The sequence below is a fragment of the Psychrobacter sp. 1U1 genome (assembly GCF_051847535.1).
Classification (GTDB): Bacteria; Pseudomonadota; Gammaproteobacteria; order Pseudomonadales; family Moraxellaceae; genus Psychrobacter; species Psychrobacter saeujeotis.
In genome coordinates this window covers 1-57,671 of the sequence record NZ_JBPYDD010000002.1, presented here as the reverse complement: position 1 = coordinate 57,671, position 57,671 = coordinate 1, and the positions used below count along the sequence as shown (strand labels likewise).

Here is a 57,671-nt window from a genome sequence, read left to right as displayed (position 1 = left end):
CGAATTAGAGGGCGCAGGTAAAAGCTACCAAATGGACCCTCAAAATTAATCTCTTGACCTATAGTCGCAGTATCAGATAAAAAGGTGCTCATTTTACCGTTAGGAATATTGCGGACGACAAATTCGGCCTGATTGGCACTAGGTATAGAGCTAAATGAATAGGAGCGTGTCTCGTTAGAGTCAGGAATACTAACATTGACATACTGGCCTGGCAAAAATACTAGTGCATCTGGATTGTCGACTTCGACGCCAAAGTGAATGGTAGATTCTGACAGTACATTCAGCTGTTGTAGTTTGCCTTTGAATACAGACTTGCCGACTTTGCAGGCTTCAGAGGAGGTTGGTACTTTGATCACGCAGTCGCTTTCTGGAATCATCTGACAGGTGAGTACATACCCTTCAGCAGCTTCAGCTTCTGTCAGGGCATCTTCGATATACATATCAGGGTGCATGTCGTAGCTGCCAGATTCACAATGGCAACGGCAAGTACCGCAAGCACCATCAAGGCAATCCACAGGGATATTAAATTTTTGACGATAAGCGGCTTCGGCGACGGTTTCGTCGGCTTCACATTTGATGAAGCCTGTGACGCCGTCTTCGAACTGTAGAGCAATATTATATTCCATGAGAAATATCCCTTTTCAACACGTATTAATTAAAAGCTAGTGGCTAAATAATGAGTGAATAATGATTAGACGTGATAAACATCCATAATTTGATGCACATAGTCGTCTTTTAAGACCACATACTTATCCAAAATTTTTGGTTGGTCTTGAGTCATGTCTATTTTGTACTGAGAGTAACCCCAATAGGTATTGGTCTCATGATAGCGAAAAGATTTGTTGATCCAGTTAAAACGCACCGACACAATACCGTCATTGTCTTCGAGTAGTTCAATATTCGATAAATTGTGCGTGGTACGCGTATCAGGAATGGTCGCTGATGAACGCTCAGTCTCGATGCGGAAGATACGATCTTCAAGACCACGGCGATCCGGATAATAAATCAGCGAGATTTCTCGTTGTGGGTCGCTGATGAGCTGACCATCATCATCCCAACTTGGCATCCAGAAAGGGCAGTCTTCATCGTAATAAGTGAGCCATTCTTCCCATTTTTTCTCATCCAATAAACGCGCTTCACGGTATAGAAACTGTCTAATGTCTTCAATGTTAACCGTTGCATTTTTCATGATTGATATCCTTATTTTTTGTCAGTTCTACAATAAATAGCAGAGTAATAATAAAAAATGTATTAGTCGCTATTAGCACCGTGTAGCTGCTGCTCTTGCTCTAGAGCTTTTTTCATCTCTTCATGCCAGTAGCGATGTTGGACGGTATATAGTCCTTCATCTTCAGTCTTAACACCACTCATTAAAGGTTTGAGGTCAATAGCGGCAGCGCCTTCATCTGCACCTTGAATCCAGTGCTCGGAGCCTCGGCACATATCATTCCATTCAAGCTTGATACCGTTATAACCTTCTTGGCATGAGCGGAACTCTTCTAAGTCATCAGGGGTTGCCATACCAGTAACGTTAAAGAAATCTTCATACTGACGGATACGGCGTGCACGTGACTCATCGCTTTCGCCTTTTGGTGCGATACACCAGATGCTAACTTCAGTTTTGTCAACCGCGATAGGGCGGAGCATACGAATTTGTGAGCCGAACTGATCCATGATGTAGACGTTTGGATATAGGCATAAGTTACGTGAGCGTTCAATCATCCAGTCCGCCATGGCTTCACCGTAGCTGGCGACATACTCATCGCGATAAGCGTAGTTTGGACGGTCTTGTGGGTTTTCCCACTGTGTCCATAACAGCATGTGACCGTTTTCAAAAGAATAAAACCCACCGCCTTGTCGACCCCATTTGCCAGCGTTCATGGCTTTGATATTGTCTTCTTTGACAGCTTCAGCTTCTTTACGGCGCGCAGTTGTCGCAGCGTAGTTCCAATGGACGGCTGATACGTGATAGCCGTCGGCACCGTTTTCAGCTTGCAGCTTCCAGTTACCATCAAAGGTATAGGTTGAGGTGCCGCGTAATACTTCTAGACCTTCTGGCGACTGATTGACAATCATGTCAAGAATTTTGGTAGAGCCGCCAAGCCAGTCTTCGAGTGACTGAACATCATCATTTAAGCTGGCAAAGATAAAGCCTTTATAATTTGCCATCTTCACTTGTTTTAGGTCGTGTGAGCCTTCTTTATTGAAGCATTCTGGATAGCCTGCATGTCTTGGGTCTTTAACTTTAAGCAGCTTACCTGAGTTGTTAAAGGTCCAACCGTGGAATGGGCAGGTGTAAGTGGCTTTATTGCCTTTTTTATGTCGGCAGAGCTGTGCACCACGATGTGAGCATGAGTTAATCATGCAATGCAGCTCGCCTTCTTTATTGCGGGCAAGAATAACAGGCTGACGACCAATGTATGAGGTGTAGTAGTCGTTGTTATCAGGAACTTGAGACTCATGAGCCAAATACACCCAACTGTTTTCAAAGATGTACTTCATCTCAAGCTCGAACAACTCTTCGTTAGTGAAGGCGCTACGATGCAGGCGATAAATCCCTTTTTCACTGTTCTCTTCTAAAAAATCATCAATAGTGATGTCTGATCCTTCAGGTACTAGATTGATACGCTCGCTCATGGCTGCCTTCCTTGTATAATGACGGTATAAAATGAGATTAGAAGCTAACGTTTGATACGACAACTGAGGGCATATCAAACGTAAGTCGCTAGTAGTGATTAATTAATGCTATTTAATATGAGTGCTCATTAACCTTGAGCACGGCGGCGTTCTACTTCGCTGCCTTGTATAGCTTGGTCAATGTCTTTTACTAAATGAAAGTCAAAGTCGATACTTGCGTAAGGCTTATCAAGCGCTTTTTCTTTTAGCTTGTCCGCGTCTTCGACCATCGTTACCTCTGGTACCAAGCCTTCGCGGCTTGCAAAAGCAAAGTCATCCCATAGGTACTCATCGCCATCGATGTTAATCTGCGTGGTCAGTTTGCGGTGACCGTCAGCACTGGCAAAGAAATGAATGTGAGCTGGGCGATGACCGTGACGTCCTAGCGCGCCCAATACTTTTTGCGTCATTCCTTCTGGTGGTACCGAGTAACCTAGCGGCACGATGCTGCGGAATGCATAATTTCCGTTTTCATCGGTAATGATGCTACGACGTAAGTTGAAATGAGACTGTGATTCATCAAAGAAAGAGTAGTTACCTAAGCTGTTGGCATGCCACACTTCAACTTTTGCATTTGGAAGAGGCTTTCCATCTTCACCATAAACAGTGCCTTGCATAAATAGCACGGTGCCATTGTCAAGGTCAGTGCCATCATCTAGACGCGCAAAGCCTTTTTCTTCTGGCGCACCAGCGACATAGAGTGGACCTTCAATAGTACGTACAGTACCACCGTCAAGACCGGCTGCTTTTAAATCCTCTTCAATCATTAAATCCATGAAGTGATCAAAACCAAGGCCGGGCGATAATAAACCTGCTTCTTTGCCCAAGTCACCGATAAACTCAACCCCAGACCAATACTCATCGGCGGTAATTTTTAAGTCGTTAATGGTTTGCATAAGGTCTGTGACAATACGTAGAACAATTGCTTGTACACGTGGATTGACTTGCTCAGGGAAGTCGATTTTGCCTTTGATGAATTGAGTGGCTAATGCTTCAATTTGGCTGCGTTCCATGTCTCTCTCCTTGTTGAGGACTGTTTTAATAAAGGGTAACTATATTGAGTACTCTTACTCAGTTTTTATAGAATCTGATATTCGCTTTACTTGCTTGGTTTAGCTGTCATCACTACGAACAGAAGATGGATGACGTAATAACGGTGTCACTTCAACCTTCATGTATGGATAAAGCGGTAGCGACATCATGATGTCGTGTAGCTCTTCATTACTCTCAACATCAAAGATGCTAAAATTAGAATACTGACCTGCTATGCGCCAAATATGACGCCATTTACCTTGCTCTTGCAGTTTTTGTGATAGTGCTTTTTCTGTGGCTTTAAGCTCGTTGACTTTATCGGCGTCCATATCTGTTGGGATTAAGACATCCATTCTGACGTGGTATAACATAATGATTTCCTTATACGTGATGAAAGATAACTTGGCTGACTTTTACAGTGTTTCAGTTTGAGCGTTAGTAGAAAATTAAGTCTTTTATGATTTAGGTAAATTGGTGATGGTTTGTTTGGCATAGTGGTAGATTTTATCGCTGTCTACTTCGATGCCAATACCTGCGCCTGTAGGAACATTTAAACCAAAGTCTTGATAATCAAGAGGCTTTACTAAAACGTCTTCGGTTAATAGTAAAGGACCAAAAAGTTCTGTATCGAAATTTAAACTGGGATAGGTTGAGAATACATGGGCGGATGCGGCCGTACCGATAGGACCTTCTAACATGGTGCCACCATAGAGCTCGATACCTGCTAGATGTGCCATTTGTCCGATTAAGCATGCTGCTTTTAATCCGCCTGCTTGATTTATTTTCACGGCAAAAACATCAGCATAATGATCTGCTGCTAAATGAAAGGCATTCTGAGGATCTTGGACAATTTCATCCGCCATAATGGCTACATCGAAATGTTCGGTTAAGCGTTTTAGTGCGGCTTTATTGCGCATTGAGACAGGTTGTTCTATTAAATCAACGCCGCCAGCTTGCAATAGGCTAATACCTTGCATAGCCTCAAGCTCTGTCCATGCTTGGTTGACATCAACCGTGATACGGCAGTCAGGTAGTGCTTTTTTAATGGCTAATACGTGGGCAACATCAACAACAATCGGATTGCTACCGATTTTTAATTTAAAAATGCGATGGCGCTTTTGCTCAATCATGCGTTTAGCTTCCTTAATATCGGTCGCTGTATTGCCGCTGGCAAGGGTCCAAGCCACTTCGATACGATCACGGACACGACCGCCAATTAGCTCACTTACTGGTAGGTTTAGACGTTTACCTTCAATGTCGAGTAGGGCAGTTTCAATCGCGCACTTTGCAAAGCGGTTGCCATTGATATGAAGATTGAGCAGCTGCATGGCTTTTGCTGTGCTAGTAGGCTGCTCTTTTAATAAAAGAGGCGTAAAGTAGGTATCGATATTAGTCTTGATGCTATGAGGGCTTTCTTCTGCGTAGCTTAGACCGCCAATGGTGGTCGCTTCGCCCCAACCTTCATAGCCATCTTCTGTTTGAATGTGTACCAATACCAAAACTTGTTCGTTCATAACGGTACAAGCAAGCTTATGAGCTCGAATAGTAGGTATCGGTACCAATAAAGTATTGATTGAACGAATCATGACAGTCCCTATTAAGTAAATGGTGCTTCCTTATGCTTAATAAGAACTATAGATGCTAGATAACGACATGTCTAAGACCTATTTAGTCTATTATTAATACCTTTTAGGTATTTTGATAACTAGATTGCACTATGTTATGTTCTTTAGGTATCGATTACCCTGTAAGGTCACTCAAGGAATAACATTCAATGGAATTGAGACATTTACGCTACTTTGTAGCAGTAGCAGAGGAAAAGAGCTTTAATAAGGCAGCAGAGCGTTTGTATATTTCACAACCGCCACTGAGCCGGCAAATAAAGCAGTTGGAAGAAGAAGTCGGGGTGATGCTGATTGATAGAGATAATAGACCTTTGAAACTTACTGAGGCTGGCGAGTTTTTTTATGATCATGCTGTTCAGATACTCGCAAAGTCTGACAAATTAAAATCTATGACAATGCGTAAGGCCAATTTTGATAACTCAATATCTATAGGTTTTGTGTCCTCGATACTCTATGGCATCTTACCGAAAATTATTGCCCGCTTTCGCGCATGCTATCCAAATATAGAGATTAAGCTGCGAGAGCTTAACTCATGGGAGCAAACACAAGCCCTTACAGAGGGTAAAATAGATGTGGGTTTTGGACGGATGTTATTTGAGGACGCTTCTATTAGGCGTATATTATTAAGAGAAGAAAGCTTAGTAGTCGCGGTTCCCAAAGACCATGACTTAGCAAAAGAGCAAAGTAGAGTAGTAAGTCTCATGGATTTAACCAATGAGAAATTGATACTCTATCCCACCGGACCTCGTCCCAGTTTTATTGACTATGTCTTGGAGCTATTTGAATCTCGTAACCTAAAAGCCAATTATTTTACTGAGGTGCGAGAGCTGCATGTTGCTTTAGGATTAGTCGCAGCAGGAGAAGGTTTGACGATCGTGCCTAAAACCTTAGAGCATTTGCGTAGTCAGGAAGTGATTTATATTCCATTTGAAAACGATCTATTAACGTCGCCTATCATCATGAGTGTTAGACACTTTGATAAATCAGAATTGCTAAAAACCTTGTTAGAAGTAACTTATCAGTTTTATGATATAGAAGGGTTTGATTATAAACGTGAGAAGATTTGAGAGACTCTGCACTCATTAAGAATCCTAATATGAACTCATAAAAGGATAATTTTATGCAAGAATTTCATTATAAAGCCTTACCAGTTGACGTTCATTTTGGCGTGGGAAAGTCAAATGAAGTCAAAGATATATTACTTCAGCATAGTTATCATAAGGTATTGGTGATTACGACACCTGGTCAAGAAGAAGCGGGTCGTAAATTGGCAAAAGAACTACAAGAAATCTGTGTAGGCGTGTATCCGCATGCTGTCATGCATGTGCCAGTTGACGTGGCGAATAAAGCAGTAAAATTTGCCAAAGAGAGTGATATTGATTGTTGTCTGGCTTTGGGCGGCGGCTCTACAATTGGACTTGCAAAAATAATTGCTTTGAAAACACATTTACCTATCGTTGCCATACCGACTACCTATGCCGGTAGCGAGATGACAACTATTTATGGTTTGACCAAAAACAATCTAAAAACTACTGGTAAAGACAGTCATGTCCTACCTAAGGTGGTGATTTATGATCCGAAGTTAAACCAAGCATTACCCGCTAAAATCTCAGCTTGCTCAGGTATGAATGCTATGGCGCACGCTGTAGAAGCGTTATATGCTAAGGACAAAAACCCAATCATCAGCCTGATGGCGATTGAATCTATCAAAGCATTAAAGTCTTCCTTGCCTGTGCTTGTCAAAGAGCTCACCAATATTTCAGCCCGCCAAAAAGCAAGCTATGGTGCATGGCTTGCTGGTATTTGTCTTGGTTCGGTTGGTATGGCCATTCACCATAAAATCTGCCATACCCTAGGTGGCACTTTTAACCTACCGCATGCGCAAGCACATGCCATTACGCTTGCGTATTCAGTACATTACAATCGTAACGCTGATATTGAAGCGATGGATAGACTGGCAGAGGCTTTAGACGTCAGCAGCCGTGAAGAAGTTGGCTTGGCAATTTACCGTCTAAACCAGTCTTTAGGTATTGAATTGGCTTTAAAAGATATTGGTTTACCTGAAGAGGGTCCCGCTGATGTAGCAAGGATGGTGTGTGACAGCCCTTATTATAATCCTCGTGAATACAATTACGATGAATTAGAAGGCTTATTACAAAGAGCTTATAAAGGTTTACCGCCTGCTTAAATATCATTATAAATCTGTAGATCTCAAAGTTGAACTACCTCAGAATTATCAGAGAGCACATATCAAACAAGCAGGTTGCTGTGACAATATTATTCGCTAACAAATTGCCAAGTCCACTAACAACCAAATGAACTGCACTTATATAAAGTACGACATCTCGCTGACAACGCCTTTGCTGAGCTGTACACATAAGTGATTACCCATGCATACTCTCTCAGCAATTATTCAACCACGTCAGTCATTAACCCGTATTGCGTAGACCCGCTGCCAAAGCATTGATACTACGGATTAATGGATCTTCAACAGCAAGATCATCGTCATTATCTGTAGCGTCTTTTTGTCTGGCACGTTTTAACAACTCAATTTGGATGTAATTAATCGGATCTAAATAAGCATTTCGCCATTGTAGGGACGCGGCAAGGCTTTGCTGATGCGCCAATAACGATGTCTGGTTAAGCAAAGAGTTCAAACCTGAGAAGGTTAGATGATGCTCATCGATTACCGCTTGCATAATCTTTTCACGTAATCCCTCATCTTCACATAACTGACTATAAGCCTGAGCAATGCTCATCTCAGACTTAGTAAAAGCCATTTCAATATTGCTAATAAATACGTTAAAAAATGGCCAGCAACTGTTCATCTCTCTCATTAAAGCTTCGTCTTCTTTAACGCTATGAAGAGCACTACCTACGCCGTACCAAGCTGGTAGGGTAAAGCGCGCTAAAGACCAACCAAATACCCAAGGAATCGCCCGCAAGGTTGTCTTACTTGGCAGCCCTTTGTTACGGTGCGCTGGGCGCGAGCCGATATTTAATAAAGAGATTTCCTGCACTGGCGTCACTTGTGAGTAGAACTGATAAAACCCTTCGGTATGGTCCGTAAGCGTACGATAACTTTGTTCACCCGCATCGGCTAGACGCGCAAAGAGTGCTTCATAATTTGGTAGTTCAGGCGGTTGCACCACAAATCTTGTTGAGCACGCTTTGAGGGTACCAGTGATGCCCATGGTAAGCTCAAATACAGCAGTATCGGTGTTGGCATATTTGGCATAAAGGACTTCACCCTGCTCAGTGACTTTAATTTCTCCATGCAGCGTCCCTGCGGGCTGAGCGGCAATTGCATTATGCGTTGAGCCACCGCCACGACTGACAGAGCCACCACGACCATGAAACAGGCGTGTTTTGATGCCATATTCAGCAGCGATACGGTTAATGGTTTGCTGCGCGCTATAGAGCTGCCATGCAGACGTAATAATACCGCCATCTTTTGATGAATCTGAATAACCTAACATGATTTCTTGGGTATTATCTGAGTGCGCAAGCAACCCTCGATATAGCGGATTGTCCAAGACGGTAGGTAAGATCTTATCGATATTTTTAAGATCTTCGATGGTTTCAAACAAGGGTGCGACGGGTAAGTCAGCAGACAGCTGACCTGCATCATCAACCCTGCACAAGCCTGAAAAACGCATCAGTAGTAAGACTTCTAATAATTGACTGGCGTTGTTGGTCATCGAAATCACATAACTACCAAACGTATCTTGCCCGACCAGCTTACGTAATGTTGCCACAGAGTTCATTAAAGCCAATTGTTCACGTGTTTTATCAGTCAAGTTATCGGTATAAATGAGCGGTGTACCAGGCTTTTCAAGTAAACGCGTCAACCACTCTTGGCGCTCGGTTTCACCTAGAGTCTGATAGTCTGGTAAGTTCGAGGCATTGGCGAAAATATCGGCGATCACTTCACTATGATAAGACGACTCTTGGCGGATATCGAGCGCTGCTAGATGAAAGCCGCAGGTTTTGACCAGACGAATCGTATCGAGCAATAAGCCTTCGCCATGTGCTTTGTCATGAGTATTGACACTTTTTCGAATGATGCGTAAATCTTCTAACAACTCTTGCGGGTTGGCGTAAGCATCGTGTGCGGCGTCGAGGTCTGTACCTTTGCTTTGAATGTGGCGATTGGTCGCTTTTATTTTGGCAAGAATAATCGATAACAATCTGCGGTACGGCTCATTGTTGTAATCGTCAGGATTATAATAAAATACTTTTTGATCGAGAGTGGCGTACGCTTTTATACGAGCATAAACGTCTGGCGCAATATTGATAATCGTATCGCTATGAATCAGTTCACGGCGCAGTTTTTTTAGCAGGACTTGATAATGGCGCAGTACGGTATCGGCATGCATCAATACCGCCATTTCTGTGGTGTCATGAGTGACAAAGGGATTACCATCTCTGTCGCCACCGATCCAAGAGCCGAAGCTCATGAAAGCAGGTAATGGGTAGTCTGTTAGCTCTGGATAGATATCGATAATGGCGTCTTTAATATTACGATAAACCTTTGGAATGGCATTGAATAAACTGGCATTAAAATAATGCAGGCCATTATTTATCTCGTCATAAACTAATGGCTTACGCGTACGCACTTCATCCGATGACCATAATAAATCAATCGTTTGCGCCGTTTTTTCTTTTGCTTGCTCGTAGGCAAAGCTGTCTTCTGCAAGATTGTTTAAGGCGTCGCTATGAATAAACAAACTCTGCAATAGATTCATGGTCGTACGGCGGCGTGCTTCGGTAGGATGGGCGGTAAAGACAGGTATAAATTTTAGCTGATCAATCAGCTCTCGCATTTGTGCAGGTTCAACATTGCGCTCACGACACTCAAGCAAGGTACGACGAAACGAGCCTTCCCAACTGTGTTCCGATTGCATACGCATGGCTTGGCGCTGCTCTCGTAAGTAGTTTTCTTCACTTAGATTGGCTAAGAAGAAATAGATAGAAAAGCTGCGTATGACATTTTTTAAGGTTTGATTGTCTAACGAGGCTATGAAGTCGATGAGTTGTTGCTTGTTCGCTTCGTTAGGCTCTCGGCGTTGTTGAATAAAACCTTTGCGCAGGGTTTCAATCGTTTCAAGCGTTTGTTCGCCCGTTTGCCGAGAAATCGCGTCCCCTAGAAATGATCCTAATAAGCTGATGCGTTCACGTAATACGTCATTATTTATAGTCATCCTTAACCTTCTCGTTAAATTAGTGGGTGAAATAGTCGTGTGGTCTTAAGCGTAATTTTTCTATGGTAAGCTTTAGTTTTATTAGCTTGTCGAAACATCATCTGGGCTACTTTCTGCCCATAACAATGTATAAAGTTGAACCATTTCTTCCAAACTGGGTATTCGGGGGTTGTTGTTAGGCGAACCTGAGGAAAATGCTTGTTCACACATGGTATTTATTAGCGCATCAAAATCAGTTTTTTGAATGCCAAATTGTTCCAATGTAGGCACCTTGAGCTCAATATTGAGATTTTTCAAATACGTAATCAAATTTATATTCGCTTGATCATCATTATCATTAAAGCTCGCCACTCCTAGTGCTCGTGCACAATCTGCATATCGCTCTGGAGTACCTGATATCCCAAATTCAGTAATCGTCGGCAATAGCATCGCATTTGATAAACCATGCGGTACGTGAAAAAAAGCGCCAATCGGTCTGCTCATTCCATGCACCAAAGCCACGGATGAATTACAGAATGCAATACCAGCTAACGTAGAACCTAACATCATGGCTTCACGAGCATCCTCATCTTCGCCATTATGATAAGCCTTTTGTAGATTGGGCCCAATCAAACGTAATGCAGCTAAAGCTTGTTGATCACTATAAGCGTTACGTTTTTGACTGACATAAGCCTCTATAGCGTGAGTCATTGCATCAATGCCAGTATCAGCAGTGGTTCGAGGAGGGACACTCATAGTAAGGCTATAATCAATAATGGCCGCTACAGGCATAAACCCCATACCAACGCACAACAGCTTCTCGTTGTTTGTTTCATCAGTAATAATAGTAAACCTGGTCACCTCTGACCCTGTTCCTGCTGTAGTAGGTATCGCAATAATAGGTAAACCTGCTTCATTTACTTGACGAGGAAATTTATAGTCATTAATGACGCCACCAAACTTCCCTAAAATTGAAATTGCTTTTGCGCTATCTATAGGACTCCCGCCACCTAAGGCAATCAAACCATCATATTCTTGGTGCCGTACCTGCTGCACCCCTGACTCAATAGAGCTTTCAGTAGGCTCAGGCATAGTATCTGAGAACACATCAGCCGTAATCTGAACTTCTTTCAAAATAGTTTGTAATGTATCTACATAACCCAATTTAACCATCATCTCATCCGTAATGATGAGAGGGTTTTTAATACCTAAGCTATCTAATATGGTTGGTAGCTTTTGACATGCATCGCGACCTACCTCCATGATTCTTGGTAGAAGAATACTATGTGACATATTTAACCATCCTTGTGTTAATCACTATGTGTCTAATACTGTTCTAAAACGAGCCTATTAATCATAAAATAAAAATAGCGCAGAACTTCACGATCGATAGAATAGCTTGTTTCTTACTAAGTCTTGTGAATATTGAGTCTGCAATTCTAAGTACAGATCTTGAGTCATCTATTGTTTTTGCAAATATAGTCGTTGGTAAAAAAGTGAAGGAAAGCTAACGATATATTTATATGGACCTTTTCATGAATGCTTTCATATGACTGTCCAGCTCTAGACACACTGCACTCGTTAAAAGCGTAACAAACACGACTAATAGTAATAAGAAGAAATGACACGCTGAGCTACGTACATCAACAATCATAAAGGTAGTAGAGTTGTTGATATATTTATCATGTGGAATCTGCATATAAAGACATCGTTATAACGATATATATTATATCGTTATAAGAAATTAACAGGATATTTTTATAATAACAAGTATTAAAGGAACAAATATTATCGTTATAGCAAGTAGAAAGGTCTGATGTCGTGTTTTTAGTAGGCTGACATATCGTAGCATGGAGAAATAGGCTCAATTATTAAGCTATTTTTGTAGATAGTAAATTCTTTTGCGATATCAATCAGACTGATATTTATGATCAAGATAATGAAGACATTAACTGTATTTCTCTCCTAATTAGTACACTGAATATAACGGAATTTTGGTTGTTTACAGTGAATTAATCCATATTTATGAATGTACTTTTGCCCAGTCTATACAGCCAAATTAACAGAATTAAGTATTTATTGATTGACGTTCGTTTGCAGCTCTGTTAAATTTTAAACCGATACATTTTGTATCGGTTATTTTGTTTTGATAGTAATATTTTTTAAATACTACTTCAAAGTATGTTTTTACAACTTAAATTATCATAGTTCTGTTAACCATATTAGTTCGTGCTAAGGATAGCCATCATGAATACTCAACCCTCATGCTTATTTTCTCGAGTGATAAAACCTAACGAAGCATCTTATCCATCTAGCATGTACCAATCATTCTTTTTATTTAACAAACAATTGTCATTCAATTCGTTGGCAAATTAATGATGATAATCAGAATCGTTAGTCACTCTACAGGATATTATTAAGTTATAAATTATCTTGCATTTTATTAAGAGAGTCATTGAGGGTACATCAAGATATAAAAGGCATATTAATAAAAATATAGGAAAAATCTTTCTACTATGAAAGGTTTTATAGTCTGACCAATTGATACTATTTTTTTAGATGTTATTGCAATAATACTTTTTAGCCCCTCTGAATCACTTATTTCACAGCACATCTTTTTCTATGGAAGGAAATCGAAACCATGAGTATTTTTGCTATTTTATTATCCTTGGCATTGCTAATGTTTTTTGCCTATCGAGGTGTCAGTGTATTGGTTTTGGCCCCTGTGCTCGCTATTTTAGCTGTTGTTTTGAGTGGTGAAAGCAGCCAAACCATGGGTATTTATACTGAAGTGTTTATGCAGGGTCTAGGAGGTTTTGCTGTCAAATATTTCCCACTATTTATATTGGGTGCTATTTTTGGCAAGCTGATGGAAGATTCTGGTTATGCTTATAGCATCGCCCGTAATATAGTTAATAAACTGGGGGATAAACATGCTTTGTTAGCAGTAGTACTTGCATGTTCTATATTAACTTATGGAGGTGTATCAGCATTCGTCGTCACTTTTGCAATATACCCTATTGCTGCCTCTTTATTTAAACAAGCAAACATACCTAAAAGACTTATACCTGGTGCAATTTGTATTGGCGCTCTAACACTAACGATGACGGCATTACCAGGTTCTCCTGCAATTCATAATGTCATTCCTATGCCGTATTTTGAGACTGATGCTTTTGCAGCTCCTGGATTAGGTATTATTGCAGCGATAGTTATGCTAGGTGGGGGGATGCTATGGATGCATCGCCAATTACACATTGCAGGTATCAACAATGAAGGTTATGGAAATCATACGTTGAATGAGAAAGAGCCTCATTCTGGTATGAATATCCCTAACTTTTGGGTGGCTCTGCTACCAATTGTCATTGTTATCGTAGGAAACTATGTTTTTTCAAAGGTGGTAATACCTTTATGGAATAATAGTTATTTAGCCGATGAGAAGTTTGGAGGAATAACACTAAGCTCAGTTATTGGAATTTGGGCTATTATTTTGTCGTTATTTTTAGCCTGCCTTTTTGTTATTGTCTTAAATTTTAAAAGAATAGACAGTGTGGCAGATAGTTTAAATAAAGGTGCGACGGGTTCTTTACTACCAATCTTCAATACCGCTTCAGAGGTAGGTTATGGCTCTGTGATTGCTACTCTTGCAGGCTTCGCTGTCATCAAGCAATACCTTATGGGGATTGCACCTGGAAACCCTCTTATATCAGAAGCAATTATGGTTAACGTTTTAGCGGGTATTACAGGTTCTGCTTCTGGCGGTTTGGGCATCGCTCTAGAAATTATGGGCGCAAACTATATGCAGTTGGCACAACAATACAATATCGACCCTGAACTAATGCATCGTATAGCTTCTCTGGCTTCAGGTGGTTTGGATTCACTACCACATAACGGTGCAATAATAACAATGCTAACTATTTGTGGCTTAACCCATAGAGAATCATATAAAGATATATTTGCTGTAGCCGTTGTTATCCCTTTAGTTGCTCTAACTTTAGTCATCTTCCTAGGTACTATGTTCGGATCTTTCTAGAGAAAAAATTATTATATACATAATTAAAGAAACAATTGCCACTTAGTGAATTTCTTGTATAATGATATTGATCGTATCATTATTATAGATATTTCTATAAGATCTAATTTATATAGGCTCACTTTTTTAACCTGAAACAAAATCTGAAAAGATAAGGATATCTTATGCAACATGTTAAACAACTTATCAATGGTCAATTCGTTGACTCTAATACCAGCGAATGGATTGATATCACCGATCCTGCCACGCAAGAAGTCATCGCTAAAGTCCCACAAACCACTGACGATGAGATCAATCAGGCCGTCGCTGCCGCCCAGAAAGCTTTCCAAACGTGGCGCAAAACGCCAATCACTACTCGTGCTCGTATCTTTTTAAGATATCAAGCACTCATTCGTGAGCATATGGATGAGCTGGCAGAAATTCTGACAGCAGAGCAGGGCAAGACTATCGCTGACGCTCGCGGGGATGTGTTCCGTGGTTTAGAAGTGGTTGAGCATGCAGCGGGTATTGCTAACTTACAGATTGGTGACTATGTTGAAAACGTTGCCTCAGGCGTTGATACTTATAGTGTTTGGCAGCCACTTGGCGTCTGTGCTGGTATCACCCCGTTTAACTTCCCAGCGATGATTCCACTATGGATGTTCCCAATGGCGATTGCTACGGGTAACACCTTTGTCCTTAAACCTTCTGAGCAAGACCCAATGGTCACCATGCGTTTGATTGAGCTGGCAGTAGAAGCGGGCGTCCCTGAAGGTGTGCTAAACGTGGTGCATGGTGGCAAGGCGACAGTTGATGCTATTTGTGATCACCCAGACATCAAAGCGGTTTCATTTGTTGGATCTACCCACGTTGGAAAGCATGTTTATGAGCGTGCTAGTCAATCTGGCAAACGTGCACAGTGCATGATGGGCGCCAAAAACCATGGCGTTATCCTACCTGATGCCAATAAAGAACAAACACTCAATCAGCTCGCGGGTGCTGCCTTTGGTGCTGCTGGCCAACGTTGTATGGCATTGTCAGTTGTGGTTCTAGTCGGCGCAGCAGGGGAATGGGTTGATGATATCAAAGCCAAAGCAGAAGGCTTAGTGGTTTCAGCAGGTAAAGACGACAAAGATTTAGGCCCACTGATTTCTCCTGCCGCAAAAGCCCGTGTTGAGCATCTGATTGGTACTGGGGTTGAAGAGGGCGCCAGTCTACTTCTTGATGGTCGCGGTATCAAGGTTGAAGGCTATGAGAAAGGCAACTTCGTAGGGCCGACCATCTTTGATAATGTCACAAGTGATATGCAAATCTACAAAGAAGAAATCTTTGGCCCAGTGCTTTGTATTATGCGTGCAGCTGACCTGGATGAGGCGATTGAGCTACTTAATGCCAATCCAAACGGTAATGGTACCGCTATCTTTACTCAGTCAGGAGCGGCTGCGCATAAGTTCCAACAGGATATTATGGTTGGTCAAATCGGTATTAACTTGCCAATTCCTGTGCCACTACCGATGTTCTCATTCTCAGGTTCGCGTGCCAGTAAACTTGGTGATCTCGGTCCTTATGGTAAGCAAGCAGTACAGTTCTATACTCACACTAAGACGGTTACTGCACGTTGGTTCGATGATGAAGCAAGCCGTGGTAAAGTCAATACCACTATTTCAATGTAATCATTAATCCAATATATTTTGGCGGCACATTTTTATTTTTCTAGATTCTTTAGGTTTAAACTTATAAAGATTTTTTTGAAATCATTTTCTTGTGCCGTCTCTATATTGGAGTTGCTAAATTAAAAATTAAGTAATCTACTTATGTATCTCTTTCTTATGCTTTATAGTTTTTATAATAGAAAGTATTTAGTTCATCTAGAATAAAAAATAAATTTAATTTTAGATAGTTAACTAACATGTAAATATTTTAGGATTTTTTATTTTTATCGAATAATATTCTTATTTTGATATAAGAAAATAAAATTTTTGAAAAGTGTTTAAGTTCATAAGCGATATATATTTAAAGTGAATTTAAAATATTATTAATGATAAAGATAAATTAATAATATGACTGTCAAGGATTGATGATATGAATGCATTGGAAACAATAAAAGAAAAATATAATAATAGTACATCAGCTAATGATGTTTCAAAGCCAGATATTGCGTTTATCGGCCTTGGTAACATGGGTGCGCCAATGGCAGAGAACCTATTAAAGGCAGGTTATAAGCTGTCGGTATTTGATCTCTCTGAAGCTGCAACCCAGCGTTTACATCAAGCAGGTGCTAGAGTTGCTGATAGTCCAAAAGATGCGACGAATAATGCACAAGTTGTTATTACTATGTTACCTGCTGGAAAGCATGTTCACTCTGTTTATCTGAATGACGAGGGATTACTGTCGGGATTACCAAAAGGTACATTAGTTATCGATAGTAGTACTATAGCAGCTGCAGATGCACGCATGGTAGCGGACGCTGCTAACAGATATGGCATTGAATTTTTAGACGCGCCAGTCTCAGGTGGTACAGGCGCTGCAATTGCAGGAAACCTGACGTTTATCGTAGGTGGTAGTACTGAGGCATATGCTAGAGCCGAGCCTATACTGGAATCAATGGGTAAGAATATCTTTCACGCTGGCAATAATGGGGCGGGGCAAGTAGCAAAGATATGCAATAATATGTTGCTAGGTATTTTGATGGCAGGAACCGCAGAGGCGATTAATCTAGGTGTCAAAAATGGCTTAGATCCAAAAGTGTTGTCAGATATTATGTTGCAAAGTTCAGGACGTAATTGGACACTAGAGGTTTATAACCCTTATCCAAAAGTGATGAACAATGTACCCTCAAGTAATGGTTATAAAGGTGGTTTTATGACTAAACTGATGAACAAAGACTTAAATCTTGCTATGCAAACGGCTTCAGAAACCAAAGTGGATATCCCGATGGGCTCGAAAGCAGCTGAGCTCTATGATGTCCATTCTGTCCAACATGGTGATAAAGACTTTTCAAGCATCATTGCACGTCATGATGCTTCGATACTGTAGTGGTAGTATGATATGTAATGAATAAGTGCTGAAATAAACACTTATTAAATTTAGAAAGAATTTATCTAGATTGTCCATCTGTACTAATAGCCTAGGTTATTAGTACAGATGGATTTTTTTATATCAATCAGTCAGTTTTTTGGCTAATACATTAATACTTGAATATCATGTGCGGCTGTACGAAGAAGTGGCACGTGTATCAACAGATCGTCTAACGAAGCTCGTACTGTAGGAGCATGCAAATATAATGATGCTATATAGCGTGATTTTTTATCCACTATCGGTACCGCTATTCCTACCATCTCAGAGATGAATTCTTCATTATCAATACTGATGCCTGTCTCAGCGATACGGTCGAGTTCAGCATTCAACATATTGAAATCGATGATTGTATTTCTAGTAAACTTATTAAGTGATAAGCTCTTTAATATTTTGTGACGGCTAGTGGTACTCAATTGGCTCAGATATAGCTTTCCTGTCGCCGTACACCATATAGGTGACTTTAATCCAACAGGTAGGTATATTTGTAGAGGTAGTACTGTGTTTATACGATCGGTATAAATCATATTCGTATAATAAGGAACACTAATTCCACAGGTTTCCTTAATTTCGTCAACTAGCTTTTGTAAAATAATTTGTCGCTTATTAAAGAACTGTCCCTGTTGCCAAAGCTCAAGGCTCAGATTACGCACACGTTTACCAGGAATTATACCACCACCAATATCAACTGTTACGAAACCCTCATTAATTAAATTTTGAATCAATCGATGAGTGGTAGGTTTAGGGATATCTAGTATTTGCGATATCTCAAGCGGAGAGAGTGGTTTTGGAGCATAAGATATAATTTCAACGATCTCTAGTACTCGGGTAATCGACGACACCTTAGACATAAACAAAGCTCAACCAGATTAAAAAATAATATTATATTTAATTTATAACTACTTAGTATGCATAATCAAAAAAATAATAGTTATTTTAACATAATTTTATTTATTTAAATGATTAAAAATATAGCGTTAAATTTCTTCGATAGCTAGTTATTCAATAATTTTTAAAGGCCTATTCATGATTTTAATAAAGTGATGTTGCTTAACCCGATTTATTTTATATTAATAAAAATATAATTAATCTAGAATCAATTAACAAGGATTGTTTTGAATATGAAATAGAATTCTATTTTTCTCTATAGTCGACGCACTTTAAAAAGAATATAGCGTTACTGGAATGAATTTTGCGCAGCCTCTGGGAACGCCGCATGCAAGGAAAGTTTATGCCAGTAGCGCGTTTAAATCTATATAACAGTTTTATGTTCAAACCCCGATATTAACAAAATCACCTGAGAAAAACTTTCATACCTCAGTCTTCTACACTATATAAACAATAGCATTTAGGGTCTTTTCGAATAATCAGAGTAAAATAAATCCATGGTAATGGAGAGATTAATGATATTTCGGACACAATAATATTGGGGTGTTTACCACCCAACAAGTTATAGTTTATAGTCTAATCCAAATAAAACCGATACAATCTTATTAACAATTGCATTTAATGAAATAAAAGATGACTTATTCAATAGACTATCGCAAACAGGTACTTTCTAGCATAGCTGATGGTATGACCATAAGAGAAGCTGCGCTATTTTATGGACTTAGCACCAGCACCATTCACAGCTGGCAGAAGAAATTAGCGCCTAAAACAACCAGAAATAAAGCACCGACTAAAATACCTGATGACGCCTTAATTGAAGACGTAAAAAGATACCCAGATGATTATAACTATGAAAGAGCTCGTCGCTTGAATTGTAGTAAAACGGGCATCTTTAATGCTTTAAAGCGTCTTGGTATCAGTCAAAAAAAAGACCTTGGAACATCCAAAAGCGTGTCCGATAAAAAGAGCGATATTCCAGAGTAGGCTTGATCGCTTTACTCAGCAAGGCTATCCCATTGTCTATATGGATGAAAGCGGCTTTGAGGCTGAAACCATTCGTTCTCATGGCTATGCACCGATTGGTAAACCCTGTATCGATAGCTACAACTGGCAAGCTTCGAGACGTACTAATGTCATCGGAGCTCTCTATGAAAAAATGCTATTTGCGCTTGAGTACGTTGTGAGCTATGGTGAAGAAACCGTACAAGTAAACTTAGTAAATCAATTAAGATATTTAAGTGCATATGATGATTAATAGCTATCTCGAAAATAAAAAACATATCCACGATTGTTAAAATCGATAATCCATAATACTCTTTTTTACAGCATAAGCTCGAGTATAGTCGACATTTGGATTGTTAATCTTTAAGGTTCCATGACTATCCTTATCTGCTTTTATTAATTCATGTTTTACTAAAGTTTCAATGACTGCTTTAAGAGAATAAGGTTTGCATATTTCCTCAAAAGTATTAGGTGGGATTAGAAAGACTTTATCTGATTCTCTAAAGTAGCCGGACCTACTACCAGCTACTTTTGAGATCGAAGCGCTATCATCTTCAATATTATTTTCCGAATCAGACTTTTTGGAATTCTTTAAAGATATGATCTTTTCGAACTTACTATTTGCATGTTTTTCTAAGTATAATGACAATTGTTTGACAATGTTTCTTTCTTCTTGATTTCCGTCATGCCCGTTATTCATAATCCAGTTCTCAAAGCACTCTTTTACGCCTTTCACAGCATCACCGGTCTCCCAACCAGTTATACCAGCTTCAGTTGCTATTTCACCTGCTGCTGCTAATATAGAAAATCTATCGCAGACCCGATTAGCTTGAGACTTTACCTCAGGAAAATAACTTTTAAACTCTCTCATTATCTCTTTAGCTTTCATTTTTACTTCATCTAAGTTCTCAGTTAAGTATGTAAGCCAAGCATCTCCAGCAGTTCCATAATTTATGCTAGCAGCATCTCTTATATTATTAGCTTGATCTTCAGCACTAAGACCAAGAATTGAACTATCGAAAATCCCAAAACCCTTTCCTGGATCTGCATCAATATGACATAAACGAACTTCCATCCCCGCGTTTGTTGTTTCACCTTCTGCTTCTATTACGGATTTAAGGGTTCAGGCAACAAAGTATTAAATAGTTTTTATAGAATTGTACCTTACTAAATTTTAGACAACAAAAAGCCCTGACAATCAATGGTTGTAAGGGCTTTGTATTTTGGATCTATTATCAACTAAACTCAATAATTAAAGTAAGGTAATCAAACTTGGTCTATAGGTTGATATGATCGTAAATATTTTTATTTCACTGATAATTATATGTAACGCCAATCAACCCATCTTGATTTCACTTATCAGAATCTAATAAATTATAATTAGCTCCTTACATTACAGCTTCTGAAGTGACAATTACTTGGCTTTCCTCAATAGTATCTCCTTTCCACTTCTCAGTTTGATCAACTATTTTGGCACCAACTAAATCTCCAACAACGTTGCCAAAAGTGAAAATCATATCTACTAAGATATTAATACCTGCTGTAAGTGCAACGATTTCAATCGGCAAGCCTGCTTGTGTAAAGACAATAGACATACCAATTAATCCAGCTCCTGGCACGCCAGCAGTACCAATAGCTGCCATAGTACCTATTATAACGATAGTAGCCAACTCTGGCGTTGATAAAGTCATCCCCATAATTTCTGCGGCAAAGATAACTGCAACGCCAAACCGTATTGCTGTACCATTCATATTTACTGTTGCGCCGATAGGCAATGTGAGTTTTGCAACTCGTTCACCAATACCAGCCTTTTCTGCACATTTAATAGTAACTGGTAAAGTACCAATACTACTACTGGTAACAAATGATGTAAAAGCAGCTTCTTTAATATTCTTGTAGAACTGGATAACTTTAATACCAAACACTTTCATCATTATTGGGAACGCAACTCCAACCAGGATAATTACTCCAAGGTATGAAGTGCCGATGAATTTCCCAAGAGCGATAGCAGTGTCTAGTCCTTGAGTTCCAAATGTATTAGCAGTAATGCCTAATACTCCAATAGGCGCATATATCAAGATACCATTAAGGATTTTAGATATTACTTCATTACCAGCTTCGATGAGTTTAAATAATAACTCTCCCATTTCTTGCTGCTTTTTATCCAATGAATGGCGCATAAACAAAATAGCTAAGCCAGCTATGACGGAAACAAAAACTACTGCTAGAATATTGCCTTGAGCAAGAGCATTAAAAATATTACTCGGCACCATATTCAGTAGTGTATCTATAAAGGAGGGGCGAACAGGAGCATCCATAACAACTTCTGTAGGCAAAGAAAAACCAGCCCCTGGGTTTGTTATTTTAGCTAAGATGATACCAATGACTACTGCGATACCTGTTGAAAAGAGGTAGAAAGGAAATATTTTTAATCCTATCCGACCTAATTCTTTAGGGTTTGAGTGATTAACCGCTACCATCAAAGAAAATATTACAAGCGGGATTACGATCATTTTCAATAAGTTTAAAAATAGTGTACCGAGTGGTGCTAGAAAGCTACTATGTTCACCAAGTACAACTCCAAGCAAGATTCCAATTAAAAAGCCGCCGGTCATCTTGACCATAAACGACATACTCATGTACCAACGCCAAATTTTTCCCATTGCTATCTCCGATTATTTACAATACTTAATGCATATTGCAAAAGCGATGTTATTGAGATGGTCAAGAGAATATTGTGATTGTAGACATTCCATTGTCCACTCCTTTTTGATATAAATTAATTTTAGTGTAATTAGGAGAGTGCTGTGACTGTAGACAATTCCATTGCCCACTTCTTTGTAGCTCATATTTTCTAGCTATATGCTTACACAATTAATGTTTGCATACCTAACAGCAGAATCTACATATGATTTAAAGATACTAAACATCCTAAATTGTTGGAACAAGCGAATAAAATTATGGAAAGCATTCCTTTTTTTCTTACTAATGGATATATAGATTTTATGTATACAATTATAACTAATGTTTTGGATTAAGAATAAATTATGAAAACTGATACGAGTAGTCCTTTAGGTTTTAGAGCTTATCCTTCAACTAAAGCTTTGCAATGCTTTGAAACAGCTGCTAGACATTCTAGTTTTACCTATGCCGCTCAAGAAATGCATATGACTCAGAGTGCCGTTAGTAAACAAGTGACTCAATTAGAAGAGCTGTTAAATACAGCATTGTTCTATCGAACATCAAGGCAAATTTCCTTAACACCTGCCGGCAAGGTTTATTATATTGAAGTATTGAATATCTTAAAGCATATTGAGGTAGCGACCACTAATTTACTGTCACACAATGATGATAGCGAATTACTTAGAATCGTCTCGCATCCTACCTTATGTTCCCGTTGGTTAATTCCTGCTTTGAAGGGGTTTAGTGAAGAGCACCCTTTAATTAACTTAGAGATAATAGAGCAGGTAGGCCCGTTTTTTTCAGAAGACCAAAATGTAGATATTGCCTTTTTATACGGTACAGGAATTTGGGATGGAATGGAGACTGTTAAGTTATTCGATGAGTATAGTATTGCTGTATGTAATCCGACATATTTCCAGAATCGAGATATGTGCTTTAAAAATATAGATAATTATAATTTTATACAGTTCAACTCAAGGCCTAATGCATGGTATGAATACTTTAAGCAGCAGGGCCTTAATATTGAAGGAACAATCGATGGACCACGTTTTGATACCTTTCAAGCCTGTATTTCAGCAGCTTTAGCTGGCTACGGTATAGCTTTAGTTCCATCTCATTTTATAAAATCGGAGTTGCAGTCTAAAAATCTGGTAAAGGTATTTGATCATGTAATGCAAGGTCGAGGCTCATACTATGTCACATATCCACTATTCTTAGGTAACTCTTACAAAGTAAGGATGGTTTTGGAGTGGCTTTCAAATTATATCGAAAGTTATACTGAGTCTAGTAACGAATAGAGATTAACTTTCTAACTATTATTGTTTATATAGAGTTAATCCTGAATTAAGACCTTATCAAACATCTATTTAAATCAAGAGTAATTACTTTTTAACTCAACTAAAATACAGCTTTGATTGAGTTCTATCTCTCAAAGTTAATGTAGAGAACTAATTGGGTATGCTATTTTTAATAGTACTGCCGTATGAGATTGTTGCTGCAATGAATAAAAGGAATGCAAGTACAACTATTATTCGTTTGTTGACTAGCTAATATTTTGTTGAAATGAGCATCTAACTTAAGGAAGAGAAAAGAGCTCATGGATAAGATGCATAATGTTACAGATGCTTTTACGATGGTACATCCAGTAACCTTGACTAGAGGCGTTAATGCAAAAGTTTGGGACACTAATGACCGCTGCTATATCGATTTTGTGGGTGGTATAGGGGTCTTAAATTTTGGTCATTGTCATCCTCACATTGTTAGTGCCATTATTAACCAAACCCAATCCCTCATTCATTATGCCTATAATGCGGCCGCTCATACACCGTATCAAACCTTTATGCCGCGATTATGTGAACTCATACCTATTAGTGGTGAGCTTGCAGGTATGCTCACCAACTGCGGTGCAGAAGCCACTGAAAATGCCATAAAAGTTGCGCGTCTTAAAACCAATCGCGTCGGCGTCATTGCTTTTGATGGTGGCTTTCATGGACGTACACTTGCTGCTGTTAATCTGAATGGTAAGGTTGCTCCCTATAAGCGCGGGCTAGGACCTTTGGCGAGCTGCGTCTACCATATACCTTTCCCCAGCCCAGATAATGAAGTTAGTGATCAGCATGCCATTGATGCTTTAAACCGCTTATTTGAAGTAGAGACGGATGTCAATAATATTGGCGCCATTATCGCAGAGCCAGTACAAGGTGAAGGTGGTTTCCAATTAATGTCACCATCATTCGCTAAATATCTACGTGCTTTCTGTGATGACCATGGTATTTTGCTGATTATGGATGAAATTCAATCAGGCTATGGTCGTACAGGGTCACCATTTGCATTTCCGCACTTAGGAATCGAACCGGATATGATACTACTAGGTAAAAGTATCGCAGGAGGATTGCCTTTAGGTGCTGTAATAGGTAAAGCTAGCGTGATGAACGGCTTACCTAAAGGCAGTTTAGGAGGTACTTATTCAGGTAATCCGGTCGCATGTGCAGCAGCAAATGCAACTATAGATATCATGCAAGAGGACGAGATATGGGCCTTTGCCGATCAATATGCACAAACGATTGAGAATACCATTGCTCAGTGGCAAGAAGAAGGCATTTCGCCTTGGTTATATGGTCTCACTGGTATTGGCGCTATGCGTGGTATTGAGCTTCGTCATTCTGAATACGGCACTCATCCGAGTATAATGGCGTGCGTTTTAAAGCAAGCGCGTGAGGAGGGTCTATTGCTCATGCCTAGTGGTAAACATCGACATATTATTCGTCTGTTACCGCCACTGACTATAGAGCCTGAAACGTTACAAGCCGGCCTTGATATCTTAAAGAAGGTGCTCTGCGCTATTCCTGATGAAAACCCTGCTGTTTAGTCTGCACCGCTAATGGTTGCCGCCGTAGTTTATATCTACATTTAAGGTTTGAAAAAAAGGATAAATATTTATGAATAAGAATAAGGTTGTTATGGGAAGTAATAATTTAAAGGATAGCAATGCTATTCGCCATGAGTTCTCAATGGCGATGTCAGCTATGTATCAATCCGAAGTTCCATTGTATGGCGACTTGCTCGATTTAGTAGCTGAAGTAAATACGGAGGTTTTAACGCAACATCCAGAGATCAAGGATCAGTTAGAGCACACGGGAGAGATTGATAGAATTAGCATGGAGCGTCACGGAGCGATTAGATTGGGCACAGCAGCTGAACTCCACATGATGCGTCGTCTCTTTGCCGTCATGGGTATGTATCCTGTTGGCTATTATGATTTAGCACCCGCTGGCGTGCCAGTTCACTCTACGGCTTTTCGGGCCATTGATGCACAAGACTTAAATCAAAGTCCATTTCGAGTTTTCACCTCTTTATTGCGTTTAGATTTAATTGGTGATGAAGTATTAAAAAAAGAAGCCATAGCGGCATTAGCTAATCGTCAAATATTTACTGCTAATGTTATTAGACTTATTGAACGCTTTGAAGAGCAGGGCGGTTTAACGTCAGAGGAAGGTGAGCAGTTTGTAACAGAGGCTTTAGAGACCTTTCGCTGGCATGATAAAACGCCTGTCTCAAAAGAGCTATATCAACGCTTATTAGAGCAGCATGGACTTATTGCTGATGTCGTTGGCTTTAAGGGTCCGCATATCAATCATTTAACGCCTAGAACATTAGATATAGATACTGTCCAGCAAGGTATGCTGGCAAAAGGTATCCCGCCAAAAGCAATTATTGAAGGGCCACCAAAACGGGATTGTCCGATTTTATTAAGACAGACGAGCTTTAAGGCATTAGAGGAAGCCGTTAGCTTTAAAAATCCAAATGGCGAGTATGAAGAGGGTCATCATACTGCACGATTTGGTGAGATTGAGCAGCGCGGTGTGGCATTAACAACAAAGGGTAGAGCGCTATATGACCAGCTGCTTAGTCAAGCACGCAGCCAATTAGGCGTAACTCCGAACGAAGGCAATGCCTCACAGTATTATCAAATTTTAGAGAGTGTATTTGAAACCTTTCCCGATGACTATCGAACGCTACATGATGAAGGACTAGCTTACTTTTACTATCAAGCTGTCAATGATGCTCCATATAAGAGTAGTGCTAGTTCTGAGTTAAATCTAAATTCTTTAGAAGATGGTTATTCAGATGAGTCTATCTTAAAGCCAATCATGACTCAATTGATTGAGCAGGGTGTTGTTCGTCTCGAGCCCATCGTTTATGAGGATTTTTTACCAGTCAGCGCTGCAGGAATTTTTCAGTCTAATCTGAATGGTGATAAACAAAGCAGTTATGAAGGTAATTCAAATCAAAACGAATTTGAAAAATCACTTGGAGTACATGTATATGATGAATTAGATTTGTATGCTGATCAACAAGCTAAAAGCATTCAAGAGTGTTTATTTGCATTAAAATCTTCTATATAAATACTCGGTACATATAACTTATTATTACTAGAATTGATTTTATTAATCTAGTAATAGCTTCATAAACATAATTCATTGTATTAGGAAGTGTTTTTAGTGAATAAACTTCTGAAAGTTTTAATAGATAGCCATCAATTTGATGACAGCCAAATCAAAACTGATAGCGAAAGTCTAGAGCATTGGGGCAAAGACTGGACCAAGCATTTCGCCCCAGCTGCTTCTGCTATCGTCTTTCCAAAGACCACTGAGCAAGTACAAGCGATTGTACTCCTTGCTAATGAACACAACGTCGTCCTCACCCCAAGTGGCGGGCGTACGGGTTTGTCAGCTGGTGCCGTTGCTGCCAATGGCGAAATTGTCGTCAGTATGGATAAAATGAACCATATAGGACAGTTCTATCCTGCTGATCGTATGGTTGAGATTGAAGCCGGTGTAGTGACTCAGCAGCTGCAAGCGTTCGCCGAATCAAAAGATCTTTACTATCCTGTCGACTTTGCTTCGGCAGGCTCTAGTCAAATCGGCGGCAATATCGGTACCAATGCCGGCGGTATCAAAGTCATTCGTTATGGCATGACCCGTCAATGGATTATGGGCCTGACAGTGGTTACGGGTAAAGGTGATATCTTGCAGCTTAATCGCGGTATGGTGAAAAATGCTACCGGTTATGATTTACGTCAATTATTTATTGGTAGTGAAGGTACACTTGGGCTTGTGACCCATGCACAAATCAAGCTTGAGCGTCAGCCGCAAGACCTAAACGTTATGGTTCTTGGCATGGACAGCTTTAATGATGTGATGAATGTCTTATCCGCTTTTCAGGCAAAGATTGATTTAACGGCATTTGAGTTTTTTGATGATGTAGCGATTGCTAAACTCATGGCACATGGTCAAGTACAAGAGCCTTTTGAATCTCGTACTAAGTTCTATACGCTGCTAGAATTTGAAGCACCTTACGAGCCAATCATGGATAAAGCGATGGCAATATTTGAGGAGTGTATGGAGCAAGGCTGGGTCGTCGATGGTGTAATGAGTCAAAACCTTGCACAAGCAGAAGAGTTGTGGAAGCTGCGCGAATACATCTCAGAAACCATTTCAGTATTCACCCCTTACAAAAACGACGTTTCAGTATTAATCAGCTACGTCCCTGACTTTATCAACGAGATTGATCATATCGTCAGCAGTAACTATCCTGACTTTGAAGTCTGCTGGTTTGGTCATATTGGTGATGGCAACTTGCACCTGAATATTTTAAAGCCTGAAAATATGAGTAAAGACGATTTCTTTGCAGAGTGTCAGGTTGTCAATAAATACGTATTTGAAACGGTACAAAAATATGGTGGCTCGGTCTCAGCTGAGCATGGTGTTGGTATGACTAAAAAGCCTTATCTACAGTATAGCCGCAGTGAGACTGAGATTGAGTATTTAAAAGAAGTCAAAAAAGTCTTTGATCCCAATAATATTATGAACCGTGGTAAGATTTTTGATATGTAGTTGTTCATTTAATATTAAATTAATGATTTAAATGGCACTTAGATTAACAAATGAAGTGCAATTTCAATCAGCAGGTTAAAGAGAAGCTTAGATGCGCTAGCATCAAACCCCAATATTAATAACATCACTTGAGAAAAGTGGATTTTATACCTCAGCCTTCTACGCTATACAAATAATAGTATGTATGGGTTTTTTCGACTCATCAGAGTAAAATAAATCCATGACATATGGAGATGTTATTGATGTTTCGGACAACATAATATTGGGGTGTATAGTTAGGTCTGCACGAACATAAAAACTAAACCAAGCGGCTTGATATATTTATTCAATAGCTTATGTTTAGGAGAAAGATATTGGGAACTGCATACGTGAAATGGAAAAATCATATTTTCCTAATTAAGGTAGGGAAGTGAAGGCTTCCTATAGCTTGTATACAGTTTGAAAAAGTTAGGTTTTTCTAAAGTTCCCAAAGTTCCCAGCATATTTATGCATAATGTCAGTATTGATATTTATAAAGTTCTTTCATAGAAATGGATACCAAAATTAGTAATGTATATGCAAGTGCTATTATAGGTCAGCATCATAAAAGAGTTGGGGCTACTGTGACAGCTAATGATAATAGAAAATATTATGAACAAAAGAATAGTGGAGAAGGCATTGTATAGTCTGTTAAATATAATCTGGATATGAGGAAGCCGAGTGAGAGCACTACAAATAGTAGACTAAGCTAGTCTGACACCGTATCTAATTTATAGAGGATTGACTGCAGTAATGTTTAAATCCAAAAGATCTAAAATTAGAATAATTATTGCAGATAGAAAAACTAATTGTCTAAGATATTATCTTAGACAATTAGGAATTGTGGTTAAATGAGTGCGTTAAGTGTACTTATACTGTGTAACGATCATTAGTGGTCGATCCAGTATATTAACTAAAAAAAATATTAAAAATCATAGCGCATGATTTCACCTTTTACAGCATAAGCGCGACCATAATCAATACTTTTATTGTTTAGCTTCAAAGAACTGCGACCATCTTTATCAAAACGAAGTAGATTGTGTCTTCTAAGAATATCTAACACCTGATTTTTACTATAGGGCAGGCATATCTCTTCGAATGTATTGATACCAAAGAGATAGAGATCATCATCCTGCTTATAATAGCCAGATTTTTTACTTATTTTTTGAGTGCGACGGCCCACAGTCTGGAAACGACTATCTGCATACTTTTCTAGATAACCAGCTATATGACCAATTATTTGCCGATCTTCTTGTTTACCATCATGCCCATAATTATCGAGCCAATTTTTGAAGCATATTTTTGCTGCAGATATAGCTTGTCCATCTTGCCAGCCTGTAATTCCGGCTCGTGTAGCTAACTCTCCAGCAGCAGCCACAACTGCCATTCGTTTACAAACTCTATAGGCTTGAGATTTAACATAATCATGATCGCTCATAAACTCTTTAATTAGCAGGTTTGCTTCGATGATTACTGACTCTTTATATCGAGTAATATAATTAAGCCAGCTCGTTCCAGCAGTTCCATAATATTGACCTGTTAATGTTGTCAATATATCAGCCTGTTCTTCAGGTGTGCTGGCTAAAACCAGACTATCGAAAATACCTAGTTTTTTTCCTGCATCAGCATCAATGTGGCATAAACGTACCTCCATACCAGCATTACATCGCTTCTTAGATTGACTCATTATAGATTTTAGTGTTTCTTCACCGCTAGATAATAATAAGATTCGCCAGGTTTGAATAATTCTATTATCCCCATTAGGTGTACTCCTATTTTTACCCCTACCATTTGCCAACATATAAGACATATCATCTAAGTCATTGCTTTCAGACTGGCTTATTTCATCCATCATTAAAGCACCATCGTTACATATGCTTGCCAAAGCTTCAATAGCGTTTTTAGTTGTATTCCAGTTTCTAACGTAATCTCTACTACCCCAAATGCTAGCTGCTACATGTAAGCTGACTGATTTCCCAATACTAGATTTTCCTACTATATGAAACCCACCACCCTCAATGTCTAAAAGTTTGAGTAGAGAACCAGCAAATGCGCAACTAATAGCAAAATTTAGGCGACTTTGATTTCCTAATGGAGAACATAGTTTTTCTCGCCACTCTTCAAGAGTACCTTTTTCGCCATACGCATGACTTAAAGATTTTTCTGACTGATAAGTAATGTCTTTATTTGTTTCTCCATAGGTTCTATTAGGCATAACAAAAACATCATCATCATGCCACCCAACTCTATTAGTAAAAATAAGTAATTTTTCAGTTGGGTGGTTGTTTAGATAAAAATCTAGAGCATCTTGTAAATATTTCTTTGTAGAGACAACTAATCCTCTTCGAGCTAGATCCCTACGATACTTACGACTATCGCCTTGCATGAGTTCTTTTGGTACTGACCATCTATGCAATGTATTTGACTTGTCCAACCACTCTAAAATTATAGACCAGTTTGTCTTATCAATATTTTGACTTTGAGCTACGACTTTCATAGGGGAGCAGATCTGTTCTCTCTTCGGCCCTGATCCATACTTACTTTCAACAATATAATACAAACCGTCGATACATTGCTCGATGTATCCTTTTTCATATTTCATTGCTGGCTCAGTAAGACTATCGTCTGCTACAATAGCAGACGATGATTCACAAAGATCATCTGTCAGTAAGGTTTCATCTACCTGTCTACTCTGCAAAGTGGACAGGTTTTCTTTTATAGGCTTAATAAGCTCAATATTTTCTTCAGCTTCCTCAAAACCTATATCACTATCTTGGGTGCTATTACTCATAACAACTTCTCCTTTGAAATATAAAATACATAATTCATAACTGCAAATCTTCTATTTTCTTTGAAAGAAAACGAAGGATGGGGGTCGATACGCTATCAAAATACTTGAAGCTAATAATGAGCTGTGCAAAAAAGCTTCTCAAATTTATTTAAATATTCTTCTAAATGCTTTTTACGATACACGATATGCCCACCAACCTTACTATATATAATGCCGTCAGATTTATGGCAACGCATATATTGCAAAGTACTTATGGATTTTCCTAGATATGCAGCTGCATACTCGGGAGAAAAAGGCGTATTAGGATGAGCTTCAGTTACGCTTTTTTTCATTGATTCGATCTCTTCATGAGTATATAAAGACCAGTTTTTTCTGCGAGTCATAGTCATATCCTGTTATTTATTGATTAAAATTGCTATAAGAGTTTCTAATAATACCAAAGAAACCACTATTTACAAGATAAATAACCTCTTTTTCTTAATAAGAAACGTAATAGAGTAAAAAAACCCTATAACCATAGGGTTTTTTTACTCTATTACTGAATATCTCCAAAGCCATTAAGCTAAAAATAGCGAGCTAGGATATACTATCAATTAGCGAACCTATTATAGGATAAGGTATGCTTATCCTATGTTTAGACAGGTAATATTAGAATCTATGACAAGATAGGATGCTTTGTATGATGAGCAAGAGAAGGGAATTAAAAATACTTGCCTGGTGAGCTAAGTAAGGAGTATGAGAGTGGGAGCTAATGTTAGGTCTGAGGAATATAACAATGAATACGCTAAGCTAGATGCAACCGTTGATAAGGTCCATTGGCATATTACTGGGACAAAATTGAGTAATCTATCGGTTCAAGCTAAAGTAGACTGACAACTAAAATGTATAAATATATAGATTCGCTGGTTAATATAACAGGATTTTATCTAATAGAAGGCGGACCTCATGAACTATCTAGGCTCAGATGAGTTTTTTGATCTCAGTATTGTGCAAACAGGGTTTAATATGTAGATGCTTGTGCGATTGTATCTATTAAAGCGGTGAAGGCAATGTGATTGTCTCTCGGTATGCTAAAATATCCCACTACGTCTTAGGTGCTAATCATATAGTTTATTGTATTATTTGATGTAATTAATGACGTGTTTTAATATAATCTAATGCAAATAAAAAACGAATATTTATAGCAGAATTAATAATAAAAGTTCTGAATTTCATAATGTATGAAGCAAGCCGTATTGGGAGTTTCCCAAACTTTGTGTAACTGCTTATAATCCACTAACAGGAGAATAAGCAATGACTACTCAATCTGACATTAAAAAACTGGCCGAGCAAATGGCTGGTAGCATGAAAAGCTTTGATGACATCAAAGACTTTCAGAAGCAGCTCATGCAATCCTTTATCGACACTGCCTTAGAGGCTGAGATGGAAGAGCATCTCGGCTACCCCAAGCATGAGAAATCAGACAAGCCAAACAAACGCAACGGGCACACTAAAAAGACCGTCCGCAGTGACACAGGCGATCTTGAGATATCCACCCCAAGAGACCGTCATGGTGACTTTGAACCTACACTCGTGCGCAAGCATCAAACCCGTATCTCAGGTCTCGATGATAAAATCATATTTCACTACAGGCATAGCCTTACGTCTTGCGCTTCGGGCAAGTGTCTCCCAGACACTTGCTGATCCTCGCTCATACGCCAAGGGTCAAACCACCACTGAGATCGTAGAGAGCATTAAAGAGCTCTACGATGTCGACATCTCAAGCTCTCTTGTCTCAAGAGTCACCGATAACATATTAGAGGACATCACCGCTTGGCAGAACCGGCCGCTGAGCAGTGTTTATCCTATCGTCTATCTAGACTGCATCGTCGTGAAGATACGTCAAGACAAGCAGATCATCAACAAAGCCATTTACTTAGCGCTAGGTGTTGCTCTTGATGGTAAAAAAGAGCTGCTTGGTATGTGGTTATCAGAGAATGAAGGCGCTAAGTTCTGGCTGGGTGTTCTCACTGAACTACAAAACCGCGGGGTACAAGATATCCTCATTGCCTGTGTCGATGGCTTAAAGGGCTTCCCCGATGCCATCAACACCGTTTATCCCAACGCTCAGGTTCAGCTGTGTATCGTGCATATGGTGCGCTATTCAATGAAGTTTGTACCTTGGACAGATAAGAAGGCCGTAGCGGCTGATTTAAAGGCCATCTATGGTGCTGATACGCTTGAGATAGCAGAGGCCAACCTTGAGCACTTTGATGAGGTATGGGGCAAAGAGTACCCGCATGTCATCAAGTCTTGGCGTAATAACTGGGAGGGCTTAACGGTGTTCTTTGAGTACCCGAAAGACATCAGAAAAGTGATTTATACCACCAATGCGATTGAGTCGCTAAACAGTGTGATTCGTACAGCGGTAAATAAGCGTAAGGTGTTCCCGTCTGATCAGGCGGCATTCAAAGTGGTGTACTTAGCCACCCAGCAGGCGTCTAAAAAGTGGTCGATGCCGATTCGTAACTGGACGTCTGCTCTTAATCGTTTTATGATTATGTTTGATGATCGTATCAGTAAGCATTTAATCTAAATGGCAGTTACACAGAATCTGGGATGGTCTCGCCGTATTCTGTATAATATTATAGCCTAGACGCAGTTTTTCATGGGAACACTGAATAGTGTGTTCTATTTGCAAAATAAATCTAGATTATTTGAGCTAAATCTTTAAAATCATTGGACTCTCTTTAAATTATTTATCCAAGATGCCTCTTTGGATAGGAACGATATTAGTCCATGAGTATAGTTGACCTACTATTTTCAAGTTTTTAACATCTTCCTTGAGCAAGATCTCATCATGAAACCTTTCGTTTTCACTGTGTAGTAATAAACCACTATCAGATCGATGAAATAATGCTCTAATATTGTATGATTGTCCCAACTTAATTAAATAGAACTTCCCATCTTGTACATTGATACTACTAATATCTACTGCACACTGCACACCAAGATTTATGATAGGTTCCATGCTTTCATCTTCTTGAGTGTAATATATGGTTTTACTGAGATTAGCATTGGCTAACTTAGCAATTTCAGCAGGTTTTTTTAGATACAGCTCTGTGTATTGGAATTTTGAATTATCAGCACCTGAAGACAATATTTTTTCCAACTCTAATAATGTGTCGTGATTTTGACACTTAACCTCCATTTCATTTTCTAGTAACTCTTGTTGATGATGTTCCCATAGTTCTTCTTCTTGTTCTTGAGATAATTCAAATCTTTTTTCATGCTCTTCTTGAGCTTTTCTGAAAGCTTTCCATTGCTGATCTTCATATGTTTCTGTTAAATAATCTATACTATAGGGTAATTTAGGGTCTAGATTCAAAGTTTTTATTAAATAATCTCTGTTATAGTAATCCTTACTGTCCTTACTATTTTCATAATCATAATCTATATTAAAACCGTCGTCATAACCAGGATAGCAAGGATTGTCACCGTTTAAAATCCAGTCTTCTGTTTGATTTAAAACTTGTGACAAACGCAGCAAGTATTTCCCGGTTGGGCGTGCTTTACCAGATAGCCATTTAGATACACTACTTTTAGAAACCCCCGTAGTTTTTACAATATCGCTCTGTTTCAGTTTTTCATCTTTCATACAGCTTCTAATTCTTTCAGCCATGGCTTGCAAGTCTTCACTCATATATTCCACCTATGAAAAATAAGGTTGTAAAAAGTTTCCCTATATTTATTTTAGCATAGGAAACTTTTTAAATATGCTCTCAAGTGAGAAAATTTCCACTTATATAGGAATAGTCGAACCTTTATACTGCTACTATGAACCGCCCCGGGATTGTCGGAGACTTAACATTCTGAGAGAATACGACAATGAAAACACGAAACTACACTCCTGAGATTAAAGAACGCGCCGTTCGCATGCTGATTGAAGCAGCAGGCGACTATCCCTCTACATGGTCAGCTATTCAAGCCATTGCCCCTAAGATTGGCTGCACGCCTGAAACTCTGCGGTCTTGGCATAAAAAGCACATCGATCAAACCATTCCTGCTTCAGTGCAAGCTCAAAGCCAAGAGCAACGTATTAAAGAGCTTGAACGCGAGAATAAAGAGCTCAAGCAAGCCAATGAGATTATACGTAAGGCTGCTGCTTTTTTCGCCCAGGCGGAGCTCGACCGCTGACTAAAATCATGATTCACTTCATCGACGACAATAAACACCTTTATGGGGTCGAGCTGATCTGTAGAGTCCTACCGATTGCCCCGTCAACTTATTATCGTGCTCAAGACTTAAGCGACAACCCACACAAGCGTTCACTGCGCAGTCAGCATGACGACTATTACATCGGTGAGATTAAACGTATTTGGCAGGATAGCAAATGCCGTTACGGTGCGCGTAAAGTCTGGCAGCAGATGAAAGCAGAAGGATTATGTATTGCTCGGTGTACCGTAGAGCGATTAATGAAGCAGTATGGCCTACAAGGCGTCTGGCGTGGCAAAGGCAAGATTACCACCAACAGCCGTGACGACCAAAAGCGCGCTGATGACTTAGTCAAACCCCGACTTTCACAAAGCCACCTGTCAAATCTCATTATTATCAATTTGTAGTGGAAGCATTGTGAATGCTGACTTAGAGATTTTATCAGTATAGTGTGTTCATATTTTGGTTGATAGTTTATATCTATAAATGCTATCTGTAGACCCGTAATATTGTAGGTAATGGCATCTAGTAATACTTAACTCATAGATATAAATTAATCCCGTAGAAGTTTATCACTTCAACACCACCTTGCCAGCCGCACCATCCATTCGATAGTTTTTAATGTCCCCGGCGATAACAAGATTAATAGCTTTTTCGATCTCATTAAGGGGAATGTTGAACCATTCAGTCGCCTTGTAAAGGTTATCGTTTGCTGCTTTTGAAGATACCTTGACTCTTTGATCATAGAAGAAAGCATGCAGTACACCTTCCACACTACGCGCATTGGCATCATAAACTTGCCACTCAGCAATGATATCTACGGGCTGTTGCAAGAAAGCAGTATCTCTAATCGAATACTTGGTACGCGCCTCTCCTGTAAGGGTAGAGAAACCTAATTTATGCAGGTGCTTATAGTGGGCTAAGTTGCTTGGGGTATCAGTTAGCTTGGCGACATAAATGACACCAGTAAGTTGCCGATTGTCTCCAAAGTTTTTGGCGAGCTCATCATCCATCCAGTCAGGATCAGTAATTAAGAGCTGATAGCTGTTTTCATATTTATACTGCGCGGTAGCCAATGAATGAGTAAGCATATTCGACTCTGTACCGTTAGAAAATATTAAGCGTAGCCTCTCTTGGCTTCGAGTGTTCTTTCTAGCCTCTGCTTGATAGATATCAGCCACATAACAAAGCATGCCGTTTAAAACAAAGACACTACCGATATTGATGTCTTTCACCGATGAAAAATTATTTTTGGTAAAAGCCCCCGTTTGAATAGCTTTAGATATGCGCTCAAAGGTTGCTTCAAACTTATAAAAGTCCTTACATTCAAAGCGAGTTGCTATATCTTCGTCATTGTATTGATCATAGCTGGCACGTGTATTGCTCTGACTGTCACTGACTAAAATTTCAGAATGGATGTTGTCAAAAATCCCTAGGTCATCACTGTTGAAAATATCATCTAGACTGTTAATAACAGGTGGCTCGCTAACAGTCACGGTTACCGGCTCAGCTTCTTTAGTGCTATCGCTGACTGCCTTTTCAGACCCATCATCCTTATTGCTCACGCCTTTGTCTGAGAGTGTCGGTTTGTCAGATAGGGTAAAAGTAGTACTTTGCGTAGCCAATAAACCATGCTTATCTAAAGCTAGCAATTCTTGCGAGTTTGCGTGGTTGGTTTGTATGGTAGCTAAGAGGCGAGCATTTATCTTTTCATTAATATCGCTAGCACTGCTACTGGGTATGCGCCCCTGTTGATCGATAAAAAGGTTGATAGTGTCAAATTGCTGCGCTAAAACGCTGTTATTCGCCGAGCTATTTGTAACGGGCTTTATATCGTCTAATAGACCGGTACTGTCATTAGAAAAAATATCTTCTAGTGTCTTGTACTCACGACTTTGGTAGATCTCGTCGAGTTTAATCATGACTATTGGCTTCTCGCTTGGCTTTTTGGTTTCTAACATAGGAGATAACTTCAGTCATACGCCGCTCGATAGCATCTTCTGAGTTTCTATTAGGCTGACGACCTTTATTCTTGATAAACGCAACTATCTTTGGCCACATCAGGACCGCTTCTGCCTCAGTGACGGTAGAACGGCTGGCATGCACGACGTCATTGATGGTTTGTAGTACTTCTTTGTCGACTGTCCTAGAAAGGACTTCATAGGCATCATGAAAGGGGTTGACTGATTTGACAAGATCGATGGGAAGGTTGTTTACATTGACAAACTTACTGCCAACCTTCACAAAGCCGTTGCTAGGATTTGAGTCATTGCTGCTACTTGATTTGGTTTTAGGGTTATATATTTTTGCGTCAGCTGGCAGGTGGCGCTCTTTAATAATGTCGTTTTCATTGAGCTGACTTTTTCGTTCAGCATTTAGAGTAGCGATATCTACATACTCCGTGCCTTGCTTAATGAAACAGCGCTCATTTTCGATGATCGCATCTTCAGGGATATCCTTACCTTCAACCACGCCACCTTGGCGGTTAATGGCCATATATTGCATGACGCCTTCTTGTACTTGCCGTACTTCATTGGCATCTAGTGTCGGGTATTTACTACGAATAATACTTGGGATGACGGTATCTGATACGGCTTCGGTCTCTACATTATTGGTTTCGGCAGCGATATACTTTTTAATACTATCTGTGTTTTGGGCTAGCTGCGCCAATATCTCGTCACGGTCTTGGTTGAGTATCTTCATCACTCGATCAGAGGGAGGATTGACGGTGTCATCAATAATAATGGTACCTGCCGGCAAGTCTAACGTGCCTAATATGTCTAGCTCACTACGACGTTTAAAGTTGATATTAGGTTTAAGTACTTGCTCCATCAGCAGCGATAGAGTAATGGCCTTTAATAAATCATTGACAGAGCTTGTCACCTCAGACTTATCCGCTTCTGGCTCAGCGATTAGGTTGGTAAATTGGGCATGGTGTTTGCCCGCGCTATCGCGTGTTGAGCGCCCAATAATCTGTACTACCTCGGTTAGAGAGCCGCGATAGCCAATGGTTAATACATGCTCACAATACTCCCAGTCGAAGCCTTCTTTTGCCATTCCAAGGGCTACGATGATATCCATATCATCACGAGAGGTAATATCAGCTAAGTAAGCCTGTGTATTCACTCGTATGGCATCATCAGTCACTAAGTCAGCGAGTAGTAAACGCCTGCCATCATGTGACCGTATGGTGATGACACCAGTATTCTCATCACGAGATTCACTTTCACCGATAATATCTATGATACGACCAACGGTCTCATACTTGTCTGTCTCAGCGGTTAAGCTATTGACGTTCGGGATGTGAATAATGGTTTTTTTACTGGTATCCAAGCACTCGTCTAAGGCATCAAAAAATGACTTTTTGTAAAAGTGATAGCCGAGTCCTAATGACTTTAGGTGCTCATAACCATTCAGCTGTTCATAATAGGTATAAGTCACCTTATCGAACTTTTCTTCATCGCTATCTGACAAGATAGGTACTGAGTCGCCACGGAAGTAAGAGCCAGTCATTGCCACAATATGAGCGCTAGTCTGCATCATAATGCCATCTAGTATGGCGCCCAAGCGGTTAGATTCATCTGCTGATACGTGATGGAATTCATCGATACCGATAAGAACGTCGTTAAATAGCTCGATACTGCCACCATCTTCGATGACCTTATCAAAGCCATATCTAAAGCTGTGATGAGTACAGACTAGGACTTGGGGTAGAGAGTCATCATCGCTATCACCATTGATAAACTCTGAGAAGATAGCGGTCTTGCGAGTATCACTTTGAGCGAGGCTTAAGCATAAGTTATAGCGGTCTGCTACCTCCCAATCGGCAAAAAAACCATAATCACTAAGCGCTGTTGATCTAAAGGATTTGCCAATACTCATCTCTGGTACGGCAATGATGACTTTTTTGATGCCTTGATTAATAAGCTTATCCAAGGCCAAAAACATCATAGCGCGTGACTTACCAGAGGCGGGTGGCGACTTAATAAGCAAATACTGGCTATTACGCTTCTCGAACGCACGTGCCTGCATTTCACGCATACCAAGCTCGTTGTTCTTTTTGCTCTGACCAGTGCGGGCGTAAGTTTGATTTAATATATTAACCATTTTGCTCATTGCTAATCCTTAAAAATATAAATCTTCACATCTGTTTGATTAGTTAAAAACTAATCACCATCGCAAGTGATTGTTTTACTGCTAGGATTATATTTGGCACCATTGGTGTAAACTTTACCTGGTTCACCCCAATACGGTTCGTATTGACGAGTACGGAAATTAGAAAATACGGTAGCCATGTTGGCGCTACTATCAAAGTTTAGAACTTGTTGCGAGCCTTCGGTTCCAGAGGTAAATTGAAAAGAGAAAGTATCCAAAGGCTGGCCTCGGTATTTGACGGTATCTTTGAATATGACTTTATAAGTGATATCAAAGTTATCTGGAGTTGATACCACGATATCTTTGATTAAGTTTTGATATCCAGCAGGCCACTGGTTTTTTGGTTTGACGATGTATCTAACTTGCGACGCTCTAGGGTCGGTAGGCGCAACCTCTACTGTCTGTACAAAGCTGTCTGTAAACTGACTATAGTTATTTCTAATTTTCTGATAAACGGCATTGCTGTCACCCATGCATCCATCTTCCATCCAACCAAATAAATTATACATATCACTATTCGGCATCGTTCTTGATTGCGTACCTGAGTTTTGGTTTCCAGCTTGGCTTATCCCTTCTTGAATGCCATTTACGGTACCAGTTACAACAGAGTTTACAGTTTGACTTACTGCACTGCCAAGTGCTGAGGTTTCAGCGCAGCCACTTAAGAATAAAGTCGCGCCGATAGCCACGGTCAATGGGAGTTTTATGCTCATTTTTCAAATCCTTTTGGATGGTTTTAGATTGGTTTCGTTAACTATTATTAAGTGCTCACTACTAAAGACAATTCATAAAAAGAATTGTTTTTAGCGTTGGAGTTTCACTTGCTTTCTTACTCTGCTTTTAGCCTCTACAGGCTGATTTGTCATAACAATAATATGAAATTAGTAAACACAAGTTATCGTATTATTATTACGATCAAACCTAGCTTTTGAATCATATAAACTATCATCCATATAGTCTGATGTCTGACGTGTTTTGAAATGTTTCCAAACACTTTGCATATCTGCGTTTTTAGCAAACTTTAGAACGTATTCGCCACCTTCTGACTCAGGTCTAAATTTATAATGGTATTCTGCTATGGGCTGTTCGCGATATTTGACCCCATTTGCAAATTTAATATGATATTCAGTATACTCATTACTGGTCTGAATGCTCACATCCTTCATCAGTGGGCTATAGCCAGGGGCCCATTGAGACCGTGGAGCTATAGAAAACTCATAAATCTCATCATTTTTATTCGGTTCTGCAAGCGTCTTCATTTTCATTGTTTTGCTAATGAACTTATTATGATTTTCATTGATAGAACTATAAATGGGTCCGTCTCCGATACAGCCATCCTCCATCCAAGCAAACATTATGAACATATCACCCATAGGAAGGTCTTGACCATTTTTGCCTTTTAGCGATATGAGCTCGCTTTGTGGCGCGGCTGATGCTTGACCCATAGAAAGTACGAGTAGGGCAGTAAAGGCTACGCTTGGTAAGATTTTAGAAATCATCATAGAACGCTCTTTAATAAGGGGTTTAATATTATTTTGGTATGGATGTTGATGCCAAATAACCAAATAAGCTACTTAGCTTTCTTTTTACCTTTGCTCTGTTTTTCTTCTTCGATAAGCTGCTCATAACGAGCCAGCAAATGCGCCAAGCGCTCCTCGGTATTGGCAAAGCCTTGCGGGCGATACAGCTTGTCCACCGCGTCGTCGAGCGTGCTATGCGCTTGCTTTAAATCATAAGGCATCTTATCAGGGTCATATAACTCTGCTAACGTCATGCCAGCATTGCTGGCGCGGGCAAGTAGGACTTCTTCTGCTAGACTTTCAACATGCTTTTTCTGCTCGTCTGTGGCATCAGGGAAGGGGAAGGTGTTATAGACTACAGTACTAGAGTAGTTATACCGGCTTTCTAATCTACCTGTTACTAATCGCATCCAATCGTTGTGCATTAGGGAGTTAAGAATACCGAAATGGAAAAGTGTAGCACCAGGTATCATGTGATTACGATTAGTACTAATAACATCACTACTTAAAAAATCCATAGGGATATAAATTCTTCGCTCAGAGGTTACACTTGGAACTAAAATATAGTCACCATTTTTAGGTTGTGCAATTTGGCGGAATAGATGAGGGTATTTAGCGAAATCTCTTGTCGATTTTGCTTTGCTTTCTTCTCTACTCTTCTTTACACCGTCAAGTCTTTCTTTTATCAGTCTATAGTTATATAGCTCATTTAGGTCGGCATCTTCAAACCATAAACACCATCTTTGCTCACTATGGAGAAATTCTTTAGCTCCTACAACCTTTTTAATATATTGACTAGAGAATGGTTCGTTTCGTTCAAGTGCCTCCTTCTCATGATTTTCTAATAACAAGAACCCCCCGTCAGTAGGTTTGTTTCCAAATAACATTTTCGGTCTTTTTTGAACTGGGTCTCTTAATCCAATAACAGCAGTATTACTACCTGAGATTAAATAAGGGCTTATGTTATCTACTAATTCGCTATGCCAAACTTTATTAACAAGTTTGTATATAGCTTTATCTCGATGGTTTAATGCAGATAGTCCAATAATTACTACGTGAACGCCAGCATTATGCTTAGCATTATTGCGCCATGGAAAAGATTGGTATGCGAAATTAATATTTAATCCTAATTCGAAAATATCAGGGAATAACATGCCAACTTGTTCGCCTTGCGCAATCGAGTTGGTTGATACCAAGGCAAGCTCAGCATTAGAGTGAGCGATGTATTGCGAACCTTTCCAAAACCATGAGGAAACGTAATCCAGATACTTTAGTGTTTTTTTGCCAAAAACAATTTTCATGTCTTCAGCTTGTTCATCAGTTCTATTGGTTGTGCCCCCAAACGGCGGATTTCCAATAATATAAATCTCATCACTACCATTATTCGGACAGACGTCCTGCCAGTCGATACGCAAGCTATTGCCATAAACAATATGCCCACTGTCTTTAAGTGGCAGCATTGGCTGAGAGGCACCGAACTCTTGCTCGAATAGCACATTCATTTGGTGTTCAGCGAGCCAAAGTGACAAACGCGCTATTTGACTAGCAAAGTCGTCGTACTCGATACCGTATAAATTATCCAAGCTGACCACACTATCAAAGCCTAAACCTAACAGATTGTCTTTCGAGCCTAGTAAATCGCGTTGTGCCTTTAATACATCAATTTCTAGTTTGCGTAACTCTTTATAAGCAATGATCAAAAAGTTGCCTGATCCGCAAGCTGGGTCAAATACTTTGATTTGACTGATACGCTTAAGTAGGGCGTCTAAACGTTCGGCTTTATTATTCTTATGGCGATTGTCATGACTCAGCGCTATCACCGTGTCCAGCTCTGTACGTAGCTCATCTAAGAACAGCGGCTGAATGACCTTCATGATATTGCTAACACTGGTGTAATGCTGCCCTAAGCTGCCACGTTGCTCAGGGTCGATCACTGCTTGGAACATGGAGCCAAAAATATCTGGGTTAATCTCGGCCCAGCTCAAACGTGCGCACTCTAGCAAGATACGGCGGGTACGTGCATCAAACTCAGGAATGGCGAACTGATATTCAAATAAGCTGCCGTTCACATAGGGGAATGCACTTAGATGAGTGGGCTTGGCTTGACGCTCGGTGCTAGACTCAGGTAAGTCTAAAACCTCAAACAGCTCATACAAGACGCCATCGACGTCACTGCCATCTATATTGGTGGTTCTATCAATAACGTCATAGAATTGGTCTGCTTTAAAAATACCCGTATCTTCGGCATAAAAACAGAATAGCAGCCGCGTTAAAAATATATTGAGAGCATGTAAGTCATCAGCAGTATTAAACTCGTTGAGCTTACGGATATGGTCAAACAAGCGTCCCATCTTTTCAGAGGCTTGAACATCTGCGGGGTGCTCTGAGTACTCACGTGCACGCTCTAGGCCGGCAAGTGGCAATAAGAAATGATAGTTTTTATAAAGATCGGTAAAGTCGCAGTCAAGCGTCTCATCATATTTAGTATCGTTAATCAGTACGGTGTTGAAGTCCGTTACCATCACCATACGGATTTTGTGCTGGTTGATGATTGGGCTGTTCATGACATCTTTTAAGGCTTTAGCAAGGTCTTGACCCGCATCTACAGGCTTGAAGTAGATACGATGCTTATTGGCAACCTCGCCAGCCTCAGGATTGGCGGCGACGTTAAAACGACCGTCATTCTTTTTAAGTGAGGTTATCGTAGATTTTGAGACATCTAGCAGCGTTAGAAAATCGTATATAAAGTCGTCTTTTTTATTCTTATCAATGACTTTGATGGTTAATTTTTCTAAATCTTCAAAAAACTGAGTTTGGTTAAATGCCATGGTTGTCTCTGTAGATGAATTACGGGTGTAAATAAGCAGGCTAATGTGCAATTATAGCGCTATCTTATCGTATTTGAAGGCTTAAGTGTTCTGAAAAATAGGGGGTATATAGTATTTTATTGCTTATGTAGTCGATACGCTACAAGCTTATTAACAAGGGTTAATGATGATAGTTGGTACTAAGTTTCAGGGTGATTCTACTCGTATTGCAAAGATTCAGCATGATTGCTATGGAGAAGCATTGCGTGTCATATTTAATTTTTCTGTTCAAAAACATCGTGAAGCTGAAAGGGTAGTTGCTGTTCGCACTGAACTGAGCGACTTACGTGATGAACCTAGTAGTTTTAATGATCATAGGCCTCTGCAGTGGCTTCATGACCGTATGGCAGCCGCGTTCCGTATGGAGTATTGTCTTAATGCAGATTTATTCACTTATGTGATACCCGATCCTCATACACCCGCAGAAATTACTACTTTTTGGTTTGACTTTCTAAGAAGAGAGCTGGCGAAAGTATTTGCTAATCATTTAGAGCTACCTAGATTGATACTTACCGCTGCTGCCTATCCTAATCCTAATCCCAAGGGATCAGATGCAGAGGACGAGATTTATAGATTAACCAAGATTCTATATCCTGAATTAGAATAGATAAGTGTTTATCCATTAAAATCATATACTAACTTTTAGTTCATATTTATTAGTTTTATAAACTATTTTTTCATCTTTAGTCTAGGGCTAGCGTGTCTTCAATTGGATAAGCTATAAGTAATAGCTCTGCACACGACAAAAAAATCATCCCCACCCGATTTTCATAGGTTTAGGGGTTAAAAAGCTAACTAACCCCAGTTCGGGATAAGGGCTCAAAAAAAGATAAAAAAAGAAGTCCAAAATTGCTAAAGTAAGTTTACCAAGACCACTTAAGCAAAAAGGACTTCTTACATGGACAACCTAACCGAACTCTACTGCCATATTGACGACTTTTATCAGCAATTCAAACCTGAGTTTGACGCTCATTTAATCGCAACGGGACACCAAAGGTTAAGAGCATGCCAGATAAGTGTAGCAGAGATTATGACCATCTTGGTACTGTTTCATCAACTGCGGTATCGACAGTTTAAGGCGTTTTACTACCATCACATGCTTGGCATGATGAAACGGGCGTTTCCAAATCTGCCGAGCTACTCGCGATTGAGCTATGCTGAAAAAACCGTAGAGATAAACTTGGTAAACTAAGCGTATTAACAGGAGTTTATCATGACCAAGAAAGTAAGAACCTACAGTGACGAATTTAAAGCCGAGGCCGTCAAGAAGATATCAGACAATAATGGCAATATCTCAGCCACTGCAAAGCAGCTTGGCATTGCCATGCAAACGCTATCAAATTGGCATAACAAAGCCAATCAAGGCAAGCTTGTCGGCACAGAGCAATACGATCCTGATCTTATGAGTGCTCTTCAAGAAATAAAGCAGCTCAAGCGGCAGCTCAAAGTGGCTGAAGAGGAACGCGAAATACTAAAAAAGGCGACGGCGTACTTCGCGAGAAACAGTTAGTCAGGTACGCCTTTATCAAAGACAACCAGTTCCTCTTTCGCATCACCACTATGTGCCGTGTGTTAAGGGTTAAGCCATCAAGCTATTACGACTGGCTAAGTCGTGATCTCAGCGAGCAACAGATACATCGCAACCAGTCTGAATTACTGGTTAAAGCGGCTCACAATGAAACGAAAGAACGTTATGGCGCAGATCGACTGCATGCTCATCTAAGCGAGCAAGGCCATAACATTAGCCTGTATATGGTAAGAAGCATCAAAGAGCAACACGGCATTAAATGTCGTAGTCATAAGCGCTTTAAAGTCACCACCGACTCCAATCACAACAAGCTGGTCTATCCAAACGTGCTCGATCAGAAGTTTGACACCAGTCGCCCTAACCAAGCATGGGTAAGCGATATTACTTATATCTGGACACATGAGGGCTGGTTGTATTTAGCGGGAGTCAAAGACTTATATACCAAAGAGCTGGTCGGCTATGCGATCAACAAACGCATGACCGCAGATTTGGTCTGTCGCGCATTGAACATGGCCATCAGGAATAAACGTCCAAACAAAGGGCTAATCGTTCACTCTGACAGAGGCAGCCAGTATTGCAGCCATGCCTACCACAAGATCGTTAAGCAGCATCAGTTTACAGGTTCAATGAGCGCTAAAGGTAATTGCTTCGACAAACCCCCATATCAACAACATCACCTAAGAAAATTAGACTTCATAATCTAGCCTTATACACTATATGAATAATAGCATTCAGAGCCTTTCGACTTATCAAAATAAAATAGACCTATAGTAGGTCTACATATTATTAATATTTTGAACACTAGGATATTGAGGTGTATGCTACTTAGCAATCAATAATCCTACAGTAACTTCAAAACAATACTCATCTTTGTTAGTGATATTGACCGTACCTTTATGAGCATTAGCAATAGCCTGAACGATAGATAAACCCAAACCTGATCCTGAATGGTGCTGGCTAGTTTTATCATGACGATAAAAGCGCTCAAACAATCGATCTGCTTCGCTTTGGTTTAGAGGTTTTTCTAGAAGGTTAGTAAAAGTTATCTCTAGCCAAGATTGCTTCGCGGTTTGAGTGTTACTTTGATCGTCTTCAAGCATCTTATAATTATTAACGGAAGTATTTGGAGTGTTGACAGTGGCTGATATTGTGACGACGCTATTACTAGCGGCGTAGTAGATCGCGTTTGATAGCAGATTAGCAAATAGCCTTTGTAATAAACCTTCATCGCCTAATACTGCCTTAAAATCTCCTAATTTTACAAAAGTTATTTTACGATCCTCGGCAATCATTTCAAAGTAATCTAACAGCTTATTGATTAGGACCTCAGTATCTACAGTAGTCACTTGCGAATCACTCAGTCCTTTTTGGGTTTTTGCTAGCAGTAGCATGTTGTTAATCATCGCCGATAATTGCTCTAAGGTGTCATGTTGCTGATGTAATTGTTCGACATATTCCTCTTCCTCTCTAGGCTTATTTAACATGACTTGCGTTTGCGTAATCAGCGTCGCTATTGGCGTGCGTAGCTCATGCGCGATATTGTCTGAAAATCGCGACAACGACTCAAAATTGCTTTCAAGCTTAGCCATCATCGAGTTATAGGATTCTGCTAAAGGTCTTAGCTCTAATGGCATATCACTAACTATTACTCTTTCGCTCAATCTTTCAGGATGAATACCTTTCATCCTTTGCACGATAGTGGATAAAGGGGCAAAACCCCAATACACGCTTAAGGCTGCTATTGAAACCAACAGTAGTGTGATGGCAAATAGGATCAGACTAAGTTGACGGTTAAACTGTAATAAATACTGATGATGCACGTCAATGGGTAAGGCGATAAGGGCAAGCATGTCATCGTCTCCAATAACCATAGCTCGATAACGTCTGTCTTTAATATTTATTACAAACTGTCTGTCATCATGATTTTGCTGTAATGATAATAGGTTAAAGTCGGCACTTAATTCATTAGCAAAGTTTTTGGGAGTACTAGATAGCAATCGCCCCTCTTTATCAGCAATGATAGTTTTTAGATCGTAATCTAGCGCTGATGAATGCAGGTGATCATCATTTTCTGTGGCTATTGTAGGAAGTAGATTTGAAGAAGCTTTCGAGCTTAGCGGTTGTTGAGTGTTTGATGGACTTTGAGGCTTAGGTAGTGTCTGAGAGGCTATTTGGTTATCCGCCTCTGTTACGCGCTTACGTAGATTAAAGGCTGCGTGGGTAATGATTTCAGCATCCATTTGCTCAAAATGGCCTTTAACAGAGTGCTGTACCCAGATATAGATTATCAACTGCGATAAAACGACAAATATCGTCAATAAAAACACAGTTCGCCATAGTAAGGGTAAGCGTCGATTGTCCAATCTATTTATCATATTGGCTATCTTCCGTTTCGCTGGCAGCTTTATTACTAGCTGAAACGTCGACAGCATCTAATCGGTAGCCCATGGCACGCACAGTATGAATTAGCTTGGTATCAAACTCATCGTCTATTTTTATACGCAGACGTCTTATTGCCACATCAATCACATTAGTATCGTTATCAAAGTTCATATCCCATACTTGTGAAGCAATGATTGAGCGTGGTAATACTTCACCGCGGCGCTCTAATAGAAACTGTAATAGGGAGAACTCTTTTGCGGTTAGTTTAATGGGCGTGTCTCCTCTATGTACAGTGCGCTTGGCAATGTCCATTTTGAGATCCGCTATTTGCATGAGCGTACTTTTATAGTCGGCTTGATTGGCGCGTCGTAATAAGCTTTTTATCCTGACTATTAACTCTGCAAAGGCAAAAGGTTTGGTCAGATAATCATCACCGCCAATCTCAATCCCCTTGATTTTGTCATCTAAATCATCTTTTGCGGTTAGAAATAACACTGGCGTATGCTTGCCAGCCGCTCGGTAATTACGTACTAGCTCAAAACCGCTAACATCAGGCAGCATAACATCCATGAGTATCACGCTAAACTCTTCAGTCATCATAGCATGGTAGCCATCTAAACCTGTCAGCTGATGATCAACAATGAAGCCTGCTTCACTTAAGCCTTTTTTTACATATTCGCCGAGTTTTAATTCATCTTCTACTAGTAGTACTTTCATAGTAATCCTTCAATATAATTATGATTTTATAATACCCAAATCAATATAAATGACAAAACGGACTGGTATCTGACAAAGATGTCATGCGCTCGTCATCAAATGGTCAGTCTTCGTTTGTTAATCTATACCTATAGTACATAGCGGCTCATTCTTGATACGAGTAGCTACTATGAATTATTACTACAGGTAATTAGTTTCAATATTTAATAATTTATTAAGGATGTTATATGAAAAGCTATCGTTCATTCAAAAAAGTGGTGCTGCTATCCGCTTCGATGCTTATCGGTATATCAGCAGCTAATGCGCATACTACCAATCTAAGCACTTCAATTATCGATAATTGCGATAACTTAACTACGTTTGCCAGAAATCTAGATCACAATAACGCGCAGATGTCTGATGCTCAAATGAAAAGCTATGTTGATGCACGAGTCGCTTGCCAAGTTCAGCATCAAGATCAACATCTGCAGTCTGAAAAGTATTTTATAAAAAAATATGGTAGCGATCGTGATAGAAATGCTGATGCCATACTAAATGAATACGTGCAGCATTAAAATATAAAAGTAGCAAGATGACAATATTGTCATCTTGCTGTCATCTCTCTGTCAGAATCAATAAGTTATGCTTTAGACTGAATTAATATCCTAAAGCTTTATGTACCCTCAACTAAATCAATTAAGGATTAACCATGTCACTCTTTAAATCAAAGTCTTTACCTAAAGCAATCGTAGCCACTGCCGTCGCTCTAGTCGTTTCAACCTCAGCTCTAGCACATGATCCTAAAATGCACGCTGAAAAAGATCAGATGAACTGTGAAAAAATGGAAAAGCATATGCAAATGATGCAAAAAATGGATCATAGCAAAATGGATATGAACGATCCCGCTATGAAATCAATGATGGCTAACATGGGTAAAATGAAACAAATGTATCAAAAGCACTGCGTAACAGATAAAAGTGACTCTTAAACATTGATTTTATAAATCCTTTATTACTGCTAGATAGTTTCATCAATCAGTAATAAGGGTTTGTAGGAAATATTTGTAGACGCTAAGAGTAGGGTATTAAAGAAAATGGATTTTAGGATAAACCCATGAAGTTTTTACTAGGAGTACTTTTCACTGTCGTGGTCGCTATTGTTGGTGTCTTTACTGTGGTTATGAGTGGTGTCATTAATATTGGCGCTGATCAAGGACATAGTCCATTGGTTTATAATTTCTTGGAGACGGCTCGCACCCGTTCAATAGCCTACGCTAGCAAGGACATTATTGTTCCAGATTTAGAAAAAGTAGAGATGATTAGCTCAGGCGGTGCCGATTACAAAGATATGTGCGCAGGCTGCCATTTGTCTCCTGGGGTAGAGAGCACTGATTTTAGTGAGAGCCTATACCCTAAGCCACCTAATTTCACTAATGCGCAAGTAGTTGATCGTTATAAAACGGATGCAGGAGCTCAGCAAAGTTTTTGGGCGATTAAGCACGGTATTATGGCATCAGGCATGCCAGCATGGGGTGCTTCTCATGACGACGATAGAATGTGGGCAATGGTCGCTTTTATTAGATCACTACCTGAGTTAAATGAGAATCAGTATACCATGCTAACCACTAGACTGGATGATGACATGATGGATATGTCACTGAATAGCGACATGATGGATATGTCAGAAGGTGGAGCTGGAATGCAGCATTAATTCTTCCATATTCCTTTATAAAAGCGCAGTGCTAAATAGTGCTGCCTTTTGGGATTTAAACTTTGCCTATACTACACTTAGTTATAGGGTATAAATCTTTAGAAGGTTCAACAGATAAGCAGACGCTTAGGAGTAAGTTATGAGACGCTATATAAATATAATGGGCAATGGACATAAAAAGGTATCAGCTTCTGCTCTTTTACTAGTAGCAACGTCAACAGTAATGGCTTGTAGTCAGCCCGATACTAGTGTTTCAAATTCTACTCAAACTGAGCCAACGCTTGCCACCAAAAGTGCTCAAATAGAGCAACCACAACCGCAAATGATGTCTGTCAGTGCTAATTCAGGTACTGGGTCGACAATTCTACAAAACGTCTCGGCTACAGTTTACAAAGATGCTAATTGTGGCTGCTGCAAAGAATGGGTAGGCTATGCCGAAGGTCATGGTCTAAGCGCAACTGCGCAAGACGTTACAGATTTATCTTTATTTAAAGAGCGTTACGGTGTCCCGCAGCAAATGCGCTCTTGTCATACCACCGTCACTACTAATGGTTATGTTTTTGAAGGTCACGTTCCTGCCAAATACATGGCACAGTTTCTAGCCAATCCGCCAACTGATTCCATCGGTCTTGCGGTACCGAGTATGCCAGTTGGTAGTCCGGGCATGGAATATCAAGATAAATTTATGCCCTATAAAGTCATGCAATTGAACAAGGATGGCAGCACTCAAGTGTATGCGGCTATTGAGTCGCCAGCGCAGCAGATGTAGTTCTATTAATAAGTTATCAGATATATAAGTTCAACTCTCATTTCATGGATTAACTTAGGTCAATATTATGAATAAAAACAGATTTAACCGCAGGCGTTTTTTGACAGGGTCATCCACCTTGCTCGGCGCGTCGATGCTATCCACACTACCGACGATGGCTAATAGTGCTTTAACTAAAAGCCAAAATGTCGTAGTCAATAGTGATAGAGCCGATCACATTGTACCTATACTAACGGGTAATGAATTTGATCTTTATGTCAGTGAGAAGATGATAACGGTCAACGGCAAGTCAAGCATGGCAACGCTGATAAATGACTCACTGCCTGCGCCAACGCTTAAGATGCAAGAAGGCGATACGGTCACCATTCGAGTCCATAATCAGCTGAATGAGTCGACCTCTATTCACTGGCATGGCCTCTTAGTGCCGTTTGAGATGGATGGCGTACCGGGTATCAGCTTTGATGGTATTCCTGCGGGTAGCACCTTCACGTACAAATTTAAACTGACACAGTCAGGCACTTATTGGTATCACTCGCATACTGGCTTCCAAGAGCAGACCGGTATGCGCGGGGCTATTGTGATTGAACCTAAAGGGCGCGAACGCTATCCTATCGAGGAAGACCATGTCATTTTGCTCAGTGATTGGACGCACCGTGACCCGCACAACTTGGTTAAACTATTAAAGCAACGCGCAGACTTTGATAATTATCATTTACCAGATTTTAAAAAGCTACTGTCCGATATTGCCGCAACAGATCTAAAAGCTGCTTTTGATAAGCGCAAAATGTGGAATCAGATGCGGATGATGCCGACAGACTTTACTGATCTGTCTGGTGAAAAAACCTTTACCTATCTGATGAATGGTAAAACCACAGCGGCTAACTGGACGCAACTTGTCAAGGCTGGACAGCCTGTCAAACTACGTTTTATTAATGGTTCAGCGCAGACGATATTTGATGTACGCATCCCCGGCCTAAAAATGAAAGTCGTCGCGACGGATGGGATTGATGTCAGTCCCGTCGATATCGATGATTTCCGTATTGGGGTGGCCGAGACTTATGATGTCATCGTGACGCCCACTAAAGACGCGCATACCATATTTGCTCAAAACATAGATCGGTCAGGCTATGTTGCGACAACGCTTGCTACCAAAAAAGGTGCTCGTCCTGCGATACCTGCTATGGACAAAATCGAATGGCTGACGATGGCCGACATGATGGGCGCCATGGGATCGAATGGCTATAACGCTAAACATGCCAAAACAGAATATGACTTTAAGTCCGATATGCGCGTTGATAGTCCGCGTATGAACCTTGATGACCCTGGTATTAATCTACGTAACATTGATAGAAAGGTTTTGAATTATAGTCAGTTGCGCTCTGTCGGCGATGAGATAATGGCAGAGCAGCGCAAACCCACCAGAGAGATTGAAATACATCTGACGGGAAACATGGAGCGCTATATTTGGGCTCTAGACGGGGTTATGTTCAAAGATGCCGCACCGGTCAATATTAAGCCCAACGAGCGCGTACGTATTACCTTAGTCAATGACACCATGATGAATCATCCCATGCATTTGCATGGTATGTGGAGCGATCTGCGGATGCCTTCAGGTGAGTTTCAAGTACGTAAGCATACGATAATGGTACAGCCTGCACAAAAGATAAGCTTTGATGTCACCGGAGAAGCTGGCAGATGGGCATGGCATTGCCACTTGCTCTATCACATGGAAGCAGGGATGTTTAGAGAAGTTGCCGTTGTTTAATAAACCTTCGAATATGAGCCTTATTATGAAAATATATAAAGTAGGTCTACCGTTTATTGGCATGTCATCTTTGATGCTACTAATGTCACCTTTAGCAAACGCTGCTGAGATGTCGAACATGGATCATGGCAGTATGGACATGTCTGGTATGGATATGTCAGATATGGATCACAGCAGCATGGATATGTCGGGCAATATGTCAGATATGGACCATAGTGGCATGGATATGTCAGGCGATATGTCGGATATGGATCATAGTGGTATGGATATGTCAGGCGATATGTCGGATATGGATCACAGTGGTATGGATATGTCAGGTGACATGTCAGATATGGATCATAGTGGCATGGATATGTCGGGCGATATGTCAGGTATGGATCATAGTGGCATGGATATGTCGGGCATGGATCATGGCAGTATGGACATGTCAGGAATGCAAGGTGGCGAAGCACCAGCCGATGCTCGAAGCCCTGACTACTCGAACGGTGTTCCCTATGGTCGCTTTGGTAAGCCTGTGATGATGGGTAGCTTACCGTTATGGGGCGTATCAGTAGACGATTTGGGCTATCAATTTGACGATGATCAAATCAATTATGAGTTTGATACGTGGTACGGTACAGACAGCAACCGCGTAACGCTACGTAGCGAAGGTAGTATCCAAACTAAAGATGATAAAGAAATTGATAGCTTAACCTCACTATCTTACTGGAAGCCACTTAGTATTTTTTGGAATGGGGAAGCCGGTGTTGCTTATGATACCGAAAATGATAAATCTGCCGTGATGGCTGGTATTGCAGGCACTGCACCTTACTTCATCGAAACCGATGCTAGAGCTTATTTATATACTGATGGGCAAGTTCGTCTAGATCTAGGTGCGGAGTATGAGTGGCGCTTAGATCAACATTGGGTAGTGATTCCAGAAGTAGAGCTGACGGCATTTAGCAAAGATGATACAGATAACCATATTACTAAAGGCTTTAATGAGTTTGGGGCTGACGTTAGGCTTACTTACGAGATGTTAAGTCGTCAGCTCGCGCCTTATGTGGGTATCAGCTATGAGACCGCTTTAGGCAACGCAAGAGATTTGCGACGTCAAGAAGACGAAGCTGTTGATTCTAGTAGCGTTACAGCTGGTGTGAAATTTTGGTTCTAGTGTTAACCATGTAAGTAACAACAGTTTATAACACTAGCTCTAAAAAAAGGCTCCTCTTTATTTAGGTGCCTTTTTACTAAATTAAGGACAAGAATATGAATAACCATATGGATAATAAACAGAAGCAAATGAACCCTTATGTAAAGTTCACAATCATGATTTTAACATCGACAGTCGTGATGTTTATCATGATGTATTTTAATACTTATCAATGGGATCACGTTTATTTTAGCGAAACCAGAGCTTATATGGCGTTATATATGGGCGCTATGATGGCTATTATTATGCTCGCCTTTATGACCAATATGTATAAAAAGACTAAGGTCAATCTAATGGTTTATGGGATTAGTGTCGTGCTATTTGCCTTTGGTTTATGGGGCGTTAGATCACAACAAACGGTCGATCAAGTGGATTGGATGCAGGCGATGATACCGCATCACTCGATTGCTATTTTGACCAGTTCGCGTGCTGATATCGAAGATCCACGTGTACGTCAGCTTGCTGATGACATTATCGAAGCACAAAAGCGTGAAATCGGTGAGATGCAAGCACTTATTGATGAGTTGGAATAATATATTATGATACCAATAAGTAAGCTCTTCTTTAAAAACTATTTACTATATCGCGTCTTTTAATTCTAACTATACCTACTCCTTACTTCAAAAATAACCTGTAAAACTGAAGTTCTACGAAGAAATAGATTAAGGTCGAATAAGTATGAAGCAAGATAGAACGACTCGCTATCAGAAGGATAGTTTGACATTATCAGGAACAGTTATGCTAGGTACCGGTGTCATGATCGGTGCTGGTATTTTCGCTCTGACCGGTCAGATGGCTCAGATGACGGGTTCGCTTTTCCCACTTGCTTTTCTAGCCGCCGCAATCGTTGTTTCTTTTAGTGCCTATTCTTATATCAAAATCTCTAACGCTTACCCGTCGGCTGGCGGTGTTGCAATGTACCTGCATCAGGCATACGGAGATCGTTTACCGACTGGATTTAATGCCCTGCTGATGTATTTCTCCATGGTTATAGCGCAGAGCTTTTTGGCCCGGACGTTCGGGTCATACACTATGCAGTTATTCGGTGGCGATGACAGCGGTCGCATGGTATCCATCCTTGGCGCCGCGCTTATTCTTGCTGCGTTCTTTATCAATTTACTTGGTAATCGTTGGATTCAGGGGGTTGCATCGGTTATCGGTATTATAAAAATTGTCGGTATTCTTATATTCGGGTTGGTTGGTATCTGGCTAGCTGATAGCTTTGCAGTTGATTCTTCTACATTAGGTGACACTAATACTGTTGGTGACTTTCTTGGCGCAACGGCGCTAGGCATACTGGCATTTAAAGGCTTTACCACGATTACCAACAGTGGCTCGGAAGTAAAAAATCCTCATCGCAACGTCGGCCGTGCCATTGTAATATCAATCGCAATATGCGTAGTTATTTACACTCTAGTCGGTTTCGCGGTGTCTAGTAATCTATCTCTTGCCGAAATCATCGAAACTAAAGATTACTCCTTGGCTGCCGCCGCACGCCCAGCACTTGGCGACTATGGTCTATGGTTCACAGTTGCAATCGCAATGGTAGCTACCGCTGGCGGCCTCCTTGCTAGCATCTTCGCAGTCTCTCGTATGCTTGCTATGTTGACTGAGATGAAGCTGGTGCCTCATCGTCATTTGGGAATGCCGGGAAGCGTTCAAAAACATACGTTGGTCTATACTGTGGTGTTGGGTTTAGCTTTTACGACGTTATTTGACTTATCACGAATTGCAGCGCTTGGCATTGTTTTCTATCTAATTATGGATATCGCCATTCATTGGGGTGTTTTGCGATACCTTCGTCAGGATATAAAGGCGGTGATGTGGGTGCCTATAGTGGCCATACTTCTTGACCTGTTGGTTCTCGGCGGTTTTGTCTGGATTAAACTAAACTCAGATCCATTCGTACTTGGCGTAGCAGTCGTCACTATTGTAGTGATTGCTGTGGCTGAGCAGGTTTACCTGAAATCTTCAGCGAGGAAAAAAGCTATCGAAAAAGATACGCTTGCAGACCATCATTGACAGTAACATCAAAGAGTTTACAGAAAATTGTTTGGTTAAAAATTGCATAGATTTAAGCGTCTGCTTACTATCTTCAAGAATTGATTTCATGCAATACGATATTCATAAAGACAACAGGGAAAGTAAGCTATGAATGAGTCATTTAATCACGCTGGAACTTGGGGTCTCGCACTAATTGTTATTGTTCTGATTTCTTGGTTCTTTTACCGTTATTTCGCACCAAAGAACTGGCGTGAATGGGCGGGTGCTGGTGTAGTTCAGGCTTTCATTATTGCACTTTACGCAGAAATGTATGGCTTTCCGCTCACTATATATTTATTAGTACGGTTTTTTGGTTTGGACAGCCAATATGTCAGCGCTAGCTTATGGTCGACCCTTGTTGGTTTAGGTGAGACAGGCATGATGATCTCAATGCTACTCGGCTATGCTATTGCATTTTTAGGAGTCGGTCTTTTTGCTCAAGGTTGGCGCCAAGTCCACAAAGCACGAGGGGAAAATCGTTTAGTAACTGATGGACTCTATGCCTACGTACGTCATCCTCAGTACACCGGGTTGTTTATTGCACTGTTCGGTGAGGGTGTGGTGCATTGGCCAACTCTGTTTTCAATCAGTCTGTTTCCAGTGATTGTGCTTGTATACACATGGTTAGCTCGACGTGAGGAACGGCATATGTTTGAAGAGTTTGGTAAAGACTACCTTGCTTACAAACAGCAAGTGCCAATGTTTATTCCTCAATGGGGTCAATGGCATCAACTTGCCGCCGCCGCACGAGTTAAAAAGTAATATCAATACAGGATAAAGCTTTAATTCATACAAATCCTTAGAGTTAGCATGGTTAGATACGATTGGTTATCTTGAGCTTGAACCACATCATACAATAGTGAGGATTACTAAGATGGTCAAATCAAACTTAACAACAAGTACTTTAAGGATTGCCCCTGTTGGCAACAGTGTATCGTTGTTTCTACTCATTAGTTACCTGTTATGCATAGGCTTTGGCTTACTTGCACCCGAACAGATAAGTATGCATGAAGCTTGGGCGCCTCTGCTACCTGGCTTTGAGTGGTTGACGTGGACAGGTTTTCTAATTGGGTTTGTCGAATCGTATCTTTACGGTTGGTATTTCGCAATCTTATTCGTGCCATTATACCGTTGGTTCGCAAAATAGGTCGAAGGTATTAGTGTATTAATAGTCAGCAAACCTTTTCAATTTGAGTAAATCGATTGCGCTAGTATTTATTAGTAGAATCAAGTGGATTGGATGCAGGCGATGATACCGCATCACTCGATTGCTATTTTGACCAGTTCGCGTGCTGATATCGAAGATCCACGTGTACGCCAGCTTGCTGATGACATTATCGAAGCACAAAAGCGTGAAATCGGTGAGATGCAAGCGCTTATTGATGAGTTGGAATAGGCAGTCACAAATTTTGAGCACTTTGTATTAGGTGTTATTAAGTAAGCAGACTATTGAGAGGTGTACGTTCACACACTAGCACTATATCATTACTTATACTAAGGAAATAACAAATAAGGAGTCCTTGTAATGGTTATTATGATGCACGGTATGATGAACGGGACTATGCACGGCATGATGAATGGATCGATGCACGGTATGGGTTGGGGAGAATCTATTGTCTCCTTATTGTTTACAGTACTGGTTTTTGCGGTACTGATATTGACTATTATGGCCTTACTCAAATATTTGCGTAATAAAGATTAAGTTCCAATTGAAACTTAATTTTCGAGATATCTAGATTAGTAATTAGATGAATAGCAATTAAAGGTTGATGATTGTGCTTTAAAAGCTTTATTTATTGTCTTCAAGGAGTGGTTTTATGAAACATATTGCCGATGAAAAATCTATCAAAGGTGGTCAGTACGATAAAGTACCGGAAAATTATAGCGGTACGGTCTATATTTGTCCTATGCATCCAGAAGTAAGAGATGTTGAAAAAAGTGACTGCCCAATATGTGGCATGTTTCTTAAACC

At 40.1% G+C, this 57,671-nt stretch carries 46 protein-coding genes, 4 pseudogenes and 1 other annotated feature (1 of these 51 running past the window's edge); of the genes and pseudogenes, 29 read left to right on the top strand and 21 right to left on the bottom strand.

The genetic code is table 11. The features are described from left to right. The 6 genes from benC to ACS8FB_RS02565 all read right to left on the bottom strand — a co-directional run. Positions 1 to 626, bottom strand: the 5' portion of a protein-coding gene (gene benC / locus ACS8FB_RS02590) for a benzoate 1,2-dioxygenase electron transfer component BenC (protein ID WP_011513598.1). It extends 391 nt beyond the left edge of the window; the window shows 626 of its 1,017 coding nt (coding positions 1-626); its start codon is at positions 624 to 626; the stop codon falls past the left edge of the window. A 65-nt stretch (positions 627 to 691) separates the two neighbouring features. Further along, entirely contained in the window at positions 692 to 1,189 is a 498-nt protein-coding gene (gene benB / locus ACS8FB_RS02585; protein WP_439260866.1) for a benzoate 1,2-dioxygenase small subunit, read from the bottom strand. Positions 1,190 to 1,251: 62 nt separating this feature from the next. Continuing rightward, positions 1,252 to 2,637, bottom strand: coding sequence for a benzoate 1,2-dioxygenase large subunit (gene benA, locus ACS8FB_RS02580; protein ID WP_439260865.1), 1,386 nt, complete (start codon positions 2,635 to 2,637; stop codon positions 1,252 to 1,254). 128 nt (positions 2,638 to 2,765) lie between these two features. Continuing rightward, on the bottom strand, positions 2,766 to 3,689 hold the full coding sequence (catA, locus tag ACS8FB_RS02575; protein ID WP_201581469.1) for a catechol 1,2-dioxygenase: 924 nt from the start codon (positions 3,687 to 3,689) through the stop codon (positions 2,766 to 2,768). A gap of 99 nt (positions 3,690 to 3,788) precedes the next feature. Then, on the bottom strand, positions 3,789 to 4,079 hold the full coding sequence (gene catC, locus ACS8FB_RS02570) for a muconolactone Delta-isomerase (RefSeq protein WP_011513602.1): 291 nt from the start codon (positions 4,077 to 4,079) through the stop codon (positions 3,789 to 3,791). 84 nt (positions 4,080 to 4,163) lie between these two features. Beyond that, the gene (locus ACS8FB_RS02565) at positions 4,164 to 5,294 is read right to left on the bottom strand and encodes a muconate/chloromuconate family cycloisomerase (RefSeq protein ID WP_201581468.1); all 1,131 of its coding nucleotides are present in this window, start codon (positions 5,292 to 5,294) and stop codon (positions 4,164 to 4,166) included. A 188-nt stretch (positions 5,295 to 5,482) separates the two neighbouring features. Between ACS8FB_RS02565 and ACS8FB_RS02560 the strand changes: the two genes are divergently transcribed. Next, on the top strand, positions 5,483 to 6,400 hold the full coding sequence (locus ACS8FB_RS02560) for a LysR family transcriptional regulator (RefSeq protein ID WP_439260864.1): 918 nt from the start codon (positions 5,483 to 5,485) through the stop codon (positions 6,398 to 6,400). 53 nt (positions 6,401 to 6,453) lie between these two features. Next, a complete protein-coding gene (locus tag ACS8FB_RS02555; protein ID WP_439260863.1) occupies positions 6,454 to 7,521 on the top strand; it encodes a maleylacetate reductase in 1,068 nt (355 codons plus the stop codon). Positions 7,522 to 7,762: 241 nt separating this feature from the next. Here ACS8FB_RS02555 and ppc read toward each other — a convergent pair whose 3' ends face one another. Beyond that, on the bottom strand, positions 7,763 to 10,537 hold the full coding sequence (ppc, locus tag ACS8FB_RS02550) for a phosphoenolpyruvate carboxylase (RefSeq protein ID WP_439260862.1): 2,775 nt from the start codon (positions 10,535 to 10,537) through the stop codon (positions 7,763 to 7,765). A gap of 81 nt (positions 10,538 to 10,618) precedes the next feature. Further along, the gene (locus ACS8FB_RS02545; RefSeq protein ID WP_439260861.1) at positions 10,619 to 11,809 is read right to left on the bottom strand and encodes an iron-containing alcohol dehydrogenase; all 1,191 of its coding nucleotides are present in this window, start codon (positions 11,807 to 11,809) and stop codon (positions 10,619 to 10,621) included. A 1,348-nt stretch (positions 11,810 to 13,157) separates the two neighbouring features. Between ACS8FB_RS02545 and ACS8FB_RS02540 the strand changes: the two genes are divergently transcribed. The 3 genes from ACS8FB_RS02540 to mmsB all read left to right on the top strand — a co-directional run bounded on the left by ACS8FB_RS02540 (position 13,158) and on the right by mmsB (position 17,561). Next, positions 13,158 to 14,546 (top strand): GntP family permease, encoded by a 1,389-nt coding sequence (locus ACS8FB_RS02540; RefSeq protein ID WP_179799091.1) that lies wholly within the window; start codon positions 13,158 to 13,160, stop codon positions 14,544 to 14,546. 164 nt (positions 14,547 to 14,710) lie between these two features. Further along, a complete protein-coding gene (locus ACS8FB_RS02535) occupies positions 14,711 to 16,198 on the top strand; it encodes a CoA-acylating methylmalonate-semialdehyde dehydrogenase (protein ID WP_439260860.1) in 1,488 nt (495 codons plus the stop codon). A 409-nt stretch (positions 16,199 to 16,607) separates the two neighbouring features. Continuing rightward, positions 16,608 to 17,561, top strand: a complete 954-nt coding sequence (mmsB, locus tag ACS8FB_RS02530) for a 3-hydroxyisobutyrate dehydrogenase (protein WP_439260859.1) — start codon at positions 16,608 to 16,610, stop codon at positions 17,559 to 17,561. A 143-nt stretch (positions 17,562 to 17,704) separates the two neighbouring features. On the opposite strand, the gene ACS8FB_RS02525 is transcribed toward mmsB, so the two are convergent. Further along, positions 17,705 to 18,451: an IclR family transcriptional regulator gene (locus ACS8FB_RS02525; RefSeq protein WP_439260858.1), complete on the bottom strand. Its 747-nt coding sequence runs from the start codon at positions 18,449 to 18,451 to the stop codon at positions 17,705 to 17,707. Positions 18,452 to 19,121: 670 nt separating this feature from the next. Here ACS8FB_RS02525 and ACS8FB_RS02520 point away from each other — a divergent pair. Further along, positions 19,122 to 19,472: an IS630 transposase-related protein gene (locus ACS8FB_RS02520; protein WP_240991009.1), complete on the top strand. Its 351-nt coding sequence runs from the start codon at positions 19,122 to 19,124 to the stop codon at positions 19,470 to 19,472. Continuing rightward, positions 19,423 to 19,743 carry a transposase gene (locus ACS8FB_RS02515; protein WP_439260857.1) on the top strand — a complete coding sequence of 107 codons (321 nt, stop codon included), beginning with the start codon at positions 19,423 to 19,425 and terminating at the stop codon, positions 19,741 to 19,743. The genes ACS8FB_RS02520 and ACS8FB_RS02515 overlap by 50 nt, the downstream gene beginning before the upstream one ends. A gap of 36 nt (positions 19,744 to 19,779) precedes the next feature. On the opposite strand, the gene ACS8FB_RS02510 is transcribed toward ACS8FB_RS02515, so the two are convergent. Next, a complete protein-coding gene (locus ACS8FB_RS02510) occupies positions 19,780 to 20,565 on the bottom strand; it encodes a hypothetical protein (protein WP_439260856.1) in 786 nt (261 codons plus the stop codon). 313 nt (positions 20,566 to 20,878) lie between these two features. After that, positions 20,879 to 22,129 carry a dicarboxylate/amino acid:cation symporter gene (locus ACS8FB_RS02505; protein ID WP_439260855.1) on the bottom strand — a complete coding sequence of 417 codons (1,251 nt, stop codon included), beginning with the start codon at positions 22,127 to 22,129 and terminating at the stop codon, positions 20,879 to 20,881. A gap of 408 nt (positions 22,130 to 22,537) precedes the next feature. Here ACS8FB_RS02505 and ACS8FB_RS02500 point away from each other — a divergent pair, with 408 nt between their 5' ends. The 4 genes from ACS8FB_RS02500 (at position 22,538) to ACS8FB_RS02485 (ending at position 28,069) form a co-directional block, all read left to right on the top strand. Continuing rightward, positions 22,538 to 23,470, top strand: a complete 933-nt coding sequence (locus tag ACS8FB_RS02500) for a LysR substrate-binding domain-containing protein (RefSeq protein WP_439260854.1) — start codon at positions 22,538 to 22,540, stop codon at positions 23,468 to 23,470. A gap of 299 nt (positions 23,471 to 23,769) precedes the next feature. Continuing rightward, positions 23,770 to 25,041, top strand: coding sequence for a 2-aminoadipate transaminase (locus tag ACS8FB_RS02495; protein WP_439260853.1), 1,272 nt, complete (start codon positions 23,770 to 23,772; stop codon positions 25,039 to 25,041). Positions 25,042 to 25,111: 70 nt separating this feature from the next. Further along, entirely contained in the window at positions 25,112 to 26,578 is a 1,467-nt protein-coding gene (gene hglS, locus ACS8FB_RS02490) for a 2-oxoadipate dioxygenase/decarboxylase HglS (protein WP_439260852.1), read from the top strand. Between the two features lie 96 nt (positions 26,579 to 26,674). Next, entirely contained in the window at positions 26,675 to 28,069 is a 1,395-nt protein-coding gene (locus ACS8FB_RS02485; protein ID WP_439260851.1) for an FAD-binding oxidoreductase, read from the top strand. Between the two features lie 943 nt (positions 28,070 to 29,012). On the opposite strand, the gene ACS8FB_RS02480 is transcribed toward ACS8FB_RS02485, so the two are convergent. Both ACS8FB_RS02480 and ACS8FB_RS02475 read right to left on the bottom strand, forming a co-directional pair. Next, positions 29,013 to 30,878, bottom strand: coding sequence for a DUF927 domain-containing protein (locus ACS8FB_RS02480; RefSeq protein WP_439260850.1), 1,866 nt, complete (start codon positions 30,876 to 30,878; stop codon positions 29,013 to 29,015). Positions 30,879 to 30,988: 110 nt separating this feature from the next. Beyond that, positions 30,989 to 31,261, bottom strand: a complete 273-nt coding sequence (locus ACS8FB_RS02475; protein ID WP_439260849.1) for a helix-turn-helix domain-containing protein — start codon at positions 31,259 to 31,261, stop codon at positions 30,989 to 30,991. Positions 31,262 to 32,171: 910 nt separating this feature from the next. Between ACS8FB_RS02475 and ACS8FB_RS02470 the strand changes: the two are divergent. Continuing rightward, positions 32,172 to 33,453, top strand: a pseudogene (locus tag ACS8FB_RS02470) (IS256 family transposase). A gap of 159 nt (positions 33,454 to 33,612) precedes the next feature. Here ACS8FB_RS02470 and ACS8FB_RS02465 read toward each other — a convergent pair. Next, positions 33,613 to 34,560 carry an XRE family transcriptional regulator gene (locus tag ACS8FB_RS02465; protein ID WP_439260848.1) on the bottom strand — a complete coding sequence of 316 codons (948 nt, stop codon included), beginning with the start codon at positions 34,558 to 34,560 and terminating at the stop codon, positions 33,613 to 33,615. Positions 34,561 to 34,745: 185 nt separating this feature from the next. Here ACS8FB_RS02465 and ACS8FB_RS02460 point away from each other — a divergent pair. Next, positions 34,746 to 35,461: pseudogene (locus ACS8FB_RS02460) on the top strand (IS3 family transposase); the annotation flags it as partial. Next, positions 35,021 to 35,137 (top strand) — a sequence feature (AL1L pseudoknot). Its footprint overlaps the pseudogene before it by 117 nt. Before the next feature lie 183 nt (positions 35,462 to 35,644). Here the strand turns inward: ACS8FB_RS02460 and ACS8FB_RS02455 are convergent. The 5 genes from ACS8FB_RS02455 to ACS8FB_RS02435 all read right to left on the bottom strand — a co-directional run bounded on the left by ACS8FB_RS02455 (position 35,645) and on the right by ACS8FB_RS02435 (position 43,575). Beyond that, a complete protein-coding gene (locus tag ACS8FB_RS02455) occupies positions 35,645 to 36,994 on the bottom strand; it encodes a GIY-YIG nuclease family protein (protein WP_439260847.1) in 1,350 nt (449 codons plus the stop codon). Next, positions 36,987 to 39,188: a DEAD/DEAH box helicase gene (locus ACS8FB_RS02450; RefSeq protein ID WP_439260846.1), complete on the bottom strand. Its 2,202-nt coding sequence runs from the start codon at positions 39,186 to 39,188 to the stop codon at positions 36,987 to 36,989. Before ACS8FB_RS02450 ends, ACS8FB_RS02455 begins: the two co-directional genes overlap by 8 nt. Before the next feature lie 50 nt (positions 39,189 to 39,238). Then, on the bottom strand, positions 39,239 to 39,940 hold the full coding sequence (locus ACS8FB_RS02445) for a hypothetical protein (RefSeq protein WP_439260845.1): 702 nt from the start codon (positions 39,938 to 39,940) through the stop codon (positions 39,239 to 39,241). Positions 39,941 to 40,108: 168 nt separating this feature from the next. After that, positions 40,109 to 40,729: a hypothetical protein gene (locus tag ACS8FB_RS02440; RefSeq protein WP_439260844.1), complete on the bottom strand. Its 621-nt coding sequence runs from the start codon at positions 40,727 to 40,729 to the stop codon at positions 40,109 to 40,111. A 68-nt stretch (positions 40,730 to 40,797) separates the two neighbouring features. Continuing rightward, the gene (locus tag ACS8FB_RS02435) at positions 40,798 to 43,575 is read right to left on the bottom strand and encodes a class I SAM-dependent DNA methyltransferase (RefSeq protein ID WP_439260843.1); all 2,778 of its coding nucleotides are present in this window, start codon (positions 43,573 to 43,575) and stop codon (positions 40,798 to 40,800) included. Positions 43,576 to 43,741: 166 nt separating this feature from the next. Here ACS8FB_RS02435 and ACS8FB_RS02430 point away from each other — a divergent pair, with 166 nt between their 5' ends. The 3 genes and pseudogenes from ACS8FB_RS02430 to ACS8FB_RS02420 all read left to right on the top strand — a co-directional run. Further along, positions 43,742 to 44,221, top strand: a complete 480-nt coding sequence (locus ACS8FB_RS02430) for a hypothetical protein (protein WP_201508718.1) — start codon at positions 43,742 to 43,744, stop codon at positions 44,219 to 44,221. Between the two features lie 291 nt (positions 44,222 to 44,512). Next, positions 44,513 to 44,761, top strand: a pseudogene (locus ACS8FB_RS02425) (IS982 family transposase); the annotation flags it as partial. 66 nt (positions 44,762 to 44,827) lie between these two features. After that, positions 44,828 to 45,810, top strand: a pseudogene (locus ACS8FB_RS02420) (IS3 family transposase); the annotation flags it as partial. A 153-nt stretch (positions 45,811 to 45,963) separates the two neighbouring features. On the opposite strand, the gene ACS8FB_RS02415 reads toward ACS8FB_RS02420, so the two are convergent. After that, positions 45,964 to 47,517: an ATP-binding protein gene (locus tag ACS8FB_RS02415; RefSeq protein WP_198336792.1), complete on the bottom strand. Its 1,554-nt coding sequence runs from the start codon at positions 47,515 to 47,517 to the stop codon at positions 45,964 to 45,966. Further along, entirely contained in the window at positions 47,507 to 48,241 is a 735-nt protein-coding gene (locus ACS8FB_RS02410) for a heavy metal response regulator transcription factor (RefSeq protein WP_198334105.1), read from the bottom strand. The genes ACS8FB_RS02415 and ACS8FB_RS02410 overlap by 11 nt, the downstream gene beginning before the upstream one ends. A 227-nt stretch (positions 48,242 to 48,468) precedes the next feature. On the opposite strand from ACS8FB_RS02410, the gene ACS8FB_RS02405 reads away from it, so the two are divergent. The 13 genes from ACS8FB_RS02405 to ACS8FB_RS02345 all read left to right on the top strand — a co-directional run. Further along, entirely contained in the window at positions 48,469 to 48,795 is a 327-nt protein-coding gene (locus tag ACS8FB_RS02405; RefSeq protein WP_093068413.1) for a hypothetical protein, read from the top strand. A gap of 134 nt (positions 48,796 to 48,929) precedes the next feature. Next, positions 48,930 to 49,208: a hypothetical protein gene (locus tag ACS8FB_RS02400; protein WP_193006275.1), complete on the top strand. Its 279-nt coding sequence runs from the start codon at positions 48,930 to 48,932 to the stop codon at positions 49,206 to 49,208. 125 nt (positions 49,209 to 49,333) lie between these two features. Further along, the gene (locus ACS8FB_RS02395) at positions 49,334 to 49,930 is read left to right on the top strand and encodes a c-type cytochrome (RefSeq protein ID WP_025645677.1); all 597 of its coding nucleotides are present in this window, start codon (positions 49,334 to 49,336) and stop codon (positions 49,928 to 49,930) included. Positions 49,931 to 50,069: 139 nt separating this feature from the next. Beyond that, complete coding sequence (locus ACS8FB_RS02390) at positions 50,070 to 50,699, top strand: DUF411 domain-containing protein (RefSeq protein WP_025645678.1); 630 nt, start codon at positions 50,070 to 50,072, stop codon at positions 50,697 to 50,699. A gap of 67 nt (positions 50,700 to 50,766) precedes the next feature. Next, entirely contained in the window at positions 50,767 to 52,464 is a 1,698-nt protein-coding gene (locus tag ACS8FB_RS02385; RefSeq protein WP_439260842.1) for a copper resistance system multicopper oxidase, read from the top strand. A gap of 25 nt (positions 52,465 to 52,489) precedes the next feature. Further along, complete coding sequence (locus tag ACS8FB_RS02380) at positions 52,490 to 53,617, top strand: copper resistance protein B (RefSeq protein ID WP_058025616.1); 1,128 nt, start codon at positions 52,490 to 52,492, stop codon at positions 53,615 to 53,617. A gap of 95 nt (positions 53,618 to 53,712) precedes the next feature. Then, positions 53,713 to 54,189, top strand: coding sequence for a DUF305 domain-containing protein (locus tag ACS8FB_RS02375; protein ID WP_037059145.1), 477 nt, complete (start codon positions 53,713 to 53,715; stop codon positions 54,187 to 54,189). Between the two features lie 145 nt (positions 54,190 to 54,334). Next, a complete protein-coding gene (locus ACS8FB_RS02370; protein WP_220455939.1) occupies positions 54,335 to 55,678 on the top strand; it encodes an APC family permease in 1,344 nt (447 codons plus the stop codon). A gap of 129 nt (positions 55,679 to 55,807) precedes the next feature. Further along, positions 55,808 to 56,461, top strand: coding sequence for a methyltransferase family protein (locus ACS8FB_RS02365; protein ID WP_404693711.1), 654 nt, complete (start codon positions 55,808 to 55,810; stop codon positions 56,459 to 56,461). 112 nt (positions 56,462 to 56,573) lie between these two features. Further along, the gene (locus ACS8FB_RS02360) at positions 56,574 to 56,846 is read left to right on the top strand and encodes a DUF5676 family membrane protein (RefSeq protein ID WP_439260841.1); all 273 of its coding nucleotides are present in this window, start codon (positions 56,574 to 56,576) and stop codon (positions 56,844 to 56,846) included. A 93-nt stretch (positions 56,847 to 56,939) separates the two neighbouring features. Continuing rightward, complete coding sequence (locus ACS8FB_RS02355; protein WP_320157930.1) at positions 56,940 to 57,095, top strand: DUF305 domain-containing protein; 156 nt, start codon at positions 56,940 to 56,942, stop codon at positions 57,093 to 57,095. Positions 57,096 to 57,224: 129 nt separating this feature from the next. After that, positions 57,225 to 57,401 (top strand): hypothetical protein, encoded by a 177-nt coding sequence (locus tag ACS8FB_RS02350; RefSeq protein WP_157769651.1) that lies wholly within the window; start codon positions 57,225 to 57,227, stop codon positions 57,399 to 57,401. A gap of 115 nt (positions 57,402 to 57,516) precedes the next feature. Then, positions 57,517 to 57,671, top strand: a 155-nt coding sequence (locus tag ACS8FB_RS02345; RefSeq protein WP_439261284.1) for a heavy metal-binding domain-containing protein, incomplete at its 3' end; no start/stop codon positions are given.

Excerpts from the sequence above, each read along its gene's own strand:
- benB (WP_439260866.1), bottom strand. The coding sequence starts at position 1,189 with ATGAAAAATGCAACGGTTAACATTGAAGACATTAGACAGTTTCTATAC.
- benA (WP_439260865.1), bottom strand. The coding sequence starts at position 2,637 with ATGAGCGAGCGTATCAATCTAGTACCTGAAGGATCAGACATCACTATT.
- catA (WP_201581469.1), bottom strand. The coding sequence starts at position 3,689 with ATGGAACGCAGCCAAATTGAAGCATTAGCCACTCAATTCATCAAAGGC.
- catC (WP_011513602.1), bottom strand. The coding sequence starts at position 4,079 with ATGTTATACCACGTCAGAATGGATGTCTTAATCCCAACAGATATGGAC.
- ACS8FB_RS02565 (WP_201581468.1), bottom strand. The coding sequence starts at position 5,294 with ATGATTCGTTCAATCAATACTTTATTGGTACCGATACCTACTATTCGA.
- ACS8FB_RS02560 (WP_439260864.1), top strand. The coding sequence starts at position 5,483 with ATGGAATTGAGACATTTACGCTACTTTGTAGCAGTAGCAGAGGAAAAG.
- ACS8FB_RS02555 (WP_439260863.1), top strand. The coding sequence starts at position 6,454 with ATGCAAGAATTTCATTATAAAGCCTTACCAGTTGACGTTCATTTTGGC.
- ppc (WP_439260862.1), bottom strand. The coding sequence starts at position 10,537 with ATGACTATAAATAATGACGTATTACGTGAACGCATCAGCTTATTAGGA.
- ACS8FB_RS02545 (WP_439260861.1), bottom strand. The coding sequence starts at position 11,809 with ATGTCACATAGTATTCTTCTACCAAGAATCATGGAGGTAGGTCGCGAT.
- ACS8FB_RS02540 (WP_179799091.1), top strand. The coding sequence starts at position 13,158 with ATGAGTATTTTTGCTATTTTATTATCCTTGGCATTGCTAATGTTTTTT.
- ACS8FB_RS02535 (WP_439260860.1), top strand. The coding sequence starts at position 14,711 with ATGCAACATGTTAAACAACTTATCAATGGTCAATTCGTTGACTCTAAT.
- mmsB (WP_439260859.1), top strand. The coding sequence starts at position 16,608 with ATGAATGCATTGGAAACAATAAAAGAAAAATATAATAATAGTACATCA.
- ACS8FB_RS02525 (WP_439260858.1), bottom strand. The coding sequence starts at position 18,451 with ATGTCTAAGGTGTCGTCGATTACCCGAGTACTAGAGATCGTTGAAATT.
- ACS8FB_RS02520 (WP_240991009.1), top strand. The coding sequence starts at position 19,122 with ATGACTTATTCAATAGACTATCGCAAACAGGTACTTTCTAGCATAGCT.
- ACS8FB_RS02510 (WP_439260856.1), bottom strand. The coding sequence starts at position 20,565 with ATGGAAGTTCGTTTATGTCATATTGATGCAGATCCAGGAAAGGGTTTT.
- ACS8FB_RS02505 (WP_439260855.1), bottom strand. The coding sequence starts at position 22,129 with ATGAGTATGTCGTTTATGGTCAAGATGACCGGCGGCTTTTTAATTGGA.
- ACS8FB_RS02500 (WP_439260854.1), top strand. The coding sequence starts at position 22,538 with ATGAAAACTGATACGAGTAGTCCTTTAGGTTTTAGAGCTTATCCTTCA.
- ACS8FB_RS02495 (WP_439260853.1), top strand. The coding sequence starts at position 23,770 with ATGGATAAGATGCATAATGTTACAGATGCTTTTACGATGGTACATCCA.
- hglS (WP_439260852.1), top strand. The coding sequence starts at position 25,112 with ATGAATAAGAATAAGGTTGTTATGGGAAGTAATAATTTAAAGGATAGC.
- ACS8FB_RS02480 (WP_439260850.1), bottom strand. The coding sequence starts at position 30,878 with ATGAGTAATAGCACCCAAGATAGTGATATAGGTTTTGAGGAAGCTGAA.
- ACS8FB_RS02475 (WP_439260849.1), bottom strand. The coding sequence starts at position 31,261 with ATGACTCGCAGAAAAAACTGGTCTTTATATACTCATGAAGAGATCGAA.
- ACS8FB_RS02465 (WP_439260848.1), bottom strand. The coding sequence starts at position 34,560 with ATGAGTGAAGACTTGCAAGCCATGGCTGAAAGAATTAGAAGCTGTATG.
- ACS8FB_RS02455 (WP_439260847.1), bottom strand. The coding sequence starts at position 36,994 with ATGATTAAACTCGACGAGATCTACCAAAGTCGTGAGTACAAGACACTA.
- ACS8FB_RS02450 (WP_439260846.1), bottom strand. The coding sequence starts at position 39,188 with ATGAGCAAAATGGTTAATATATTAAATCAAACTTACGCCCGCACTGGT.
- ACS8FB_RS02445 (WP_439260845.1), bottom strand. The coding sequence starts at position 39,940 with ATGAGCATAAAACTCCCATTGACCGTGGCTATCGGCGCGACTTTATTC.
- ACS8FB_RS02440 (WP_439260844.1), bottom strand. The coding sequence starts at position 40,729 with ATGATGATTTCTAAAATCTTACCAAGCGTAGCCTTTACTGCCCTACTC.
- ACS8FB_RS02435 (WP_439260843.1), bottom strand. The coding sequence starts at position 43,575 with ATGGCATTTAACCAAACTCAGTTTTTTGAAGATTTAGAAAAATTAACC.
- ACS8FB_RS02430 (WP_201508718.1), top strand. The coding sequence starts at position 43,742 with ATGATAGTTGGTACTAAGTTTCAGGGTGATTCTACTCGTATTGCAAAG.
- ACS8FB_RS02415 (WP_198336792.1), bottom strand. The coding sequence starts at position 47,517 with ATGATAAATAGATTGGACAATCGACGCTTACCCTTACTATGGCGAACT.
- ACS8FB_RS02410 (WP_198334105.1), bottom strand. The coding sequence starts at position 48,241 with ATGAAAGTACTACTAGTAGAAGATGAATTAAAACTCGGCGAATATGTA.
- ACS8FB_RS02405 (WP_093068413.1), top strand. The coding sequence starts at position 48,469 with ATGAAAAGCTATCGTTCATTCAAAAAAGTGGTGCTGCTATCCGCTTCG.
- ACS8FB_RS02400 (WP_193006275.1), top strand. The coding sequence starts at position 48,930 with ATGTCACTCTTTAAATCAAAGTCTTTACCTAAAGCAATCGTAGCCACT.
- ACS8FB_RS02395 (WP_025645677.1), top strand. The coding sequence starts at position 49,334 with ATGAAGTTTTTACTAGGAGTACTTTTCACTGTCGTGGTCGCTATTGTT.
- ACS8FB_RS02390 (WP_025645678.1), top strand. The coding sequence starts at position 50,070 with ATGAGACGCTATATAAATATAATGGGCAATGGACATAAAAAGGTATCA.
- ACS8FB_RS02385 (WP_439260842.1), top strand. The coding sequence starts at position 50,767 with ATGAATAAAAACAGATTTAACCGCAGGCGTTTTTTGACAGGGTCATCC.
- ACS8FB_RS02380 (WP_058025616.1), top strand. The coding sequence starts at position 52,490 with ATGAAAATATATAAAGTAGGTCTACCGTTTATTGGCATGTCATCTTTG.
- ACS8FB_RS02375 (WP_037059145.1), top strand. The coding sequence starts at position 53,713 with ATGAATAACCATATGGATAATAAACAGAAGCAAATGAACCCTTATGTA.
- ACS8FB_RS02370 (WP_220455939.1), top strand. The coding sequence starts at position 54,335 with ATGAAGCAAGATAGAACGACTCGCTATCAGAAGGATAGTTTGACATTA.
- ACS8FB_RS02365 (WP_404693711.1), top strand. The coding sequence starts at position 55,808 with ATGAATGAGTCATTTAATCACGCTGGAACTTGGGGTCTCGCACTAATT.
- ACS8FB_RS02360 (WP_439260841.1), top strand. The coding sequence starts at position 56,574 with ATGGTCAAATCAAACTTAACAACAAGTACTTTAAGGATTGCCCCTGTT.
- ACS8FB_RS02355 (WP_320157930.1), top strand. The coding sequence starts at position 56,940 with ATGCAGGCGATGATACCGCATCACTCGATTGCTATTTTGACCAGTTCG.
- ACS8FB_RS02350 (WP_157769651.1), top strand. The coding sequence starts at position 57,225 with ATGGTTATTATGATGCACGGTATGATGAACGGGACTATGCACGGCATG.